At 60.3% G+C, this 47,919-nt stretch carries 46 protein-coding genes, 1 tRNA gene, 1 pseudogene and 1 riboswitch; of the genes and pseudogenes, 25 read left to right on the top strand and 23 right to left on the bottom strand.

The window, feature by feature from the left end; all coding sequences use genetic code 11:
* Positions 1-237 precede the first annotated feature (237 nt).
* The 4 genes from selA (at position 238) to HNQ81_RS15310 (ending at position 5,661) form a co-directional block, all read left to right on the top strand.
* Positions 238-1,647: an L-seryl-tRNA(Sec) selenium transferase gene (gene selA, locus HNQ81_RS15325; RefSeq protein ID WP_183352190.1), complete on the top strand. Its 1,410-nt coding sequence runs from the start codon at positions 238-240 to the stop codon at positions 1,645-1,647.
* On the top strand, positions 1,647-3,797 hold the full coding sequence (locus HNQ81_RS15320) for a tetratricopeptide repeat protein (protein ID WP_183352189.1): 2,151 nt from the start codon (positions 1,647-1,649) through the stop codon (positions 3,795-3,797). Before selA ends, HNQ81_RS15320 begins: the two co-directional genes overlap by 1 nt.
* Positions 3,798-3,811: 14 nt before the next feature.
* On the top strand, positions 3,812-4,495 hold the full coding sequence (locus HNQ81_RS15315; RefSeq protein WP_183352188.1) for an LOG family protein: 684 nt from the start codon (positions 3,812-3,814) through the stop codon (positions 4,493-4,495).
* 83 nt (positions 4,496-4,578) lie between these two features.
* Positions 4,579-5,661 (top strand): type IV pilus twitching motility protein PilT, encoded by a 1,083-nt coding sequence (locus HNQ81_RS15310; protein ID WP_183352187.1) that lies wholly within the window; start codon positions 4,579-4,581, stop codon positions 5,659-5,661.
* Here the strand turns inward: HNQ81_RS15310 and HNQ81_RS15305 are convergent.
* Together HNQ81_RS15305 and HNQ81_RS15300 are read right to left on the bottom strand one after the other, a co-directional pair.
* A complete protein-coding gene (locus HNQ81_RS15305; RefSeq protein ID WP_183352186.1) occupies positions 5,648-8,236 on the bottom strand; it encodes a DNA internalization-related competence protein ComEC/Rec2 in 2,589 nt (862 codons plus the stop codon). The two genes, HNQ81_RS15310 and HNQ81_RS15305, sit on opposite strands and share 14 nt — an antisense overlap.
* A complete protein-coding gene (locus HNQ81_RS15300) occupies positions 8,233-9,504 on the bottom strand; it encodes a 3-deoxy-D-manno-octulosonic acid transferase (protein ID WP_183352185.1) in 1,272 nt (423 codons plus the stop codon). Before HNQ81_RS15300 ends, HNQ81_RS15305 begins: the two co-directional genes overlap by 4 nt.
* Positions 9,505-9,612: 108 nt before the next feature.
* Between HNQ81_RS15300 and HNQ81_RS15295 the strand changes: the two genes are divergently transcribed.
* Complete coding sequence (locus HNQ81_RS15295) at positions 9,613-10,371, top strand: 16S rRNA (uracil(1498)-N(3))-methyltransferase (RefSeq protein WP_183352184.1); 759 nt, start codon at positions 9,613-9,615, stop codon at positions 10,369-10,371.
* Between the two features lie 63 nt (positions 10,372-10,434).
* Complete coding sequence (locus HNQ81_RS15290; protein ID WP_183352183.1) at positions 10,435-10,947, top strand: hypothetical protein; 513 nt, start codon at positions 10,435-10,437, stop codon at positions 10,945-10,947.
* Positions 10,948-10,987: 40 nt separating this feature from the next.
* Here HNQ81_RS15290 and HNQ81_RS15285 read toward each other — a convergent pair whose 3' ends face one another.
* From HNQ81_RS15285 to HNQ81_RS15260, 6 genes are all read right to left on the bottom strand, one after another.
* Positions 10,988-11,527, bottom strand: coding sequence for a hypothetical protein (locus HNQ81_RS15285; RefSeq protein WP_183352182.1), 540 nt, complete (start codon positions 11,525-11,527; stop codon positions 10,988-10,990).
* 227 nt (positions 11,528-11,754) lie between these two features.
* Positions 11,755-12,366 (bottom strand): hypothetical protein, encoded by a 612-nt coding sequence (locus HNQ81_RS15280; protein ID WP_183352181.1) that lies wholly within the window; start codon positions 12,364-12,366, stop codon positions 11,755-11,757.
* Positions 12,367-12,377: 11 nt separating this feature from the next.
* On the bottom strand, positions 12,378-13,016 hold the full coding sequence (locus HNQ81_RS15275; RefSeq protein ID WP_183352180.1) for an acyltransferase: 639 nt from the start codon (positions 13,014-13,016) through the stop codon (positions 12,378-12,380).
* Positions 13,017-13,021: 5 nt separating this feature from the next.
* Positions 13,022-13,771 (bottom strand): acyltransferase, encoded by a 750-nt coding sequence (locus tag HNQ81_RS15270; RefSeq protein WP_183352179.1) that lies wholly within the window; start codon positions 13,769-13,771, stop codon positions 13,022-13,024.
* Positions 13,768-15,624 carry an excinuclease ABC subunit UvrC gene (uvrC, locus tag HNQ81_RS15265; RefSeq protein WP_183352178.1) on the bottom strand — a complete coding sequence of 619 codons (1,857 nt, stop codon included), beginning with the start codon at positions 15,622-15,624 and terminating at the stop codon, positions 13,768-13,770. The genes HNQ81_RS15270 and uvrC overlap by 4 nt, the downstream gene beginning before the upstream one ends.
* Positions 15,624-16,310 carry a transposase gene (locus HNQ81_RS15260; protein WP_183352177.1) on the bottom strand — a complete coding sequence of 229 codons (687 nt, stop codon included), beginning with the start codon at positions 16,308-16,310 and terminating at the stop codon, positions 15,624-15,626. Before HNQ81_RS15260 ends, uvrC begins: the two co-directional genes overlap by 1 nt.
* 249 nt (positions 16,311-16,559) lie before the next feature.
* Positions 16,560-16,779: riboswitch (cobalamin riboswitch) on the top strand.
* 92 nt (positions 16,780-16,871) lie between these two features.
* Here HNQ81_RS15260 and thiC point away from each other — a divergent pair.
* Positions 16,872-18,221: a phosphomethylpyrimidine synthase ThiC gene (gene thiC, locus HNQ81_RS15255; RefSeq protein ID WP_183352176.1), complete on the top strand. Its 1,350-nt coding sequence runs from the start codon at positions 16,872-16,874 to the stop codon at positions 18,219-18,221.
* On the opposite strand, the gene HNQ81_RS15250 is transcribed toward thiC, so the two are convergent.
* The 10 genes from HNQ81_RS15250 to HNQ81_RS15205 form a co-directional block, all read right to left on the bottom strand.
* Positions 18,199-19,806: an ABC transporter ATP-binding protein gene (locus HNQ81_RS15250; protein WP_183352175.1), complete on the bottom strand. Its 1,608-nt coding sequence runs from the start codon at positions 19,804-19,806 to the stop codon at positions 18,199-18,201. The genes thiC and HNQ81_RS15250 overlap by 23 nt on opposite strands.
* Before the next feature lie 6 nt (positions 19,807-19,812).
* On the bottom strand, positions 19,813-20,085 hold the full coding sequence (locus tag HNQ81_RS15245) for an acylphosphatase (protein ID WP_183352174.1): 273 nt from the start codon (positions 20,083-20,085) through the stop codon (positions 19,813-19,815).
* 141 nt (positions 20,086-20,226) lie between these two features.
* Positions 20,227-20,439, bottom strand: a complete 213-nt coding sequence (locus HNQ81_RS15240) for a dodecin family protein (protein WP_183352173.1) — start codon at positions 20,437-20,439, stop codon at positions 20,227-20,229.
* Between the two features lie 170 nt (positions 20,440-20,609).
* Positions 20,610-21,761, bottom strand: a complete 1,152-nt coding sequence (locus HNQ81_RS15235; RefSeq protein ID WP_183352172.1) for a diguanylate cyclase — start codon at positions 21,759-21,761, stop codon at positions 20,610-20,612.
* 107 nt (positions 21,762-21,868) lie between these two features.
* The gene (locus HNQ81_RS15230) at positions 21,869-22,669 is read right to left on the bottom strand and encodes a HesA/MoeB/ThiF family protein (RefSeq protein WP_183352171.1); all 801 of its coding nucleotides are present in this window, start codon (positions 22,667-22,669) and stop codon (positions 21,869-21,871) included.
* Positions 22,670-22,671: 2 nt separating this feature from the next.
* Positions 22,672-22,896 carry a MoaD/ThiS family protein gene (locus HNQ81_RS15225; protein ID WP_183352170.1) on the bottom strand — a complete coding sequence of 75 codons (225 nt, stop codon included), beginning with the start codon at positions 22,894-22,896 and terminating at the stop codon, positions 22,672-22,674.
* Positions 22,896-24,623 carry an aldehyde ferredoxin oxidoreductase C-terminal domain-containing protein gene (locus HNQ81_RS15220; RefSeq protein WP_183352169.1) on the bottom strand — a complete coding sequence of 576 codons (1,728 nt, stop codon included), beginning with the start codon at positions 24,621-24,623 and terminating at the stop codon, positions 22,896-22,898. The genes HNQ81_RS15225 and HNQ81_RS15220 overlap by 1 nt, the downstream gene beginning before the upstream one ends.
* An 87-nt stretch (positions 24,624-24,710) precedes the next feature.
* Positions 24,711-26,636 carry a molybdopterin biosynthesis protein gene (locus tag HNQ81_RS15215; protein ID WP_183352168.1) on the bottom strand — a complete coding sequence of 642 codons (1,926 nt, stop codon included), beginning with the start codon at positions 26,634-26,636 and terminating at the stop codon, positions 24,711-24,713.
* Complete coding sequence (locus HNQ81_RS15210; RefSeq protein ID WP_183352167.1) at positions 26,633-27,895, bottom strand: molybdopterin molybdotransferase MoeA; 1,263 nt, start codon at positions 27,893-27,895, stop codon at positions 26,633-26,635. The genes HNQ81_RS15215 and HNQ81_RS15210 overlap by 4 nt, the downstream gene beginning before the upstream one ends.
* Positions 27,888-28,493 (bottom strand): hypothetical protein, encoded by a 606-nt coding sequence (locus tag HNQ81_RS15205; RefSeq protein WP_183352166.1) that lies wholly within the window; start codon positions 28,491-28,493, stop codon positions 27,888-27,890. The genes HNQ81_RS15210 and HNQ81_RS15205 overlap by 8 nt, the downstream gene beginning before the upstream one ends.
* A gap of 176 nt (positions 28,494-28,669) precedes the next feature.
* Between HNQ81_RS15205 and gpmI the strand changes: the two genes are divergently transcribed.
* Genes gpmI through HNQ81_RS15190 form a run of 3 tightly spaced genes read left to right on the top strand, consistent with a single transcriptional unit; the run spans position 28,670 to position 31,331 of the window.
* Positions 28,670-30,298: a 2,3-bisphosphoglycerate-independent phosphoglycerate mutase gene (gpmI, locus tag HNQ81_RS15200; protein ID WP_183352165.1), complete on the top strand. Its 1,629-nt coding sequence runs from the start codon at positions 28,670-28,672 to the stop codon at positions 30,296-30,298.
* Positions 30,299-30,333: 35 nt separating this feature from the next.
* Positions 30,334-30,882 (top strand): DarP family protein, encoded by a 549-nt coding sequence (locus HNQ81_RS15195; RefSeq protein WP_183352164.1) that lies wholly within the window; start codon positions 30,334-30,336, stop codon positions 30,880-30,882.
* Positions 30,879-31,331, top strand: coding sequence for a DUF3465 domain-containing protein (locus HNQ81_RS15190; RefSeq protein ID WP_183352163.1), 453 nt, complete (start codon positions 30,879-30,881; stop codon positions 31,329-31,331). The genes HNQ81_RS15195 and HNQ81_RS15190 overlap by 4 nt, the downstream gene beginning before the upstream one ends.
* Positions 31,332-31,397: 66 nt before the next feature.
* Here HNQ81_RS15190 and HNQ81_RS15185 read toward each other — a convergent pair whose 3' ends face one another.
* A complete protein-coding gene (locus tag HNQ81_RS15185) occupies positions 31,398-31,931 on the bottom strand; it encodes a C40 family peptidase (RefSeq protein ID WP_183352162.1) in 534 nt (177 codons plus the stop codon).
* 264 nt (positions 31,932-32,195) lie between these two features.
* On the opposite strand from HNQ81_RS15185, the gene HNQ81_RS15180 reads away from it, so the two are divergent.
* From HNQ81_RS15180 to HNQ81_RS15170, 3 genes are read left to right on the top strand one after another with little or no spacing between them, the layout of a single operon-like run.
* On the top strand, positions 32,196-32,417 hold the full coding sequence (locus HNQ81_RS15180) for a hypothetical protein (protein ID WP_183352161.1): 222 nt from the start codon (positions 32,196-32,198) through the stop codon (positions 32,415-32,417).
* 12 nt (positions 32,418-32,429) lie between these two features.
* The gene (locus tag HNQ81_RS15175) at positions 32,430-33,011 is read left to right on the top strand and encodes a thioredoxin family protein (protein WP_183352160.1); all 582 of its coding nucleotides are present in this window, start codon (positions 32,430-32,432) and stop codon (positions 33,009-33,011) included.
* 55 nt (positions 33,012-33,066) lie between these two features.
* Positions 33,067-33,267, top strand: coding sequence for a DUF2905 domain-containing protein (locus HNQ81_RS15170; RefSeq protein ID WP_183352159.1), 201 nt, complete (start codon positions 33,067-33,069; stop codon positions 33,265-33,267).
* Positions 33,268-33,319: 52 nt separating this feature from the next.
* Here the strand turns inward: HNQ81_RS15170 and folE2 are convergent, their stop codons facing one another.
* Entirely contained in the window at positions 33,320-34,060 is a 741-nt protein-coding gene (gene folE2, locus HNQ81_RS15165; RefSeq protein WP_183352158.1) for a GTP cyclohydrolase FolE2, read from the bottom strand.
* A 249-nt stretch (positions 34,061-34,309) separates the two neighbouring features.
* Between folE2 and HNQ81_RS15160 the strand changes: the two genes are divergently transcribed.
* From HNQ81_RS15160 to HNQ81_RS15110, 11 genes and pseudogenes are all read left to right on the top strand, one after another.
* A complete protein-coding gene (locus HNQ81_RS15160; protein WP_183352157.1) occupies positions 34,310-34,702 on the top strand; it encodes an RNA-binding S4 domain-containing protein in 393 nt (130 codons plus the stop codon).
* A gap of 6 nt (positions 34,703-34,708) precedes the next feature.
* A pseudogene (locus tag HNQ81_RS15155) lies at positions 34,709-35,284 on the top strand (IMP cyclohydrolase); the annotation flags it as partial.
* A 48-nt stretch (positions 35,285-35,332) separates the two neighbouring features.
* Positions 35,333-35,914, top strand: coding sequence for a phosphoribosylglycinamide formyltransferase (purN, locus tag HNQ81_RS15150; protein WP_183352155.1), 582 nt, complete (start codon positions 35,333-35,335; stop codon positions 35,912-35,914).
* Positions 35,911-36,447: a bifunctional pyr operon transcriptional regulator/uracil phosphoribosyltransferase PyrR gene (gene pyrR, locus HNQ81_RS15145; protein ID WP_337833465.1), complete on the top strand. Its 537-nt coding sequence runs from the start codon at positions 35,911-35,913 to the stop codon at positions 36,445-36,447. Before purN ends, pyrR begins: the two co-directional genes overlap by 4 nt.
* Positions 36,448-36,455: 8 nt before the next feature.
* Positions 36,456-38,687, top strand: coding sequence for a peptidase U32 family protein (locus tag HNQ81_RS15140; RefSeq protein ID WP_183352153.1), 2,232 nt, complete (start codon positions 36,456-36,458; stop codon positions 38,685-38,687).
* Positions 38,688-38,930: 243 nt separating this feature from the next.
* The gene (gene rpsT / locus HNQ81_RS15135; protein WP_183352152.1) at positions 38,931-39,203 is read left to right on the top strand and encodes a 30S ribosomal protein S20; all 273 of its coding nucleotides are present in this window, start codon (positions 38,931-38,933) and stop codon (positions 39,201-39,203) included.
* 214 nt (positions 39,204-39,417) lie between these two features.
* Positions 39,418-40,923 carry an anthranilate synthase component I gene (gene trpE, locus HNQ81_RS15130; RefSeq protein WP_183352151.1) on the top strand — a complete coding sequence of 502 codons (1,506 nt, stop codon included), beginning with the start codon at positions 39,418-39,420 and terminating at the stop codon, positions 40,921-40,923.
* A 3-nt stretch (positions 40,924-40,926) separates the two neighbouring features.
* Positions 40,927-41,532, top strand: coding sequence for an anthranilate synthase component II (locus HNQ81_RS15125; RefSeq protein ID WP_183352150.1), 606 nt, complete (start codon positions 40,927-40,929; stop codon positions 41,530-41,532).
* A gap of 32 nt (positions 41,533-41,564) precedes the next feature.
* Positions 41,565-42,614, top strand: coding sequence for an anthranilate phosphoribosyltransferase (gene trpD / locus HNQ81_RS15120; RefSeq protein ID WP_183352149.1), 1,050 nt, complete (start codon positions 41,565-41,567; stop codon positions 42,612-42,614).
* Between the two features lie 65 nt (positions 42,615-42,679).
* Positions 42,680-43,450, top strand: a complete 771-nt coding sequence (gene trpC / locus HNQ81_RS15115) for an indole-3-glycerol phosphate synthase TrpC (protein WP_183352148.1) — start codon at positions 42,680-42,682, stop codon at positions 43,448-43,450.
* 27 nt (positions 43,451-43,477) lie between these two features.
* Positions 43,478-44,137, top strand: coding sequence for a phosphoribosylanthranilate isomerase (locus HNQ81_RS15110; protein WP_183352147.1), 660 nt, complete (start codon positions 43,478-43,480; stop codon positions 44,135-44,137).
* A gap of 6 nt (positions 44,138-44,143) precedes the next feature.
* Here HNQ81_RS15110 and HNQ81_RS15105 read toward each other — a convergent pair whose 3' ends face one another.
* Together HNQ81_RS15105 and HNQ81_RS15100 are read right to left on the bottom strand one after the other, a co-directional pair.
* Positions 44,144-44,959: a septal ring lytic transglycosylase RlpA family protein gene (locus HNQ81_RS15105; protein ID WP_183352146.1), complete on the bottom strand. Its 816-nt coding sequence runs from the start codon at positions 44,957-44,959 to the stop codon at positions 44,144-44,146.
* A gap of 47 nt (positions 44,960-45,006) precedes the next feature.
* The gene (locus HNQ81_RS15100; protein WP_183352145.1) at positions 45,007-46,449 is read right to left on the bottom strand and encodes a cytochrome c3 family protein; all 1,443 of its coding nucleotides are present in this window, start codon (positions 46,447-46,449) and stop codon (positions 45,007-45,009) included.
* 169 nt (positions 46,450-46,618) lie between these two features.
* Between HNQ81_RS15100 and HNQ81_RS15095 the strand changes: the two genes are divergently transcribed.
* Positions 46,619-46,694: transfer RNA gene (locus tag HNQ81_RS15095), tRNA-Thr, on the top strand.
* Positions 46,695-46,832: 138 nt separating this feature from the next.
* On the opposite strand, the gene HNQ81_RS15090 is transcribed toward HNQ81_RS15095, so the two are convergent.
* Positions 46,833-47,819, bottom strand: coding sequence for a helix-turn-helix transcriptional regulator (locus tag HNQ81_RS15090; protein WP_183352144.1), 987 nt, complete (start codon positions 47,817-47,819; stop codon positions 46,833-46,835).
* Between the last annotated feature and the right edge of the window lie 100 nt (positions 47,820-47,919).

Raw genomic sequence — 47,919 nt, 5'->3', positions numbered from 1 at the left:
CCGCCACGCCTCTTCGCAACCACACGCGCTTCATTCAACACGTCCCGTCACCCAAAGACCGCGGCAAACTACTGTATCTCCTGGACCATGTCAAGGAGATATTTGTGTTCATGTAAAAAATAACTTGCCCGGCCATAGCTATATGAGTAAGAAGACCATGATATTCAAAACATATTGAATTTTATGAAACTCCATCGTAATTTCCTCTTATTTCAACCTGTTTGCAGAACTGATTCTATGGCCACTCAACACGATCTCCTGCGCAATCTCCCAAAAGTCGATGAATGCATCAAGCGACTTGATCAGTTCGTTGAGCCAGAAACTCCTCCCGCCATCGTCAAGCTCGCGGTCCAGAGATGCATTGAAGAACAGCGCCGGCGGATACTCGCGGGAGAGGTTGTCGATGAACTGTCTGATATTGCCTGGATACAGCTTTTTAGAACTGAAATAGAGAAACAGAAACGGCCGAATTTTCGTCGGGTCATCAACGGCACCGGTGTGGTCATTCATACCAATCTCGGACGGTCGCTGCTGTCCCGTAAGGCTGCTGAGGCGCTCATGCAGGCAGGGGCACATTATTCAAACCTGGAATTCAGTCTCGATACCGGAAAGCGGGGGAGCCGTTACAGCCTGGTGGAGAAGATCATCTGCGATCTGACTGGAGCCGAGGCAGCCCTTGTCGTAAACAATAATGCAGCCGCGGTACTGCTTGTTCTCGAGACGCTTGCCCGGGGGACCGAGGTCATAGTGTCGAGGGGGCAGCTGGTGGAAATCGGCGGATCGTTCCGTATTCCGGATGTCATGGCCAAGAGCGGTGCCCGGTTGATTGAAGTCGGAGCCACCAACCGGACCCATCTGTTCGACTACGAGAGGGCGATCACTCCGGAGACGTCGATGCTGCTCAAAGTACATACATCCAACTTCAGGATCATCGGTTTTACTGCCGAACTTTCAGCCGAAGAGATGGTTCAGCTGGCACACAAACATGGCGTGCTCGTGATGGAGGACCTGGGGAGCGGCTGCCTTGTCGATCTCTCCAGATTCGGTCTGCCGCGGGAGCCCACGGTGCAGGAGATCGTCAAGGCGGGGGTGGATGTCGTCACCTTTAGCGGCGATAAACTGCTTGGTGGACCACAGGCGGGGATTATTGTCGGAAAGCGGGACGTCATAGAGCGGGTGAAAAAAAATCCTTTGAACCGTGCCCTCAGAATTGACAAGTTCACACTGTCTTCGTTGGAGATAATCCTGCGTGAATACTTTGACCCCATCGCTGCTCTGCAGAATATTCCGACATTGGCGATGCTGACGATTTCTGCGGATAAGATTAAAAAGCGGGCCCAGGCGTTGCTTCGACGCACCAGCAAAGATATTGCCGACCGTTGTGTTCTGTCGCTGATGTCGACCGTTTCCCGAGTCGGAGGCGGGGCCATGCCGGAATATAATCTTCCCTCCTGGGCGGTTGCCCTTCAACCGCAAGACATGAGTCTGAATGCGGTGGAGACGGACTTCCGTCAGTTGCCGGTGCCTCTGATCGGCAGAATAGAGAATGATAAATTTATAATGGATATGAGGACGATACAGGAAAATGAGATCGCCATGGTTGCCGATATTTTAGTAGGCTATTTTGGCAAGGGTCCAGTATTGTGATGGAAAGATTTCCCATCCCGGCCATCGACTGGACTGTCGAGAATCAAGACTTCATCCGCTTTTCGCAGGAATATTCCAGGATACTGCGGGAAAGGATACCGACGGCGGCTGCCGTCGCCTTTTACGCCGAATTGAAAGTTTTGGAAACGGTCCTGCCGGAGGAGGTCAGGGCGATGGCGGCAGATCTCTTCGACCCGGGTGTGGCTGACCACGAGACTGTCATATTCGCTCCGGACGGACTGTTGCTGCCGTTTGTCACCGGCAGGAGGCAGGTAGTGGTTGCCCGTTTGTCCGGCCTCGATCCTCTCGTTGTCGACAGAATGGCGAAGGATTGGCTTGCCGAGGTGCAGGCGGCGGCGTTCCGTGATTTTCTTGCCGTCAAACGGACCAGGATCGAGGCGGTAAGTGGCCTGTGCAATATTACCCACCTGTATGCCCTCCTTGAAACCCCGCCGGAAACCGGTCCCTTTCATCTGGTGCTGATTGAACTCCCGCCACGCACCAGGTCATCACGGGACGCCTTTCAAAATGCCCGAAGAGCGGCTTTCGCCCTGCAGGCTTGTGTCGGCGACAGCGGAATTGTCCATCATCTGGGGCAGTGCGTTTTTGCTATTTTTCTCCGGGATATGCAGGATGAGGATTTCTCCGAACGCTATGGCTCGAAGCTCGTCGCTCTGCTGAAGAGGGATGGCTTTTATCGGGTCCATGTCGGATCCAGCAGCAGGATGGGTGAATCATTGCCGAAAGCGGCGATAGAGGAAGAGCGGGACAGGCTCCTGTCTGAGGCCTGGGCTGCCCTCCAGACCGCTGAGCGGCGTGGCCCGTTCACCTTCTGCGATTACCGGGTCCTTGCCCATCCGGAGCGGCATCCTCTCTTTCCCCCGAGCGAAGGCCTTATATGTAAAGTTCGGAGGAAATACTCGAGATCGAAGCAATTTTGTCTAGTTGAACTGGCAAAGGAGGGTTGGGCGGGAGATCGACTAGCCAATCTGGTCGGCAGGCATCTCGCCCCTGGTCTCTGCTTCGCAGATGCGGCATCCGTCATACTGTTTCTTGAGGGGGTTACAGGCCGGGAGGCCCATCAGCAGGTAGTCGAACTCCTGCGGACACTCGATCGTGAAACCGGTGCAGATCTCCAGGTTTCCGCTGGAATCGGCGCCTATCCGTTCGCCGATTTTCACAAGGGCGAAATCCCCGCGAATTGTCGCAAGGCTCTGCTGCATGGAGCGTTCTTTGGTCCCGGGGCAGTCGTCGAGTTTGACGCCGTCAGTCTCAATATCAGCGGCGACATCTACTATGGCGATGGCGATCTGTCGAAGGCGATGGCGGAATACAGACGTGGTCTCGTCTGCGACCCAGACAACGTCAATCTTCTCAATAGCCTGGGTGTAACCTACGCGATGCTGGACCGACATTCCGTTGCCCGGGAAAGCTTCAGAAAAGCGCTTGCCATCGAACCGGATAATTTTATGGCGTTGTACAATCTCGGACTGGGTGAGGTTCGGCGCGGTGAACTGCATGGAAGTTTGAAATATTTCGAACGGGCGTTGGAGGTATACTGTGAGGATGACGGCCTGGAGATCAGAAAAGATCTGCAACTGCAGTTGGCAAAGTTGTACTGCCATCTCGGTTTGTTTGACAGGGCGTACCCGCTGTTGATGGAATGGCACGACGCAGCGACAGGCGGGCAGCAGTCCGGACCGGCCTTGAGGTACCTCGGCGAGACCTGTTATGGCCTGGGGCGGAAGGAGGAGGCGAAGATCTGGCTTCAGAAGGCGTTGCGGTTCAATGAGCTTGATCCCGAGGCGTTGAGCCTGCTCGGATTGGTGTATATGGAGGAAGGGGAGGGACATCAGATCGCCCTGGCCTTATGCGACAAAGGGGTTGAACTCAATCCCGACAATGCGGCATCCAGATTGAGGTTGGCCAAGGTGCAGATCGCCTGCGATATGCTGGCCGAAGCCCGGCAGAACCTGATGAAGTGCCGTGGCGACAAGAGAATTCTCCCGGAGATCCAGGTCTGTCTCGGGCAGCTGTGGTTGAAGCTCGGCAGGAAAAGGCAGGCGGATCGATGGTTCGCCAAAGTCTTGCAGAGCCATGATCTTTCTCCCGAGCTCGCAGGTACGGCTCGGGGTTTCATGCGAAATTAAGGGTAAGGGGCGTTATGGAGTTTCAGGAGCGGAGAAGAATCAGAAGAGAACCGAAATATTGCCTGGACAACACCGTGGTCGGGGATTCCTGGCGGATGTTCAGGATCATGTCTGAATTTGTCGATGGTTTCGATGCGATGTCGGCCGTGGGGCTGCCGGGAGTGACGATTTACGGATCAGCCAGGACGCCGAAAGAGCACAAGTATTACCAGCTGGCCGAGGAGATCGCTGCCGGTCTTGCCGACGCAGGGTATGCGATCATTACCGGCGGTGGCCCCGGTATCATGGAGGCGGCCAACAAGGGGGCCATGGAGGCCGGCGGGGTATCGATCGGACTGAATATCAGCCTGCCGCACGAGCAGGCGCCGAATCCGTATACGAATTTCCCCTTGCATTTCAAGTATTTTTTTGTACGAAAAGTCATGTTCATGAAGTATTCGATGGCATTTGTCTGTATGCCCGGCGGCTTTGGTTCGCTTGATGAACTTTTCGAGGCGATGACCCTGATTCAGACGCAGCGCATCAAGCCTTTTCCGATCGTGCTGGTCGGCAGTGGTTTCTGGACTGGACTTGTTGGCTGGATCAGGGAAACGCTCCTGGCGGCAGGCAATATCGACAAGGAAGACATGTTGTTGCTGAAGGTGCTCGATGAGGCGGAGGATGTCGTCAGTTTTATCAAAAAAACGGTGATAGTGTAATCGCATAACAGGGCTGCCGTCGGCTGAAGGCCGCCGGCAGGCTGGTTGAATTCTGCTGACAAGAAATCGAGGAGAGAAACGGTATGGCGCAGATTGACGCATTTTTCAAGCTGATGAATGATGAAGGGGCCTCCGACCTTCACATGGTCGCGGAACAGCAGCCATTGCTCCGTATCCGGGGTGATATGGAGCGGGTGAAGTTCAAGAAGATGGGACATGAAGAACTGCGCAACATGCTGTACGAGATCTGTCCTGAAGAGAAGATCAAACTGTTCGAAGAGACCGGCGATATCGATTTCGGCTATGAAATTCCCGGTCTGGCTCGCTACCGCTGCAATTTCTTCCAGCAGAAATATGGGATCGGGGCGGTCTTCCGCGAGATCCCCAGCGAGATCCTGACCTGCGAGCAGCTCGGTTTGCCGAAGGTCATCGCCCGCCTGGCCCATCTGCCGAAAGGCCTGGTTCTGGTGACCGGGCCGACCGGCTCCGGCAAGTCGACGACGCTGGCGGCGATCGTTGATGAGGCGAACAAGACGCGGAAGGATCATATCCTGACGATCGAAGACCCGATCGAGTTTGTCCACAAGAGTCAGAAATGCATCATCAACCACCGCGAGGTGGGAAGCCACACCCGGTCGTTTTCCGCGGCCCTGCGCGGAGCGTTGCGTGAGGATCCGGACATCATCATGGTTGGCGAGATGCGTGATCTGGAAACGATATCCCTGGCGATGGAGGCGGCCATGACTGGGCATCTGGTCTTCGGCACGCTGCACACGATCAACGCGATGAAGACCGTGGATCGCGTCATCGAGATCTTCCCGGCAACCCAGCAGGGACAGGTCCGTTCAACCCTGGCCGATGCCTTGAAGGCCGTCGTCTCCCAGACCCTGTTCAAGCGAGTTGATGTCAAGGGACGATGTGCCGCGCTCGAGATTCTGATCGCGACGCCGGCAGTCCGCAATCTGATCCGTGAGGCCAAGACCTACCAGATTCTGTCGTCGATGCAGACGGGGAAAAAATTCGGCATGCAGACCCTGGACGACGCTATCATGGAATATCTCGAGAAAAAGATGATCAGTCCTGACGACGCCTACTCGAATGCGGTCGAGAAATCGAAATTTCTTAAATTCCTCCGCAACCCGCCATCCGATTTTACCGAGGTCTGATCTCTTCAAAGGGATGAGTCGGGGTGGCGACCCTGCCACCTTGCTCATCACCGCCAGCTCCACCCAGGACGACGCGCCTGTCGCTGCCGGGTTCCCTCGATGTTGCGATGGTGAACCGGTTGCCATCGGTGACCGTGATGATGGTACCGTCGCGTCCGGTCGTCATCATTGTAATTCCCAGGTCTTCACACTGCCGTTCCAGCCTTGGGTGAGGAAAATGGGCGGATCGCCGGCTGCTGGCGGAAACGATGAGATATTCGGGGGCGACGGCGGCGAGAAAGGTCTGCGAATTGGACGTCTTTGATCCATGATGGGGCGATAGAAGAATCGTCGCCGCCAGGTCTTCGTCGGTGTCGGTGAGTCTGCGTTCGATCGATTGGCTGATATCGCCGGGAAACAGCAGCGCGATGCGGCCCAGACGGGCCTGGATCACCAGTCCGCTGTCATTCCTATTGACCCCTGTATGCGGTCTTGCTCCGGAGCCGGCAGACAGGTTGCGGATACACTTGAGTCGGCCGCGGCCGATTTCGAGGCGTTCTCCCCTTGTTGGCATGCTTACCTGCATCCGCTGCCGCCGGGCCTGCTCAAGGAGTTGCGCGTAGGGGCGATCGTTTGCCGCCAGGCTGTTGGTCCACAGAACGGCTGGAGAAAAACGCTCGAGGACAAAGGGAAGACCGTTGTAGTGATCCGAGTCGGGATGGGTAACGACGATATGATCGAGACGGGCGATCCCCTTATGCCACAGGAAGGGGGCGATCACGGTTTCACCGACGGTTCGTGAAGACGCCGATGAACCGCCGCCATCGATCAGAACCCGGTAGCCTCCGGGAAATTCAAGCAGGGTTGCGCTTCCCTGGCCGACATCGAGAAAGCTGACAGTCAGGTCCTTTTTGAACCTTTTCGTCAACTCATACGGGGGGAAAATAAAAAGAAAGCTGATGGAGGTGAAAAACGCCACCGCGGCGATGAACAGTGTTCTATTTTTCCGCCAGTGGCAGATCAGCAGCAGAAAAGCGGTATAGTAGACGAAGATCAGCCAGATACGGGGGGTCGGCAGCCAGGCGCTGGAGTGAGGCAGTTGTGTGAACAACTCCATGCTCTTCAGCGATATCGTCAGCCCGGGGGCGCCGAGGTGGAGCAGGGTCGACGCCAGGTCCGGTGAGACCGGAAGCGCCAGGCAGGCGAGCAGGGCACAGGGGAGGCTCCACAGGCAGATCAGGGGTTCGACGAGGAGATTGGTCAGGGGGGCGATCAACGACAGGTGGTTGAAATGGTAGAGCAGCAGCGGGGCGGTTCCCAGGGTGGCGGCGACGGAGACGAGGAGGGCGGCTGCGACCCAGTGCAGGAAACGTTGGAAATAGAGTGAAGAAGCAGATTCCTGGTCTTGCTTGCCGCCGGTCAATCGTCGCAATGCCGGTGCCGTCAGCGCAATAAAGGCGACGGCGGCAAACGAGAGCTGGAACGAGGCGGTGAACAGGGCCTGCGGGCGGACCAGCAGGATCAGCAGGGCGGCGACGGCGAGGAGGGTGGAGATGGACTTTCGCCGGTCGGTGCACAGGGCGACAATGGCGATACAGCTCATGACCAGGGAGCGAAGGACCGGGATGTTCATGCCGGCAAGGAAGGCGTAGAAGAGAAGAATCGGCAGACAGGCGAGCATCGCGGTTTTCCGGACATTGGCGCGGAGGATGAGCCATGTCGAGCGGCGCAGCAGCCAGAAAATCAGCATATAGAGGATGGTCGCGATGATGGCGAAATGCAGACCGGATATGGAGAGTATGTGCATGACGCCGCTGTCGCGGAAAAGATTCCTGGTGGCATCGTCGACCTGTGTCTGATCACCGATGACCAGGGCGCGATAAATGCCGTTCAGCGGCGCCGGGACGAAATCGTCAAAAGCGGCGCCGATGGTGTGGCGCAGCCGTTCCGGAAAAAACCGGAGTTGGTGGAGGAGCTTAGTCGATGCCGGTATTCTGGTGATATACGCGGATGAGGAGAGATGGCCTGTGACCCGGATTCCCTGGCGGGCGAGGTGGGCCGGGTAATTGAAGGTTCCCGGAGTGTTGAAGCGTGACGGCCGTTGCAGGTTCAGCCGCAGGGCCAGCATCGTTCCCGGTACAGTGAAATCGGGCCATGGCTCCATGATTCTGACCAGAACCTTGCCCTCAGCCCGCTGAAAATCCGGCCTGTCGGCAAAGCGGATCGATTCCAGTTCGACTGTCGCTCGACCAGTCCCGTCAGTGTAGGTCGGCATCGAGACCAGAGTGGCGATGACTACGGCCTCGCGTCTTTCCTCAATGAGGTTGAAGATATGATCGGGCGAAGAGGGGGACCGGTTTGCGATGATGCCGTGAAGGACACCGAGAAGAAGAAACAGGTTGAGAAGAGACAGGTGGGCGGCGAAGGTCCGGCGCCGAAGGTAGAACGTCAGGGTGACGACCATCGTTGCGCCGGTGAGCACGGCCAGCGGCGACGGTGGTATCGGCAGCAGAGGGGATAATCCGATCCCGCCGATAAAGCCGAGGATGACGGCGGTCAGAAGATTTGCAGAGAGAAGGCGGACGATGAAGGTCACAGGTAGGGGCGAATGATTGTCAGGTGGCGGGCGACCACGCCTTGCTGCCGCTCGACATATCGGCGGGCGTGACGGCCCATGATTTTTCGTCGGTCTTCGCTGGACAACAGGGCATTCAGGGCTTCGGCGAGCGATTCCCTGTCGGAGACCGTCAACGCCCCGCCGGCGGCGACGAGGTCACGGCTGATTTCGGCGAAGTCCTCCATGTGCCGGCCGAAGAGGACCGGAACCCCATGAGTGGCCGGTTCGATCGGATTGTGGCCTCTTGCCGCCACCAGGCTGCCGCCGACAAAGGCGATGTCAGCCAGGGCATACAGCCATGGCAGTTCCCCAATGCTGTCGACCAGGAGGACATCGGCTGTTTTTTGCGGTTCCCGGGAACGCAGTGTCAGGGAAAGATCATGGCGGGTGGCGAGCCGGGCAATCTCCGGGCAGCGTTCGGGATTGCGAGGGGCGACAATGAGGCGGAGGCCGGGATGGTGATTTTTCAGTTCAGCATAGATCGTAAAGATGATATCCTCTTCGCCTTCGTGGGTCGAACCGGCGAGGATTGTCAGGCGGTTGTCGGGGCTGTGGAGTGAGAGGCCGTCACGGCATCCGGCGGGCGAAGTGACCGGCGTGTCGAACTTGAGGTTGCCGAGGCAATGGAGCCTGTGGGGTTCGACGCCGAGTCCTTCCAGATTGATCCTGTCGCTATCGGTCTGCATGCAGAGATGGGCGAAAGAGCGGAAGAGCGGCCGGAAGAAAAAACCGGCTCGCCGGTAGCGGGACAATGACCGGGCCGAGACCCTGCCGTTGACCAGGATTGCCGGAATGTCGTTTTTGTTGAGTGTGGTCAATACGTTGGGCCAGAAATCGGTCTCGACGAGGATGAACAGATCCGGCCGGATCAGGCGAAGAAACCTGGCGACGACCGGCCTGAGATCCAGCGGTGACGGGAAGATCGCGTCAACGTGATCGTGCAGCAGGGTTCTGGCGATCGCCAAACCGGTCGCGGTCGTTGTCGAACAGACGATGCGGACATCGGGAAACTGATCGCGGAGACCAACGATGAGGGAGCGGGCTGAAGAAACCTCCCCCACCGAAAGGGCGTGGACCCAGACTGTCTTACCTGTTGCCGGTGCCGACGGGAGGTGACGTTGCAGGCCGATCCCCAATCGGAAGAAGAAGGTTTTCCGGTATTTGGGGCGGAGCAGGACCAGGAGGGCAAGAATCGGCCAGGCAACGACCAGGACAAGGATCTGGCAAAGATTGTAGATTGGTATCATTGAGAGTTTTTCTCCGTAGAATTTCAAGAATCTACCATAGACAGTTCGAGATGGAAAGCCCGGGAACGAAGGCCGGGAAAACGGGGCAATGCCGCCTGGAGTCAGAGAATGAACATCATCCTCTTCGAAGAACAGGAATTGGATGGAGGACGGGTTGTCCTTCATGATCGTCGAGCGGTCCATATCCACAAGGTGCTGCGGGCCACGATCGGTGATCGGGTCCGTGTCGGGCTGGTCAATGGTCCGATGGGCAGCGGGAGAGTCGCCTCGGTCGTCAAGGGACGGCCGACCCGGGTCGAACTGGATGTGGAACTGGGTGAGATCCCAACCCATCAGCCGGAAATCGATATTATCCTGGCCCTGCCGCGGCCGATCATGCTGCGGCGCATCCTGGGCCAGGTTGCCGCGCTCGGCATCGGAACGCTGTTTATCATCCAGGCCAACCGGGTGGAAAAGAGTTTCTGGGATTCAGGTCTTCTCGAAGAGGGCGAATATCTCGAGCATCTCCGCCATGGACTGGAGCAGGCCGTCGACACGAGGTTGCCCCAGGTGAGGATTTTCAGGAAATTCAAGCCATTTGTCGAGGATTTTCTTCCCCTGGTGAAAGATCATTACCGTTTCAGAATTCTCGCCCATCCGTACGGGACTGCCACCCTGGCGGGGTATCTCGGTCCCGGGGAGGGGCGGATTGTTGTTGCCGTCGGCCCCGAGGGCGGCTGGGTCGATTTCGAAGTTGAGCGGTTCGAGGCCCAGGGGTTTCGTTCCTGTTCGCTCGGGGATAGGATTCTCAAGGTCGATACAGCCGTTGTCGCCCTGCACGCGCGGATTTCAGCGATACGGGAACTGTTGGGCCGGTCGGCGGCATGAGGATGGAGAGACAAAAAAACGAGGGCAACAACCAATGCGTGTTGTTGCCCTCGGGGTGATGACGTGAACAACCTCTATCAGGGAAACTGCTCGAAAAAAACCGGTTGTCCCGTGCCGGTGGTTCTATCTGTGGAAATGGAAGGTAGCCTGCCTGCTTCTGTTGCCATACGGTGCATGCAGATAAACGCCGCCGTGGGCCGTGCCGGTGTCGTGCACACCCTCACCGTTGGGACCGATACCGGGTTTGAAGACAAAGCCGTCGCTTTCCCGGTAATTCCTGGAGGTATTGTTGACATAGACCGTATGGCCGTTGGAAAAAACCACCTTGATCTTCTTGCCGAAGGCAGGGCCTTTCTTTGGTATTCTCCATGCCTGTCGACCGCCATTGCGGGTTCCATAGCTGCTGTAGGTTTCCTGCTGGTCGTATTCGGGTTGCGCATTCTCAGCCACTGGCTCATTGCCGCTGCCGCTTATCGTGTCGCTGTCGTCGTCGTCACTGCAGCCATTGATGGTCAGGACGAGGAAGAGAATAAGAAAAAGACGACAGATTTTGTTCATTACATGCTCCTTGTGTAGTTCTTTTGTTCTGGATTCACTTGGCCGGTCCTTTCCGGCCTCAATGGTGCAACGTCACCTGCTTGCTTGCGTTGCCGTACGGAGCATGCAGATATATTCCGCCATGGGCGGTCCAGGTGTTGTTTTCACCTTCGCCGTAAGGCCCGATCCCGGGCTTGAACACGAAACCGTTGCTTTGTCGGTAATTCCTGGAGGTGTTGGTTACAATCACTGTATAGCCGTTGGAAAACACAAATTTGATCTTTTTGCCGTAATCGGGTCCTTTCTTTGGGATCCTCCACGCCTGGCGGCCGCCGTTACGGACGCCGTAACTGGTATAGGTCGATTTGCGGGTGTATTCACTGGTGGTGGTTTTTTCGGTGTCGCTGCTGGTTTTTGTCTCGGTTTTTGTCTCGGTTTTTGTATCTGTCGTCGTCGTGGGGGTGGATACGTCCTTACGGGGCAGGTTGGTCTGAGTGGTCGCGATATCGTCGTCATCATCCGAACCGGAAATCGAATCCACAAGGTCGTCCCACTCGCCACAACCGCTAAGGGACAGAGAAAAACAGAGAATCAGGAAGATTTTCAGGAATGGTTTCATGTCGGTCCTCGCACGGAAAAGATCTTGGAAATCGGATGACTGCAATGACGATGAATTTAACTGACTGAGATACCAGAACTAACCGGATTTTGCAATTTTTTTTTCATATTTTTAAGGCGTTGAGATGGTTATTTGTTAATTTGCTTAAACATTATAGTTTATGATATTGTAAATTCGTTATTAATTCCACTTGATAAATATCCTTGAATCAATTTCAGGATACTTCATCAGCTATCCTGAATGGTGAATTCCCTCCTGCCGACCGATTCGCCGTTCAGGCGAAGATGAACTTCCCAGCGACCATAGATGTTGCCCTTGTATTCCCTGCCGGTGATCATCTCGGAAAATGGACCGTTCTTCATCAGTTCCAGCCAGAAATAGGAACGGTGACTCGACTCCGGTGCATGCAGCACGATAGTATGCTCAGACGTATTGATGGTCTTGCCTTCCGGGTTGATCCACGAGGCTGACAGCTGGTGCTTCCCCTTTTCAAGGTCGTGGAGTTCCACGACGATATAGATCCGGTCCGAAGGAAGGAACCTGTTCTGTTCCGTGACAAAGGGTTTTTTGTTGTACATCGCAGATTCGTGACTGGGGATTTTTCCGGCGGTGTCGTCTGTTTCGGTTGTTCCAACGTTCGCGGACCAGCGGTCGAGCTGTCCGGCCAGGAGCATCTCCATCGATCTTGGCTCAGTTTCTTCAACAATCTCCAGTGGCGATATTCTGACAGGTGTCTTCTGTACCGATTGCGGCGGGGCATGCTGCAATGCCAACCAGTAGAGATAGAGGACGAAAACCAGGGCGAGCAGCGGCATGCTGACGAGGTGAACGGTTTTCATACACTCTCCGGTTATGGCCGCATCCGCTTGATGGTGGCGGGACGGCCGACGGCAATGGCGAATTCCGGGAGCGGTTCGGTGACCAGGGCATGGGCGCCGACAATGACGCCTTGGCCGATCCGCACACCGGCCGTAACCTGGGAGCGCAGACCGAGCCAGCACCCAGGCCCGATGATGATCGTGGGCTTGTCGGTCGGCCCTGTCGGTATCTGTGGATCGTGACCAGCCGTCGCTGCCGGTGCTTCCGGGATGTCTCCGATCATGCAGTACCCGGCCAGCAGCGAGTGGTGGCCGAGAACGACATCCCCGGCGGCGACGATCGTGCATCGGCTGCCGATATTACTCCCCTCGCCGACGATCAGTCGTCCCGGACCGGCGGCGAGGAGGGTGTCGGCGCCGATGAACGCCCCGTCTGCAACGTCGATTGCCGTGTCGGGGCCGGAGTGGCTGCCCGCATCAAGACGGGCGCCGTCATTGACGATCACCTTGTCGCCGAGGCTGATGCCGCCGGGGTTGATCAGGTCGACATGGCGACCGATCAGTACGCCGCGGCCGCAATGGCCCAGCAGGCAGGGGTACAGCCTCTGGCGCAGGAGAAGACCCAGGATCCCGGGACACCAGCGGAGAAAACGATAAACCCAGGTCGGCATGGCAGTCATTCCGCGCGGCCTCGAATCCGACCCGGCACTCCGGTAACAGTTGAGTTTTCAGGAATATCGCTGATGACCAGGGAATCAGCGGCGATATGGGTATTGGCGCCGATTTTCACGCCGTCGAGGACAGTGGCCCGATCGCCGATGACGACATTGTCGCCGATGATCGTCGGCCCTTTGCAGGTCACGGGCTGGAGGGCGACGGGGATACTGCGGTCGTCGTAGGCATGGGCGGCGCCGGAACAGCAGGCCTCGATGCCGATACGGCAGTTGCGGCCGATGCGCAGTCCCAGTTTCGAGCCGAGGCGGCAGGAGGCGGCGATCCGGCTGCCGTCGCCGATCTCGAGGATGGCCCCGGCGCAGTTGCAGATGGTGCCGCGGCCCAAGAAAACGTTGCTGCCGATGATCAGCCGCTCGGCATCGGGTTTGACATCGAGGCAGACCCGATCCTCGATGACGGTGTCATCGCCGATCTTTATCGCGGCCGGATTCCTGACGGTACAGTCCCTGCCGATATGCACCTTGTTGCCGATGCTGACGCCGGCCAGAGGCAGGAAGAGGTTGCGTGCCCAGCGGCCGAGCCCGCCCGGCAGGGGCAGGACGCAGGTGGTGATCAGCTCGAACAGGAACAGGCCGGCGGTGGTCCCCTTCCGCCCCACCGCTATGGTGCGATACCTGGCCAGGGCGCTGTCGCGGTTCGATGCCTGCAGTCTCTCCAGATTTGGCCGGTTATGCGGTGGAGTTTTATTCATCGGTTGTCATGTTGTTCAATTGCAGCGCCGACCGCGGGCTCAGAAGGACTGCCTGGGTGAAAGAAAGTGTGGATCGCCGTGGCCAGCTCCGGGCCGATACCCTTGACCGCCGCGAGCTGTTCCACCGATGCCGCTTCAATCCGACGCAGGCTGCCCAGGCCTTTGAGCAGCCGTTTCTTACGGTCGTCGCCGATGCCGGGGATCAGGTCGAGTCGGGAGGCGAGGGTTGAGGAGTTGCGCAGTCGCCGGTGCAGGGTGATGCCGTAGCGGTGGGCCTCGTCGCGTATCCGCATGAGATACAGCAGCACGGGACTGTGGGCCGGCAGGACGATCGGATTTTTCCGGCCCGGTTTGAACAGTTTCTCCCCCTCGTCTTCATGTTCCTTGGCGATGCCGATCCAGTCGAGGTCGGCGGTGATGCCGAGGCTGTCGGCCACCTGCATGGCCATCGACAACTGGCCCCGGCCGCCGTCGACGACAAAGAGATCGGGCAGCGTCTGTTCGGCTGCCGCCCGACCGAGCCGGCGTTGAAGCACCTCCGTCATCATCGCATAATCATCCGGCCCGTCGACGGTGCGGATCCGGTAGTGCCGATACCTCTTGGGATCCGGGACGCCGTCGGTGAAGCAGACCAGTGAGCCGACCGCCTGCTTGCCGCTGATATTGGAGATATCGAGGCATTCGATCGTGTTCGGCGGGCGCAGCAGATGCAGTTTCTGCTCCATCGCCTCCGCCAGCGTCTGCCACGATTCCCGTTTCCTCTCCCGCTCGGCAAAGACCTGACGGGCGTTGGTGGCGGCCATGGTCATCAGGCGCAGCCTGTCACCCCGGCTCGGCACCGACATCGCCACCGCGCGGTCGCCGAGGTCGCTGAAGCGTTCGACCAGCAGGTCATAGTCGTCGGGCAGGAAGGGCAGCAGGATCTCATGGGGGACAGGGGTCTGCCGGTCGTAGAACTGGTGCAGCACCTGGGCGAGGATGGCCGGGTCGTCGCCGTAGGGGTCGGCGAGGAAGAAACTGCGGCTGCCGCCGATGACTCCGCCGCGGACGAAGAGCACGGTAACGGCGATCGCCGCACCCTGCCGGGCGAAACCGAAGACATCCCGATCCCGGCCGTGTTCGGCTGAAATCACCTGTTTTTCCAGGGTCTGCGCCAGGGCCTGGATCTGGTCGCGGAGCAGCGCCGCCCGCTCGAATTCCATCGCCGCTGCGGCCTTCTCCATCTGTGAAGTAAGCGAGGTGATCAACTCCCGGTTGCGGCCTTCCAGCACCATAATGATCCGTTGCAGGTGTTCATCGTAGGCCTGGCGGTCGGCGAGCCCGGCGCAGGGGGCGAGGCAGCGCCCCATCTGGTGGTTGAGGCAGGGCCGCTTGCGCGGCCGGACCGTACTGCCGGAGCAGCGGCGCAACGGAAAGAGGCCGGTGATCAGTTTCAGCGTCGCCCACATCGCCGTCGCCGAAGAGTAGGGGCCGAAATAGCGGGCCCGGTCCTTCTTGCGGCGCCTGGTCATCATGACCCGCGGCCACTCCTCGTTGGTGGTGACCTTGATCAGGGGATAATTCTTGTCGTCGCGCAGGATGATGTTGTAGCGGGGACGATGCTTCTTGATCAGCGAGGCCTCGAGGATCAGGGCCTCCTTCTCGGTGGCGGTGATGATGGTGTCGACCGTGGACACTCTGGCCAGCATGACCGTCGTTTTATTGTGTTCGGCACCGCTGTGATGGGCATAGGACGACAGACGCTTGAACAGGTCCTTGGCCTTGCCGACATAGAGGACGGCCGCTTTGCCGTCCAGCATCAGGTAGACACCGGGGGCATGGGGCACGGATTTGAGAATATCGACGGGAAACATCAGGAAGAGGCGGCCTCCTGCGTCCTTTTGGGTGGTCGTCCCGGTCTTTTCGGGCGAAGCGGCAGTTGCAGCTGTCGTTCCAGGTCGTCGATGAAGTTGTCCGCTGCAAACGGGCGTCCGGTTCTGGTGGCCCGGCGGAGCGCCTCTTCGGCGACGTTGTCGGCCTGACGCAGGAAGGTGGCGTACAACGGTCGCTTTTTCGGGACAAGCCATGATGAGCTCGACAGCGCCATGTTCCTGGCGCCGACGGTATGGGCTCGGGCGCTTGACCAGGGATATTCTTCCGCCGTTGCCGCCAGGCCGCTCCGGATCGGGTTGCGTTCGATATAGCGGGCGGTCTGCCACAGATGCTGCCGGCCACCGACGATGCAGGAAAAGAAGCGGTTCTGCCACAGGTGGCCGGAGTGATGCATCCGCCGGTTGATGTACTGGGTGTAGACCTGGTTGGTGATGCCGATGCCGCGGGCGAGGGAGTCCGCCCGTTCCGGCACGGCGAGGATATGGAGGTGGTTTTCCATCAGGCAGTAGGCCCAGATCTGCATTGAATGCCGGGTGGCGTAGAAGGTCAGCATGTCAAGGTAGGTTTCCCGATCGTCATCGGCAAAAAAAACCGGCGAGCGGTTGTTGCCCCGCTGGGCGATATGGTGCGGCAGACCTGGGGCGATGATCCGTGAAATCCTTGACATGGCCGCAACCTACCGGATGGCAATACGGTGGTCAATAAAATAAATCGGGACACCCTCCTATTTTTCGATGACTATGCCTTCTGGATGAGGGAGGCGAAAACCGATGCGCAGAGATTGTTGAACTGGGAAAACACGATTTCATCTCCGATGGGATACATGGCTTCCAGGGGAGGGAACAAAAGCATTGAGGAAACGTCCTCCCGGGTGTCTGAGCCTCCTTTACAGAAACAGTTCTTTTGAGTAGAGTCGTCGCCTACTGATCTTCTCTGGTGTCGTCTGCCCTCCTCCGGGATGGCAGCGGTGAAAAGGGAATACGGTGCAAATCCGTAACGTTGGGCCAGCGCTGTGAGCGGGGACGAGGGCTGCATGATGCCACTGGGGATGACTCTCGAATTCGGGAAGCCCTTGGGAAGGCGCGGTCCGAGGATGAGCCGCGAGTCAGAAGACCTGCCAGGAAGATAACGACTTTTCCGTCCGTAAAAAGTCCGTGCCGCATCGAGGTGATGCGGCACGGACTTTTTTTTGCCCGCCGGACCGCAGAATTTCATAGAAGGAGCAAGTATGGAGACCCAGATCGAACTGGCACGACAGATGGTGGTCACGGCGGAGATGGAGCAGGTGGCGATAGCCGAGAATTTTCCAGCCGATGTCATCCGCCAGGCGGTGGCCGACGGTCACATCGTCATTCCCGCCAACCCCAACCGCCGCCAGAAGGCGGTCGGAATCGGCCGCGGCCTGCGCACCAAGGTCAACGCCTCGATCGGCACCTCGTCCGACATCAGCGATATCGGCCTTGAGCTGGCGAAGGCGAGGGCGGCGGAAGAGGAGGGGGCGGACACGCTGATGGAGTTGTCGACCGGCGGCGATCTCGACCGGGTCCGGCGCGAGGTCCTGGCCGGCTGCAGTCTGCCGGTCGGTACCGTGCCCCTCTACCAGGCCTTTGCCGAGACGGCACGGCGCCAGCGCAACCCCAACCTGCTCGATGATGAATACCTGTTCGAGGTCATCGAGCGCCAGTTGAGCGACGGCATTTCGTTCATGGCCATCCACTGCGGCATCAACCGCTTCTCGATCGAGCGGCTGCGCAAGCAGGGCTTCCGCTACGGCGGCCTGGTCTCCAAGGGCGGGACCTTCATGGTGTCGTGGATGGAATACAACAACCGGGAGAACCCCCTCTACGAGCAGTTCGACCGGGTCTGCGCCTTGATGAAGAAGTATGACGCGGTGCTGTCGCTCGGCAACGGCATCCGTGCCGGGGCGATCCACGACAGCCACGACCGGGCCCAGATGGCCGAGATGATTATCAACTGCGAGCTGGCCGAGATCGGCCGCGACATGGGCTGCCAGACCATGGTCGAGGGGCCGGGCCATGTGCCGCTCGACGAGATCGAGGGCAACATCATGCTCGAAAAACGGATGAGCGGCGGCGCCCCCTACTATGTCCTCGGGCCGCTGCCGGCCGATTCCGGCGCCGGCTACGACCATATCACCGCGGCGATCGGGGCGGCCAACTCGGCCCGGCACGGCGCCGACCTGATCTGCTACATCACCCCGGCCGAGCACCTGGCCCTGCCCAATGTCGACGATGTCCGGGAGGGGGTGCGGGCGACCCGGCTCGCCGCCCGGATCGGCGATATCGCCAAGTACCCGGACCGGCGCGACCACGAGAAGCGGGTGGCCCTGGCCCGTCGCGACAGTGACTGGCAGGAGCATTTCAGCCTGCTGATGTTCCCCGAGAAGGCCCTGCAGATCCGGCGCAGCCGGATGCCGGAAAACGAGGTCACCTGTACGATGTGCGGCGATTTCTGCGCGATGGAGCGGGGCCAGGCCCTGTTCAAGGACGATATCGCCGGCGACAAGGTGCGGCGCAAGGCTGCCGCCTGTCCGGCTACGGCAGCAGTGCAGCCCTGAACAGGCTCCGGGTGTAGGGCTGGCCCGGCGCGGTGAAGATCTGCCGGGCCGGGCCGGCCTCGACGATCCGGCCGTGCTGCATCACCACCACGTGGTCGGCCAGGGCCCGCACCACCCGCAGATCATGGGAGATGAAGAGATAGGTCATCCGGTACTTGCGCTGGAGCTCGCGGAGCAGGGTGATGATCTGGGCCTGGATCGTCATGTCGAGGGCCGAGGTCGGTTCGTCGAGGATCAGCAGCTGCGGCCGGAGGACGATAGCCCGGGCGATGGCGATGCGCTGGCGCTGACCGCCGGAAAACTCGTGGGGGTAGCGGTGCGCCATCTCCGGCTCCAGCTCGACATCGGCCAGGACCGAGGCGACCAGTTGGAACCGTTCTTCCCGGTTGCCGCCGAGGCGATGGACCTTCAGCCCCTCCTCGATGATCTCCTGCACGGTCAGGCGGGGCGAGAGCGATGAATACGGGTCCTGGAAAACAACCTGGATACGGCTGCGCAGCGGCCGCATACGGCCGGTGGACAGTTGCTGCAGGTCGACGCCGTCGAAGCGGATGACACCGCGGCTGGACACGAGCTTGAGAACCGCCATCGCCAGCGTCGTCTTGCCGGAGCCGGATTCGCCGACGATGCCGCAGGTCGTCCCCTGCCGCACCTCGAGACTGACGTCGTCGACCGCTCGGATGACCTTGGTCCGCCGTCGCAGCAGTCCCTGCCAGCCGGCCGGGAGCCGGAAATGGCAGTTCAACCCTTCGACCTGGAGCAGGACCGGTCCTTCCTCTTTTGTTTCCGGGGTCGGATGGGGGATGGAAGACATCAGGTGGCGGGTGTAGCTGTCGCCCGGCTGGGTGAAGACCTTCTCGGTTGGTCCGTCCTCGATGATCCGGCCGTTCTTCATGATGGCGATGGTGTCGGCGATCCGCCGCACCATTGCCAGATCATGGGTGATCAGCAGCAGCCCCATGCCGAATTCCTGCTGGATGTCGCCGATCAGGTCGAGGATCTGGGCCTGGATGGTGACGTCGAGGGCGGTGGTCGGCTCGTCGGCGATCAGCAGGGCCGGCCGGCAGGCCAGGGCCATGGCGATCATCACCCGCTGCCGCTGGCCGCCGGAGAGCTGATGCGGATAGACCCGCAGCCGGGCCTCGGGATCGTCGATGCCGGTGCGCTGCAGCAGCCGCACCGCCTCCCCTTCCGCCTCCTTTTTGTTCATCCGCCGGTGCAGCAGCAGTGGTTCGAGGAGCTGGCTGCCGACGGTGTAGACCGGATTGAGCGAGGTCATCGGTTCCTGGAAGATCATCGCGATGCGATTGCCGCGCACGGCCCTGATCTCGTCGCGGTCGAGGGTCAGCAGGTCGCGACCTTCGAACAGGACGCTGCCCCTGGTTGCGGTCCGGCAGCTTTCCTCCAGCAGGCGGAGGATCGACAGGGCGGTGACCGACTTGCCGGAACCCGATTCGCCGACCAGGGCGCAGGTCGTTCCGCGGTCAAGGGAAAGCGAGACGTCGGTGAGGATCCGGCGGTGGCTGATTCCCTCCTCCGTCTCGATGTCGATCCAGGTTGAGAGATTGTCTATCTGCAGCAACATGAAAGTTCAGAATCGGATATCGAAGCCGGGAAATTCCTGGGGCGGGACAATGTCGGTGACCTTTACTGCCCGGACCACGGCATGGGGCGAGCCGATCTGGAACCAGTCGAGCATCGCCTCGACCGCCTTTTCGGAGCCGGTGATGACCGCTTCGACACTGCCGTCAGGGAGATTGCGGACCCAGCCGTCGACTCCCTGTTGCAGGGCCTCGCGTCTGGTGTAATCGCGGAAATACACCCCCTGGACCCGGCCTTCAATTCGAACCTGTACGGTTTTCATACCTTTCTATCCTCTCTCAGGAACAACCCCGCATACGCCACTTCCGGAAAATTGCCGCAGAGTACCATCTGAACGAGAGAAGGCCAGCCCAAAAGCGGACTGGCCTTCGTTTTTCCCGGCCGATGGAGGTCGGCGCAGCGCTTAGTCCTTCTTGTATTTGAAGGAGACTTTGACCCTGGCCCGATAGGAAACGACCTTGCCGTTGTCGATCTGCATGTCGAGTTTGCCGACCTCGGCGATGCGCAGATCCTCCAGCGACTTGGCGGCGGTCTCAACCGCGTTGCGGGCCGCATCATCCCATGATTTATCACTGGTTCCAACGAGTTCGATGATCTTGTAGACGCTTGTTGCCATGGTAATCCCTCCTTGTAAAAGTTGGAAAAACGACGCACTGCGAGCCTGTCCTGCAATAATATGCTATCAGCTGCAAAAGGGAAAAAACAGGAAAAATCAGCTGCAAAAGGGAAAAACAGAAAAATCCGGCTGTCGACCATCCCGGTCGATACCGGCGGGGTGAGTCGCACTCAGGCACCCTCTTTGAGGAACTGGGCGATCTCGGCGGTGGCGATTTTTTCCATTTCCTTGAAGGAGAAGGCCATCCCGATATCGTAACTGTTCGGCCCGAACGATTCGATCCTGACGATCGTGCCGATGAGGAGGAGCGGCGCATTATTCCTGCCGGTGATGCTCACCTGGACATGGGCGCCGACCGGCAGCGGGGTGTCGTTTTCGAACAGGATTCCGCCGATACCGATATTCTTGCTTTTTCCCTCGTAGGCCTGCGAATCATTGAATCCCATCTCCTTGATGAGGACGGGCTGCATCAATTTGACCCGGAGGTAACGCCGCTTGTCCTTCTTGAACAGGCAGATGGTGTTCTTTCCCGATCCTTTAGCCATGTAGGTGGCGCTGTCGGCCATGTGCAGCAGGTCGGCCGGTTCGGTGGCATTGAGGGGGCAGGAGGCCAGGCCGCCGCTGACGGTCAGTCTGTAGGTGAGGTCGTGGGCCGTAAACTCTTCCTTCTCCACCTCCTGACGAATCCGGTCGGCGAGGATGAAGGCGTTGATGCTTTCGGTATGGGGCATCAGCAGAACGAACTCCTCGCCGCCGTAACGGGCGGCGAGATCGCTGTCGCGTTTCGTTTTTTTGATGATGGCGCCGATTTTTTTCAGGGCGACGTCACCGACGATATGGCCGTGGGTGTCGTTGATCGTCTTGAAGTCGTCGACATCGAGAAAGAGGACCGAGAGATCGGTGTTGTACCTCTTGGCCAGCGAGATCTGATGCGCGAAGGCCTCGTCGAAGTATAACCGGTTGAAGAGTCCGGTGAGGCCGTCATACATCGATTCGTAGACGATCCTCTCAAAGGAGTCGACTTCGACGAGACGGGGATGTGGCAGATACCTGGTCTCAGAACGCAGGAAATCGCACATCGCCGTCATCAGATCAACATTTCTGCCGAGAATCCGGCTGAGCTGCTGTCGGCGGTAGAGTACTTGCCGCCAGTAGTCTTCGGCGGTGTCGCGGGGGAGGTCGATGCCGGCCAGGGTTTGGAAGATGGACCGGCAGACCATTGGCCCGTGCTCGTGCTGGAGTTGAGCCAGTCTCTCGATAAACTGATCGTCGTCGGCGGCGGTGTTTCTGCCGTCGACGATGGCGGCCCGCAAGCTGTCCATACGCCTCTCTGACTGAATGTGAGTGTAAAATCGAAAGAGTATCAGTATCCGTCGACTCTACCAGAAACGGCAAAATCGGGGCAACAGGAAAGTCCCCGGCGAAATTGTCAGGCGGGGATGTGTTCGAAGACGTCTTCGAGCAGATCGCACAGCATCCAGTTCCTTCCCAGCGGTGAGTCGACGCCGAGGATCAGCTTGCAGGTCTCTGCCGCCTGGATGGCGGCGATCACGGTCACGGTCGGGGCGAGAACATTGACGGGCGGTTTGCTGGCCGAGTCTTCGCGCACATTGGGATACAGGGTGGCGATGAGCCGGTTGCGGGCGGTGGCGACCCCGGTCTGGCCGTGCCAGTCGCGGACGGCGCCATGGACCAGCGGCCGGTCCAGATTGGTGCAGTGGGCCGCCAGTTCCAGCCGCTTGCCGGCGTCGTCGAGCCCGTCAACGACAATGTCGACGGCCTCGATGTCGGCTTCGGTAAAGGGACGAACAACCGCCTCGACGACGACCGCGGGATTGATCGAGCTGATCGCTCTCCGGGCGGACTCGGTCTTCGGACGGCCGAGGCTGTCGATGGTGGCGAACCTCTGGCGGTTGAGGTTGTGTTCCTCGAAGCAGTCAGGGTCAACCAGCCGCAGCCGGCCGATACCGAGTCGGGCCAGCAGCGCCGCGACCGTCCCGCCGAGCCCGCCGCAGCCGATGATTCCGACCCGGGCCTGCACCAGACTGAGTTGTTCCTGACAGCGAAGGCCGTTACGCAGATAGCGCAGCGGCATGATGTTGAGGTGCAGGGCCTGTTCCTCGATCTCCGGCAAAGGGCGGCGAAATGTCGCCGCCGCCTCACGGGCATCGGCCAGGGCGATAGTGCCGGAGGCGGCTCGTTGGCGGAGGAAATCGCCCAGCCGGTTCAATCTCAGCCTCCGCCGATGACCGGAAAGATGGCGACGACATCGCCATCGCCGATCGGGGACTCAAGGCTGCGCTGCAGGGAGTTGATCATCACCACCCCGACCTCGTCACGGCCGATGCCGAGTTCGTCGACGACATCACCGACCACCGTTCCCGCCGGGTACTCTCTGCCCTCTTCCTTGAACCGGCCATCGCGGAAGAAGGCAAAGAGTTTGACCGTAACTTGCATCAGAAGTTCCAGAATGTGTCGATTTCTTCACCGCTGAAGTCGAAGACCACGTTGTGCGGCGGCAGCGGCTCGGTATAGAAGAATTCCGGCAGTCTGTCGTCGACGCTGGTGAAACCGGCGGCGATGTTGAAGGCCCGTTCGGTCTTGAGGATCGACTTGCCGAGGTTGACGACGTCGTCACCGACCAGCGAGGTGCCGAAGCGGGCGTTGATCAGGTCGATCAGGGCCGGCAGGCAGGTCTGGTCGTCAAGGGCGGCAAAGGCGATGAACAGGCACATCCCGGTCGAGTCGATGGCCGCCGTGGCGATCTGGAGGTTGCGCGACAGCTCGACCTGGCCCTCCTTGGTCAGCGGATCGATCTTGCCGCCGACTCCGAGGATGTTGGTGGCGATGGTGTAGCCCATGGTGTGGTCGGCGCCCTGGGTCGAGGTGGCGTAGGTGATGCCTATGCCTTTGATCGCCCGCGGGTCGTAGGCCGGAATGGCCTGGTTCTTGACGGTCGGCACCCGGGTGACCCCGAAGGCCCGGCCGACGGCGCCGGCGCCGCCCCCGATGATCCGGCCGAGGGCGGTCCCCTTGGCCACATCCTCTCTCAGGATCCGGCAGACCCCGGGGCCGTCGCCGAAGGGCAGCACCCCGGCCTCCATCGCCACGGCAAATGCCACCGGGGTCTCGATCGAGTCGATGCCGATGTCGTCCATGATGCGATCGGCCTCGGCGATATGGTCGAGGTTGTCGATGCAGCAGTCGGCGCCCATGGCCCAGATCGACTCGTACTCGAAGCCGGAGGTGAGCTTTTTGCCGTCGGCGTCGTTGTAGATCTGCGAGCACTGGATGACGCAGCCGGGATGGCAGTTGTGCTTCGGCTTGCCGCCGCGGGCGACGATGGTGTCGTGCATCGTCTCGCCGGAGATCCTGTCATGGCCGTCGAACTGGCCTGAGGTGAAATTTCTGGTCGGCAGGGCGCCGGCCTCGTTGATGATGTTGACGAGGACGTTGGTGCCGTACTGGCCGAGGGCCTTGGAGACCGGGTGGTCGACCAGGGCCTTGGCAAAGGCGCGATTGGCGTCTCTGAATTTTGCCTGATCGGCGATATCGACTTTGCCGTCACCGGGGTCGATGGCGATGAATTTGATCTTTTTCGAGCCCATGACCGCGCCGAGCCCGCCGCGACCGCAGGAGCGCAGGCCGCCGTCAGGGTCCTTGACCGAGATATTGGCCGCGGCCATCCGCATCTCGCCGGCCGGGCCGATGGTGATGATGCCCGGTTTGCCCGGCAGTCGGGCGGTTACGGTTTCGACCACTTCGTAATTGCCCTTGCCGATCATCTCGTTCTCCTCGTTGATGACGACCCCTTCCGGGGTCACCGTCAGGCTGTACCAGCGATCGTTTCTGGGTTGACCCTCGATGATCAGGGCCTTGCATCCGCAGCGGGCGAGAAACTGGGCGCCGGAGCCGCCGGCGTTGGCCTCCTTGATGGTGCCGGTCAGCGGGCTCTTGGCCCCGACCGAGATGCGGCCGGAGTTGGCGGCGAGGGTGCCGGAAAGCAGGCCGGGGGCGAAGACCAGCTTGTTCTTTGGACCGAGCGGGTGGCAGGTCGGTTCGACCTCGGCGGCGACGACCGTCGAGGTCAGGCCGCGGCCGCCGTGTCCGGCCCAGGCGGCGGGTACGTCTTCGATGCCGGTGGTGAGATCGGTCATATTGATACGGAAAATTTTGTCGGTCATGGTGTTCCCCCTTGTCTTCATGGTTCAAGAGTCCACCCCGTGAGGGGATGGGTTGGAAAAATTTGATTTGATTGTGAGACGACAGTGTCAGCCCTGCTCGTACATGACCTTGCCGGAGTCACGCAGTTCGTAGCCGCCGAGGGCGAGGATCCGCTGCTGGAACGCCTGGTTGGTGCGGATCAGATGAAGGACCCGGGTGATCTTGTCATCATGAAGGAACTTTTTCGGGATGATCAGGTCGTACCGTTCTTCGGCCACCGGCACGAAATCGAGATCGAGGGCGACGGCGGCGGCGCGGATGCCCATGCCGGTGTCGGCGCTGCCGGAGGCGATGGCGGCGGCGACGCTCATGTGGGTGTACTCCTCCCGCTGATAGCCCTGGATCCGCTCCCGGCCGATCTTCAGATCGGCGAGGCACTTGTCGGTCAACAGCCGGGTACCGGCGCCGCCCTGACGATTGATGAAGAGATGGCCGTGTTCGGCGATATCGCCAAAGCCCTGGATGTTTTTCGGATTGCCCCTGGCCACCAGCAGGCCCTGTTCACGGTAGCAGAGATTGATCAGCTGCAGCGGAATATTGGCCAGAAATCGCTTGATATAGGCGACGTTGTATTCGCCGGTCGCCTCGTCGAGCAGGTGGGTGCCGGCGAGATGGGCCTCGCCGCGCTTGATCGCCATGATGCCGCCCATAGAGCCGACATGGGCGCTGGAAATGCGGATCAGTGGCCGTTCGGTGTGCAGTTGATTGGCCAGCAGGTCGAGGATGTTGTCATGGCTGCCGATGCAGACGAGGGTGGCGTCGACCTCGGCCTGGGGGCGCAGCAGTTCGATGGCGACCTTTTCGCCGGCGCCGATGCCTTCCTTGCCGGCGCCGATGGTCAGCAGGCCGTCGGCCCGCACCAGCGACATCACCGCCCCGGCGCCTTTGCCGACCGGAGTCGCCATCAGGATGTCGCCGACCCGGCCGAGGGTCACCCGGACGAACTCGTCGACCCCCATGTGCGAGTGGAACGGCCGCGAGATCGTGGCCTCGACCTCCGGTGGCGTGATTTTTTCCCGGCCGAGAAAGGCGGTGATCATGTCGCGGAGGAAGAGACGCATGGTCAGTACCGCCGAAACGGGATAGCCGGGCAGACCGATGACCGGGACGGCCCCGACGATCGCCAGGATCACCGGCTTTCCGGGTTTGATCGCCACCCCGTGGACGATGACCTTTCCGACCTCGGCGAGGACCTGGGAGGTATAGTCGCGGGTGCCGGCCGAGGCCCCGGCGTTGAGGATGACGATGTCGTTGTCGGCCACGGCCGCCAGGATGGCCTCCTTCAGCTTGAGCGGATCGTCGGGGATCGGGGCGCTGCGGCGGGCCACCGCCCCCCATTCGTTGAGGTAGCCGGCCAGGATCCGCGAGTTGAATTCGATGATCTGGCCCGGCTGGCCGACCTGCCCCGGCTGGATCAGCTCGCTGCCGGTGGGGATGGCGATCGCCTTCGGCGGGCACTGGACCCAGAGCTCCGTGACGCCGGTGGCCAGCATCGCCCCTTGGTCGATCGGCCGGACCTGGTGCCCTTCCGGCAAAATCAGCTCGGTGGCGACGATGTCCTCGCCGATGGTGCGGACATGCTGCCATGGGGTGGCCGGCAGAATCAGTTCCACCTCGTCGTCGCTGAGATAGTGGACATCCTCGATCATCACCACGGCGTTGCAGCCCTCAGGGATGGCGTTGCCGGTGTTGACCGGTGTGAAACGGGCGCGGCCGAGACGGACCGGGTTGCTCTCGCTGGCATTGGCGAGGTCGAGGAAATGGACGGCGATCCCGTCCATCGCCGCCGCATTGTAGGAGGGCGACGATCGCAGGGCGAAGACCGGGCGGGCCAGGATCCGGCCGAGACAGTCGTCGACGGCGATTTTCTGTTCCGGGCGGCGGTCAAAAAAACCGGCATCGGCAAGGGCCTGGTGCCAGATGGCCTTGGCCTCGTCCAGGGGTTTGTTGTCGAGATAGATGTTGCGTTTCATGAATAGAGGTGGACCGTGATAAGAGTATCCTGTGAAATCCCCTGACTGCTTTCGGGGATGATGAAGTAGCCGTGGGCCCGGGCCAGCGACGAAATGGCCCCGGATTTGCCCAGTACCGGCTCGGCGGCCCAGCTGTGATCCTCGCGGATCAGCCTGACCCGGACAATATCGCGGCGGCCGGCGGCCGAATTGATATTGCGGTCGAGCCGGGCGATAATCGTCGCCTCGGGCAACTGGTCCGTCACCCTCCCGGCCAGCCGGTCGATCGCCGGCCGGACGAAGAGGTCGAAGCAGACCATCGCCGATACCGGATGGCCGGGCAGGCCGAACACCGGTTTCATTCCGCTCAGGCCGATGATCACCGGTTTTCCCGGTTTCAGGGCGACGCCGTGAACCAGGATGCCGGGCGGATGAAGCTCGGCGATGGCCTGTTCGCCGAGATCGCGCATGCCGACGGAACTGCCGCCGGAGAAGAGGACGAGGTCATTGTCCGCCACCGCCTGCCGGAGGACCGGCATGAAGACCTCCCAGCGGTCGGAGACGATGCCGTAGTCGACGACGGCGGCCCCGACCCGCCGGACCTGACCGCCGAGGGCGATCTTGTTGATGTCCCGGATCTTCCCGGGAGCCGGGGTCTCGGTGAAGGGCACGATCTCGTCGCCGGTGGAGATGATGCCGACCGACACTGTCCGGGTCACGGTCACCGCGTCGATGCCAAGTCCGGCCAGCAGGCCGAGGTCCTGGGGCCGCAGCAGCTGACCTGCCGGCAGGGCCAGCTGGCCGTGGGCGATATCCTCGCCGCGGCCGAGGATGTTGACCCCCGGCCCGACCCCCTTGACGATTTCAACCATGGTGTCGTCGACCGGCACCGTATGTTCGAGCATGACCACCGCATCGGCGCCGTCGGGCAGCAGGCCGCCGGTCGGGATGCGATGGCAGGTCCCCTCCGTCACCCGGCCGTCAGGGGCCTCGCCCATGCTGATCTCGCCGGCGATCTGCAGGTAGCCGGGCATCGATTCGCTCGCCCCGAAGGTATCGGCGGCCCGGACGGCGAAGCCGTCCATCGTCGACCGGGCATGGGCGGGAAGGTCCTCGGGGGCGAAGATCGGCGCAGCCAGGACCCGGTCGAGGGCCTGATCCAGCGGGACGGTTTCCTGGTCGGGGATATGGGAGCCGAGGCAATCAAGAAGCACCTGCCGGGCCTCGTCGACCGGAATCAGGCCGGACCTCCCCAGCATGTCGCGGGTGGTATCAGTCATTGGCCGCCTCTCTGACGATCAGGGTGATGGTCTGCTCCTGTTCGAGCCAGACCGACATCGAGTCTGCGGTGATGGGTCGGCCGTCGAGGACGATGTGCCTGAGGCCGGCGGCCAGGGTCGGGTGAGTGGAGCAGAAGCCCCGCAGCACTGCGGCGTTGAGACGGATGCCCGCGGCCAGCAGGGCCGGGCCGCAATCCCTGGCGATGCTGTTGAAGAGCTTGAGGGTGATGGTGATGCTGCCCTGCTGGTGGTGATCCCGCCGTTCCGTCACTGTGGTGCGGAGGGCGGCATGGTAACTGTTTTTGCGCAGGATGGCCCCGGCCAGACCCGGCATCGCCGCCGACAGGGCGAGGACCGGATGATCGCCTTCGATCGGGGTTTCGAGATCGTCGATCGCCGTGCCGTCGAGGAAAATCGTCTGGATCACGTTGACGATGTAATCATGGTTGAAACCGGGCAGGGCATCAAGAAAGGAGCCGAGCGGGATGCCGGCCCGGGCCTTCACCAGAATGCCCCCTTGAAGGACGGTGGTGTAGAGCGGGATATCCTCGGGGTTGACCTGCAACTCGAGGCGGGAGAGGTCGGAAGAGCTGTTCATAATCACCTTGGCCAGGAATTAGCCGGTTGCAGGTTTTTCCGGGATGGCGTACGCTGCAATACGGTCGCGGAGTTCCTGCGATTATTGACATTTTCGGCAGTATATCATAAAAAGCTCCTGAAATACATGTGAAAAAATGGCGATCATCGCCAGGGACTACCGTTAAAGGAGGAAGAATGACAGAACTGACCTTGCAGCCGCTTTCCGGCTATTCCGCCTTCCCGGGACCGGTGGTAGCCGTCATCATGGATGGAATCGGTCTCGGTCCCGCAGATGACAGCAATGGCGTCCATGTTGCCTATACCCCCACCCTCGATCGCCTGTTCCAGGACAAGCTGATGTTCCGCCTCAAGGCCCACGGCAAGGCGGTCGGTCTCCCTGGCGATGGCGATATGGGCAACTCCGAGGTCGGCCACAATTCCCTCGGGGCCGGCCGGGTCTTCGCCCAGGGAGCGAAGCTGGTCAACGAGGCCATCGCCGGCGGGACGATCTTTACCGGTCGGACCTGGAAAGAGGTCATGGCGCGGGGAGGGCAGGGCGGTACGGTCCATTTCATCGGCATGGTTTCGGACGGCAATGTTCACAGTCATATCGAACAGTTGTATGCCCTCCTCGATCGCTGTGCCGCCGAGAAGGTCAAGCGGGTGCGGGTTCATGCCCTGATCGATGGCCGGGATGTCGGTGAGAAGAGCGCCCTCGACTACATCGTGCCGCTGGAGCAGCGGTTGGCGGCAATTTCCGGCAGTGGGCTCGATTATCGGATTGCCTCCGGCGGCGGCCGTATGGTCACGACGATGGACCGTTACAACGCCAACTGGCAGGTTGTGGAAAACGGTTGGAAGGCCCATGTCCTGGGGGAGGGGCGCCAGTTCACCGCCGCTTCCGAGGCGGTTGCCGCCTACTACGCGGAAGACCCGGCGATGACCGATCAGTACATGGCCAGTTTCGTCATTGCCGACGGCGGGACCCCGGTCGGGACGATAAACGATGGTGATGCGGTGATCCTGTTCAATTTCCGCGGCGATCGGGCGATCGAGATCTCCCGGGCCTTCGAAGAGGACGTTTTCACCGAGTTCGAGCGCGTCCGTCGACCCGACGTGCTCTACGCCGGAATGATGCAATATGACGGCGATGCCCTGATCCCGAAGCAGTACCTCGTCGAGCCGCCGGCCATCGACCGGACCCTCGGCGAATATCTCTGCGCCGCCGGCGTTACCTCCTACGCCATCTCCGAGACCCAGAAGTTCGGTCATGTCACCTACTTCTGGAACGGCAACAAGTCGGGCTACATCGACAAGAAGCTGGAGACCTACGACGAGGTGCCCTCAGACCGGATTACCTTCGACCTCCGGCCGTGGATGAAGGCGGCGGAGATCACCGACCGGGTGATCGAGGCCGTTGCCGGCGGCGGCTATAAATTCATTCGTCTCAATCTCGCCAACGGCGACATGGTCGGCCATACCGGGATCGAACCGGCGGTGCGGATCGCCGTCGAGACCGTCGATCTCTGCCTTGGCCGGATTCTCGCTGCAGTCGGGAAGGCCGGCGGCATCGCCCTGGTGACGGCCGATCACGGCAACGCCGACTGCATGTGGACGGAAAAGAAAGGCAAGCGGACGCCGATGGTCGCCCACACCCTCAATCCCGTGCCCTGCATCATCGTCGATTACAGCGGCAGCAACGCGTTTGTCGCCAGCGGCTGCGCCGATCCCGGGCTGTCGAACGTGGCGGCCACGGTCTGTAACCTGCTCGGCTATCAGGCGCCGGAGATCTATGATCCGTCGCTGGTCCGGCTGCAGCCGTAACGCATGGCGATCACCATCAACCCAACAGAGCCCCTATGACGGAAATCATCAGCAGGTCGGAGCAGAAACGCCGCCTCAAGCGGATCGAGGATACCGCCGCCGAGCTGGCCGACCTCACCAACAACGACCTCAAGGTCTTCCCCGGCAGTGACGAGATCAAACGGGAGATTCTCTCCATCCGCGAGCTCAAGGGCGGGGCCCGCAAACGGCAGATCAAACATCTGGCCAAGATCATGCGCCAGGATTCGCTCGATGCCGTGTATGACTTTCTTCAGCAGCGTAAGGGCTCGCAGCAGAAGATCATCCAGCTGCAGCATGAGGCCGAACACCTGCGTGATGCGATCATCAACGAGGCGATCGCCGACCAGGATCAGTGCCGGCAGCAGCAACGCGACTGGGAGCCGGGTTGGCCGAGCCCGGTCATCGAGGCGACACTGCGGCAGTATCCCGGTTTCGACGAGGAGGGGGCGCGCAACGCCGCCCACCAGTATGTGCGCAGCCGCAACCGGACGTACTACAAGGAACTGTTCCGGATCGCCAAGGCGGCCCTGGAACAGGATGAGATCCGCCGGAGGATGGCATGATCAGAAGGTTGGCGCTTTTCATCAGCCTGGTGGTGATTCTTGGCGGCTACACGGTCTTCACCCAGTACGGCAAGCAAGATCGGTTGCCGTCGGCAACGGCGGATCGGCAGGAGCAGACCGATGCCCTGCTTGCCCGTGCCCTTGCCGAGAGACTCAGCAATCTGCAGGTCGAAGGGCGGGGTGTGGTTGAAAAAATTTTGCCCGATGACAGAGACGGCAGCCGGCACCAGCGCTTCATCATGCGACTGGCCTCGGGGCAGACCCTGCTGGTCGCCCACAATATCGACCTCGCGCCGCGGCTGGAAGGACTCAAACGCGGGGACGAGGTCGACTTCGCCGGCGAATATGAATGGAATTCCCAGGGCGGCGTCCTCCACTGGACCCACCACGACCCTGAAGGCCAACATCCGGCCGGCTGGCTCCGTCACAAAGGCCGGACCTATCGCTAAGCCGCTGTCCGGGGCTTCTCTCTTCTGTTCGCAATCCTTGTCGAGATCCGGTCGGGGCTCCGGAAATCAGAATCTTCGTGCCGTTGAGAAGGTCCGGTCCCAGTAGGCCAGTTTCAGGTTCGAGACGGTCACCCCTTTGGTTGCCGAGGCATGGACGAACAAGCCGTCATCGAAATAGATGCCGACGTGTCGATCGAACAGGCCGGTACGGAAGAAGAGCAGATCGCCCGGTCGGAGGTCACCGCGCCGGACGGACCGGCCATGGTTCAGCTGGTCCTTCGTCGAGCGGCCGGGATTGAGACCGAAGAGCTGACTGTAGGTGAGCTGGATAAATCCGGAACAATCGACGCCGGCCGGTGACATTCCCCCGGGGCGATAGGGTGTTCCCCGCCATTTTTGGTAATGGGCCCGCAGGGCCTGTTTGACCCGGGCGCTGTCGGCCAGGGAGGCTTCGCGATAGACCACTTCTTTGTGGCCGCACGAGACGAGCAGCAGGGCCAGGAGCAAAGGGAGAAGGATACGGCTCATGGTTGTGAACGGTGAAGATGCGGCGACTCCAGGCAACGGGGCCGTCGGCGACAGGGTTTTGTTCCGGATCATGTCGATCTCCGTTGGTGGCCGGATCAGCCTGTTCAAACTGCTTATGTCGTCGATCATAGGGGAAAAATGAGATAGATTCAAGAAGTTCTCGGCGTTTGACCGTGGAAAACGGGGTGTACCCGCCGCCAAACGACTGCCTGGCGGCGGGTGCCGGGAGGATCGGGGGCTTGTCATCCCTGAGTTTGATTCTATAGTTTCGATAATTGCGCGGCGGGCGGTTCGCCGCCTGGTCCGTCAAACGCAACGCGAAGGAGTACGCACCATATGTCCATACGCCACCTGGCCCTCGATCTGTACCGGGCGCAGCAGAAGGTTGACAAGCTGGAGAAGGCCCTGGCGGCGGCGTCGCCGCGAGAGCTGGCCGCCGTGGAGGACGAGTTGCGGGTGGCGAGGGCTGATCTGCAGCTGCTGCGCAAGATGCTCGACGGCGAAAAGGAGACGGGCCTGACCCGCACCCGTTCGCTGTTTTCGGTCAAAAAGAGATGATGGAGGAAGCCTATGCCATTCACCCTGCCTCTCGGGAGCAGTCCCCCTGATTTCAGTCTTCCCGCCACCGACGGCACCACCTGTTCGCTCGCCAGCTTCGCCGAGGCGAAGGTGCTGGTGGTCTTCTTCACCTGCAACCACTGTCCCTATGTCCTCGGTTCCGACGAAACCACCCGCGAGACCGCGGAAAAATTCGCCGCCCGCGGGGTCAGATTTGTCGCGATCAACTCGAACAGCAAAAACACCTATGTCGAGGACGATTTCGCTCACATGGCGGCAAGGATGGCGGAGAACAGGTTTCCCTGGAAGTACCTGTACGACGAGACCCAGGAGGTCGCCCTGGCGTACGGCGCCCTGCGCACTCCGCACTTTTTCGTCTTCGATGGCGGCAGAAGATTGGTCTACTCCGGTCGGGGCGTCGACAATCCCCGCGATGTCAGCCGGATGACCGTCAACGATCTCGACCGGGTCCTCGACGAGGTCACCTCCGGCCGGCCGGTGTCGGTGCCCCTGACCAACCCGATCGGCTGCAACGTCAAGTGGGAAGGCAAGGACAGGCATTGGATGCCGGCCGATGCCTGCGATCTGGTCTGACTGCAGGTTTCCGTAGCTGCGCCTGTCCTTCGGCGGTGTGCAGCAGGAGGAGGATATGGGACGGACACTCGTACTGCTGGGGATGGTTCTGGTGGCGGTCGGCCTGGCCTGGCCGTGGCTGCAGAAACTGCCCTTCGGCCGCCTGCCGGGGGATATCTTCATCAAACGGGAGGGGTTTCAGTTCTTCTTCCCGGTGACGACTTCCATCCTGATCAGCATCATCCTCACCCTGATCTTCTGGCTGTTCAGAAAATAACCGTGGAGAGTGCGGGACGACCGCCGGGCGACGGCTGCCGACCGATCCGGCCTCAGCGGATTTCGTCGCTGTCGACGTAGGCGTAGGCGCTGTGCTTGTGGATCGATTCGAAGCTTTCGACGCCGGCGGCGAACCAGGTGATATCGGGATGGGCGAGGGCCGCCAGGGCCACCTTGCGCACCACGTCCTCGACGAACATCGGGTTGTGGAAGGCCTTCTCGGTGACGTACTTCTCATCCGGCCGCTTGAGCAGGGCGTAGAGCTCGCAGGATGCCGATTGCTCGACCATGACGATAAGATCTTCGATCCAGAGGAAGTTGTCGAACTTGACCTGTATATCGACCTCCGCCCGCTGGTTGTGGGCGCCGTCGGCGCTGATCTCCTTCGAGCAGGGGCAGAGCGTCGTCACCGGCACCCGGACGCTGAGGATGAAGTCCTCGTCATCGCCGATCCCGCCGGAGAAGGTGCATTCGTATTCCATCAGACTGCGGGTCCGGGTGACCGGCGCCTTCTTTTCGATGAAGAAGGGAAAGCTCATCTCCAGGCGGGCGCCCCTGGCCTGCAGCCGCTCCTGAACATCGGCGAGGATCTTCGAGAAGGAGGTGACGCTGATCTCCCCGAGGGAGCCATTCAGGGCCGAGGTGAAGGCGTCGACGCAGCTGCTGGGGGGGTTGGCCGTCGGCATGCTCGCCTGGATGCTGATCGTGGCGATGGTGGCCTGCAGCCCGCCGCCTTTTTCGAGGACCTTGACCGGGGTCTGGATGTCTTTGATACCGACCGAGTGGATAAGCATGAGAGCACGTTTTGATAATGGCGCCTGCGCACCAGGCGATTTCCGGCTGTTTACGATGTCGAGCGCCCCGGACTCGGAAAGGAGCCGGAGCGCCTGTCACGACACCCCTGTAGATACACTTTTTGCCGATTGCCGACAAGGGGCTTTTCCGGTTGGCAGGGCGACTGTCTTTTTTCATGCGCTTCCAGTCGAATCAGTGTAGTCTATGACACTTCACCCAAAGACAACGATTGGTGCAAAGAGACCTTCATGGAAGCCGCCGCTCCTGCTGTACGCCTGGATAAATGGCTGTGGGCCGCCCGTTTTTTCAAGACCCGGTCGATGGCCACCCATGCCGTCAACGGCGGCAAGGTCCGCTGTAACGATGCCCGGACCAAGGCCGGGAAAACCGTCACCGTCGGCGACCAGCTGATCATCAACAACGGTCACGAGGAATTCCGGGTCACTGTCCTGGCGGTGTCCGGGACCCGCCGGCCGGCGAGAGAGGCGATGCTGCTGTACGAGGAGAGCGAGGAGAGTGTCGGCAGAAGAGAGGAGCAACGGGAGATGCGCCGCCTCCTCCATGCCGGCGGCATGACTCCGCCACGGCGGCCGGACAAGCGCGACCGTCGCAAGATCAAATCATTCTTACGAAAGGACTGAGAGGAGATGAGCAGGATAGAGAGAGCCCTGATCAGCCTGACCGACAAGTCGGGGATCGAACACTTCGCGGCAGAACTGGCCCGTCTGGGCATCGAGATACTCTCCACCGGCGGGACGGCCCGGACAATACGGTCGGCCGGCATCAAGGTGACCGATGTGTCGGAGTTCACCGGTTTTCCGGAGATGCTCGACGGCCGGGTCAAGACCCTCCATCCCAAGGTCCATGGCGCCATTCTCAACCAGCGGGCCAACGCCGACCACCAGCGGCAGTGCGCCGAGCACGGGCTGCAGAACATCGACCTCGTCGCCGTCAATCTCTACGCCTTCGAGAAGACCGTCGCCGATCCCGCCTGCAGCCTCGCCGACGCCATCGAGAATATCGATATCGGCGGACCGACCCTGCTGCGGGCCTCGGCCAAGAATTTTCAGGATGTCACCGTCATCGTCGACCCGGCCGATTATCCCCAGGTCCTGGCCGAGATCACCGCTACCGGCAACACCACCCTGAAGACCCGGTTTCGCCTCGCGGTCAAGGTCTTCGATCTCACCTCGAGCTACGATACCGCCATTTCCCGGTGGCTGAACCGGATCGACGTCGACCACAACGTCTATTTCGCAGGAGAATGAACGATGCTGAAGATGGCAGTTCTGCTCTCCGGCAGCGGCCGGACCCTCGATAATTTTCACGACCGGAGCCGAAACGGCAGCATGGCCGGCGTTATCGAGGTGGTGATTGCCAACGTCCCCACCGCCCTCGGCCTCGACAAGGCCGAACGCTACGGCTATCCCGCCTTCCATGCCGATGACAGCGAGACGACGAATCGGATCCTGGCCCGTTACGATATCGATGTCGTCTGCCTGGCCGGCTACCTCAAGCTCTACACCCCGCCGCCACAGCTCGCCCGCTCGGTGGTCAACATCCACCCCTCACTGATCCCGTCCTTCTGCGGCCCCGGCTACTACGGCCACCATGTCCATCAGGCGGTCAAGGACCGGGGCTGCACGGTCAGCGGCTGCACCGTCCATTTCGCCGACGAACGCTACGACGAGGGACCGATCATCCTGCAGAGATGTGTCGCCCTCGACGATCAGGACAGCATCGATGATATCGCCGCCAGGGTCTTCGCCGTCGAATGCGAGGCCTTTCCCGAGGCGATCAACCTGGTCGATGCCAGGGGAGTGGAGTATTTCTGGAGACGGGTGGGAAAGTGAAAGGCGAAACGCGTATCATTATGAACCGCCAGGAGATCGATCTGGCCCTGAAACGGATCGCCCTCCAGATCCTGGAAAAAAACGCCGATCTGACCGAGATGGCCATCGTCGGCATCCACACCTGCGGGGTCTTCCTGGCCGAGCGGATCGGCGCCATCCTCCATCGGCAGACCGGCCGGGAGATCCCGGCCGGAAGTCTCGATATCAACCTTTACCGCGATGACTGGAGCCTGATCAATCAGAATCCAGTCGTCCGGACGACCGATATCCGTTTCGATGTCGACAATGCCAATCTGGTACTGGTCGACGACGTCATCTTTTCCGGGCGGACGATCCGGGCGGCGATGGACGCGATCATGGATTTCGGTCGCCCCCATACCGTCCAGCTGGCGGTGCTGGTCGACCGTGGTGGCCGGGAGCTGCCGATCCAGCCCGATTACACCGGGTTGCGCACCACCGTCCTGCCGAACCAGCGGATCCAGGTCCGGCTCGATGAGCATGGCGGCCGGGATGAAGTCGTGATCGAGAGCTGATTCGGTTTATGGAACTCCTGGCCCCGGCGGGCACCATCGAAAATTTTCACGCGGCGTTCGAGGCCGGCGCCGATGCCGTTTATGTCGGAGCCCCCGGCTTCAATGCCAGAAACCTCGCCCGCGATCTCCGCCTGGAAGAGATCGGGGCGATGATCCGTTTCTGCCATGAGCGTGGCAAAAAACTGTATGTCGCCGCCAACAGTCTCATTCTCGAACGTGAACTGCCCCTGGTTGCCGAGACCCTTGCCCAGTTGGAGTTCCTGGGGCCGGATGCGCTGATTGTCCAGGACCTGGGGCTGATCCGGCTGATCCGCCGCTATTTTCCGAAACTGCGCCTCCACGCCTCGACCCTGATGACCGCCCATAATTCGCCGGCGGTCAGCGCCCTGGCCGGTCTCGGCTGTCAGCGGGTGGTGCTGGCCCGCGAACTGACGGTCAGGGAGATCGCCGCCATCCGGGCCCGGAGCGAGGTCGAGCTCGAGGTTTTCATCCACGGTGCGATGTGCTTCTCCTATTCCGGGCTCTGTCTGTTTTCCTCCTTTCTCGGCGGCAAGAGCGGCCTGCGCGGCCGCTGCGTCCAACCCTGCCGGCGCGCTTATACCGTGGCCGGCAAAGGCAAGGGGGGCACCGGGGGCAAAGGCGGTTCCTACCTTTTTTCGATGAACGATCTCTCCGGCCTGGAGGCTGTTCCGGCCCTGCGGGAGATGGGTGTCGCCTCGTTGAAGATCGAAGGGCGGCTGCGCTCGGCCCACTACGTCCGTACTGTGGTCGGCGCTTATCGCATGGTCATCGACGCCGCGCCCCACGAACTCGAAACCGTCATGATCGAGGCGGGGGCGAGGGTGCGGCAGGCGATGAGCCGGAAAGTCACCCCCGGCTACTTTTTTTCGCCCCAGCCCCAGGATGCCGTCACGCCCCATCATTCCGGCAACATCGGCCTGCACCTGGGCAGGGCGGAAAAGTTCACGGCGACCGGAGAGGGGCGGTACTGTTCGGTGGCCCTGAAAGAGGATCTGGCGGTGGGCGACCGGCTCCGTCTCCATCTTGAACCGTCAGGGGAGAGGCTGGCCTTCACCGTGAAGGAGATGTATCTCGGCCGCCAGGCGATCGAAGCGGCCGAGGCCGCCACTCTGGTCCGGATTGCCCTGCCGCCGGCCTGTCCCGCGCAGCCAGGGCAGAACCTCGATCTCTACAAGGTCGATACGGCGGGAGGCGGGGCGGCGGAGATGCCGAAACTGGCCGTCGCCGAGGTGAAGACCGCCCTTGCCGGTTACCGCTCACGGCTTGTCCGCAGGTTGCGAGGTATCGCCCGGGAGGTGTGGGAACAAGATCAGTCCAGGACTGGTGACCGGCACGGCAGGGGAGATCGACGGACGCCGGGCGCCCCGGTTGCGGCGCGCCGAAACAGGGGTGTCGCTGCCGGCAGGACAACACTGGAGTGGTGGCTGCGCACCGATTCGTTCAAAGTGTTGCAGACCAGGCTGCCTTTTGCCCCGGATCGATTCCTGCTTTCGTTCGACAAGGGGCTTGTCAGCCAGGCGGGCCAGATCCGGCGTCTCCTCGGCAACCGGGCACGGGATGTGATCTGGGGGCTGCCCCCGGTCATCCAGGAACAGGACCTGACGAGGACGCACAAACAGATCGGCAACCTGCTGCGTTCCGGCTACAAATCGTTCCAGATCAGTCACATCGGCCAACTTGATTTTTTTGCCGGCGAGCGGGTGCATCTCCATGGCGACTACACCTTCAACCTGCTCAACAGCCAGGCTGTTGCCGCGGTGGCGACGGCAGGACTGGAGTCGGTACAACTGTGCATCGAGGCGGATCGACAGAGTCTCGGCGAACTGATCCAGGGCTGCAGAATGCTCTCGGAGGGGTCGGGGCGGGGAGGGGAACGCCGCAGCCCGCGGCTGGGGTTGACGGTCTACGGCTCACCGCCGTTGTTCACTGCCCGCCTCGCCGCCCCGCATTTCACCTATGACCGGCCTTTGCTCAGCCCGAAGGGCGAGGCCCTCGTTATCCGCAAGAAGGAAGGGTTCACCGAGACCCATTCAACCCGCCCTTTTTCACTTCTCCCGTATCTGGCGGAACTCAAGGGGTTGGGGCTCGACCATGCCGTCGTCGATATCCGCGGCGGGCAGGTGGACAACCGGCTGCTGAAGGAACTGCAGGAGCGGCTGACCGGAACCGGTCGTCACGCGAAACTTCCCACCTTCAACTACCTCGGCCGGCTCGAGTAGGATGCTGCGTCGTGATGGAAGCGTTGTCCCATCATGGTCGATTGGTGCAACATTGGAAAACTTTTCTTCTTGCAGGTAAAAACAACCTGTGCTAAGGGTATCTGTTGACTTTATCGTCCGGGTCCAGTATAAATTTCTTTCTTTTTGCAATGGAAATACAGGTCTGGATTTGAATGTAAGGTAACCTATCCAACCGTCAATCCGGTGCCATATACGAGTGTCATCAACAGGAGGAATTAATTCGTGGCAAATCATAAATCGGCTGAAAAAAGGAATCGGCAGTCCCAGACCCGTCGTCTGCGCAACAGGACGAACAGGTCGCAGATGAAGAACGCAATCCGTAAGGTCAACGAAGCAGTGGCAACCGGGTCCGAGGATGCGGCCAAAGAGGCGTTGCAGCTCGCAATACCGGTCATTGCCAAGACGGCATCGAAGGGCACCATTCATAAAAATGCGGCTTCACGCAAGATTTCCCGTTTGACCATCAGCGTCAACAAGGTCGGCTCAGCAGCCTGATCCACCATCGTTGTCGTTCGTCGAGCCAAAGCCCCTTTCGGCGGCGGCTGCTTGAAAAGCAAAAGGACCATGGAATCTCTCGATTCTATGGTCCTTTTTTTCATTGTCCGACGGTGAAGATGCTGGACAATAGGGATCGAGAACTGGTATTCTTCGCAAATTACCATCGATATCTTCATGTAATGCATTGAAGTTCCTAGGATATTTTTAAATCATGCCCCAGCGAGCCTACCACCCTCCGCCGCAGAGTTTTGCCGGATATCTTTCCACATCGAAGCTTGTTCCGGTCTACACCGAGATCATCGCCGATCTCGACACTCCTCTCACCCTGTTTGCCAAGATTGCCGACGCCCACAGCCATATCTTTCTGTTCGAGAGCATGGAAGGCGGGGAAAAATGGGGGCGATATTCCTTCATCGGTTTCGAACCGCTCGTCACCTTTGAATCCAGGCGGGACGAGGTCCGTATCACCGAAGTACACAACGGGCAGAGGGAAGAGGAGCGGTTTCATGCCAATCCCCTGCATGCCATCAGGGTTCTGGTCGAACGGCTCGACGCTGCCGACATTGACGGTCTGCCCAAATTCTGTGGCGGCGCCGTCGGTTTTCTCGGCTACGATATGGTACGGTTCATGGAGGAACTTCCCGACTCGAGGCCCAGTCTAGATCTTCCGGAGTCCGCCTTCATGGTGCCGCGCATCGTTCTGGTCCATGACAGCGTGCGGCAGACCGTCACGGTGGTCTGCTGGGTCAGGGAGGAGGACGGGGTTGGCGGCGCCGATCTGTTGTATGACGACGCGGTACGGCGAATAGAGGAAATCATCGCCGTCCTGAAGGCGCCGGTCCCGGTGCAGGTGCATGACAGCATGTGCGGCATTCCGATCCCCCATGTCTTCACCTCGAATATGGAGCCGGAAAGGTTCCAGGCGATGGTCGAGAGGGCGAAAGAGTATATTGTCGCCGGCGATATTATCCAGGTCGTGTTGTCCCAGAGGTTTCACACCGAAACCGATATCGACCCGACCGTGCTCTATCGGGCCCTGCGTCATATCAACCCCAGTCCCTACCTCTTTTTCCTGAAATTCGGCGATCTCGTCCAGATCGGCTCCTCGCCCGAGATCCTGGTCCGCAAGGAAGAGCGGATGATCGAACTGCGGCCTATCGCCGGTACCCGACCGCGCGGTGCGACCGTTGAGGAGGATCTGCGACTGGAGCAGGAACTGCTCGCCGACCCGAAGGAACGCGCCGAGCACCTGATGCTGGTCGATCTCGGCCGCAATGACGTCGGCCGGGTCGCCAGGGACGGCTCGGTCGAGGTCCGGGACCTGCTGGTGATCGAACGCTACAGCCATGTCATGCATATCGTCTCCGGAGTGCACGGTGAGATCCGTGAGGGGCTGGACCAGTTCGACGTCCTTGCCGCCTGTTTCCCGGCCGGCACCGTCAGCGGCGCCCCGAAGATCCGGGCGATGGAGATCATCGACGAGCTCGAACCCGACCGGCGGGGACCATATGCCGGTTCGGTCGGTTATTTCGGTTTTTCCGGGAACATGGATTTCTGCATCACGATCCGCACCTTTATCATGCAGGGCGGAAATCTCTGGATCCAGGCCGGCGCCGGGATCGTCGCCGATTCCGACCCGGTGCGGGAATTCGAGGAGACCATCAATAAATCCATGGGGCTGCGTCGGGCAGTGGAACTGGTCGAAAGAGGATTTTAGACGATGCTGGTCATTATCGATAACTACGATTCCTTCACCTACAATATCGTCCAGACCATCGCCGGCAGTGCCCGGAAAGAGGGGAGAGAGGAAGATATCAGGGTGTATCGCAACGACAAGATCAGCATCGCCGAGATCGAGGCGATGCGGCCGGATCGGCTGCTGGTTTCGCCCGGGCCCTGTTCGCCGCAGGAGGCCGGGATATCGATTGCCGCCATCCGTTATTTCAGCGACAAGGTGCCGGTCCTGGGCGTCTGTCTGGGCCACCAGTCGATGGGTGAAGCCTTTGGCGGCAGAACGATCCGGGCGCGGCGAATCATGCATGGCAAGACCAGCCCGATCCACCATGACGGCAAGGGGATCTTTACCGGCCTGGCCAACCCCTTTGACGGCATGCGGTATCATTCGCTGATCCTCGAGGAGGAAACGCTGCCTGGCTGTCTGACCATCACGGCGAGGACAGACGAAGGCGAACTGATGGCCATCCGCCACAAGACCCTGCCGGTGGAGGGAGTGCAGTTCCATCCGGAATCGATTATGACCCCGGCCGGAATACGGCTCCTGCAGAATTTCATGAGCCCCGATTACCAGCGGATGGTCAATGGCTGATTCGCGGCAATCCAGCACAAGAGGTTGAACAGATGAAGATAAAGGAAGCGATAGGTCGGTTGGTGATCGGTCATGGTCTCTCGGAACAGGAGATGTACGAGGTCATGCTGGTGATCATGAACGGCGATGCCACTGGGGCCCAGATCGGCTCCTTCATCACCGCATTGCGGATGAAAGGGGAGACGGTCGACGAGATCACCGGCGCCGTCCGGGTCATGCGGGAGAAGGCGACGCCGATCGATACGGGCGTGGCGACGGCAAAAGGCGAGGTCCTGGTGGACATCGTCGGCACCGGCGGCGACGGTTCCGGCACCTTCAACGTCTCGACGACTTCGTCCTTTGTCGTTGCCGCGGCCGGTATTCCGGTGGCCAAGCACGGCAATCGTGCGGTTTCTTCGCGTTGCGGCAGCGCCGATGTCCTCGAGGCCGCCGGGGTCAGTCTGAATCTGCCTCCGGATCAGGTCGGGCAATGCGTGCGCTCCGTCGGCATCGGCTTCCTCTTCGCCCCGGCCCTGCACAAGGCGATGAAGTATGCCATCGGCCCGCGCCGGGAGATCGGCATCCGGTCGATCTTCAATATCCTCGGCCCGATGACCAACCCCGCCGGGGCCAACGTCCAGGTGCTCGGCGTTTTCGATCCCGCCTTGACCGAACTCGTCGCCAACGTTCTGCTGCGGCTGGGGACGAAGCGGTCGCTGGTCGTCTACGGCGAAGGCAATCTCGATGAACTGACGGTGACCGGATACACGAGAATATCGGAAGTGGCGGACGGCAGGGTGCATACCTATACCGTTACCCCGGAGGAGTTCGGGCTTACGCGGGCCCGGCTCGAGGAACTGGCCGGGGCGGCGACGCCGCAACTGGCGGCGGTCGACATGCGGGAGATCCTCGCCGGCCGGCCGGGACCGAAGCGGGACATGGTCCTGCTCAACAGCGGGGCGGCCTTGATGGCGGCCGGGGTGGTGCCGACGGTTAACGAGGGTATCGCCAGGGCGGCCGAGATCATCGATTCGGGCAAGGCGGTGGCCAAACTCGACGAACTGATCCAATACTGCGCCTCGTTCGCCGCGCAGAAGGCGTAGGCAACGGCTATCCGACCAGGGGGCGGGGATTTTTCGACTGCAGTATTTGCTCGGTGATCAGGAAGATGATATTAGATAGAATAGTAGCCCAGAAACGCCTCGAGATCGCGCAGCTGAAAAGCGCCGGGATCGCATTGCCGCCTTCCATGCAGGGGAAGAAGATCGACCCGCCGCGCGGGTTCCGCCAGGCACTGGTGGCGTATCCGGGGGTCTCGATCATCGCCGAGGTAAAAAAGGCCTCCCCCTCCAAAGGGGTCATCTGCGAAGACTTCGACCCGGTTGAAATAGCCGGCAATTATCAGAGATCGGGGGCGCAGGCGATTTCGGTACTGACCGATCGTCAGTTTTTCCAGGGCAGTCTTCTCTACCTCATGCAGGTCAGGGAAGCTGTCATCCTGCCGGTCCTGCGCAAGGATTTTATCATCGACGAGGTGCAGATCCGGGAAGCCGGTATGCATGGAGCCGATGCCATCCTGTTGATCGCCGCGATTCTCGACGCATTGCAGCTGAAGGAATATCAGGTCTATGCCGGGGAACTGGGGATGGACGTTCTGGTCGAGGTGCATGACGAGCGCGAAGTCGAGCTGGCCCTTGCTGCCGACAGTCGGCTCATCGGTATCAACAACCGGAACCTGAAGGATTTCTCGATGGATATCAATACGACCTTCCGCCTGAAAAAGATCATCCCGGCCGATATCCCGGTTGTCAGCGAGTCAGGCCTGCGGGATCACGAGGATATTGAACGATTGGCGGAGGCAGGAGTGGCCGCTGCCCTCATCGGTGAGACCCTGATGCGGGCCGGATCGCCCGGAGATGTGCTCCGGGGCTTGCGGTAATACGATAACTATGAAAATGGAGGAGTGATGCACCGGCGAACGCGCATAAAAATGTGCGGAATTACCAACATGGAAGATGCGGAGGAGGGCATACGGGCGGGAGTCGACGCCCTTGGATTTATCTTTGTGGAAGAAAGCCCACGATACATCGAGCCGGAAAAGGCCAAGGAGATCGCGGCAAACATCTCACCCTTTGTTGATCTGGTCGGTGTGTTTATCGATCGGGATAACATCGAAGTCCAGGAAATTGTCGATTACTGCGGTCTTTCCTACGTGCAGCTGCATGGCAGCGAAACTCCCGAATATTGCGGCCAGTTGGCGTATGCTGCGTCACCCTGCAAGGTCATCAAGGCCTTCAGGATCAGCGGCAGCGCAATTCCTGAAGATTTTCAACCCTATCAGGATGTTGTTCAGGGGTTCCTGCTCGATACCTACGTTGCCGACCAGGCGGGGGGGACCGGAAGCAGTTTCAACTGGGATATGATTGAATCTCTGGCGCTGCAGCGGCCAATAATCCTGGCGGGCGGACTGTCCCCCGATAACGTGACCGAGGCCATCGACAAGGTCCGGCCCTTTGCCATCGATGTCAATTCGGGCGTGGAAATCCGGCCCGGGCTGAAGGACTACGATAAGCTGAGAATGCTGCTGGATGCGGTCTGGAAAGCGGATCTTGCCAGGATCAGCTGACAGGAACTAACGTACGACTACCAACGCTTCTTTGTAACCATTGTTGCGCATCTTCCGCTCCGTGCTGAGCGCCTTGTCACGGTCGTTGCCGGCGGCGATCAGCACCCGGTAGATGGTCGATTTTTTGCCGCTGACCTGCCGGATGATGACGGTCTGGCCGGCTTTGGCGAATCGCTCCTGCATGCGCTTGGCATTGGATTCGCGAGAGAAGGCGCCGACCTGGACATAGAACGAATTTGCGGTGTTGGTGGAATTTTGCTCAATCTGCATTTCGTCTATCCGGCCTTGGCTGGCGCCGTTGAGGACGGTGATCTCAACCTTGGCGATCCCCTTTCTTGCCAGTTTCAGGGTCTTGGCAGCGGAATGACTCAGGTCGATAATCCGTTTCCCGGAATAGGGGCCTCTGTCATTGACGCGGACAATCGTTTCTCTGCCGTTTTCCAGGTTCTTGACCTTTAACAGGGTGTTCATCGGCAGCTGCTTGTGTGCGGCTGTCATTGAATGCATGTCGAATCGTTCGCCGCTCGAGGTGCGCTTCCCCTGAAAAGATTTGCCATACCAGGAAGCGAGGCCGGTCTCTGAGTAGCCATCGGAGGGCGAATGGACACTCATGTCTTTCTGGTCCAAGGTGCTGGACGGCTTGGCATCCGGATTCCTGTCGTACGAAGCGAAAGCTGACCCGGTGGGGATGGCGACCAGGAAGAACAGGAAAAATGCTAAAAACCTGAGACGGTGGAGTGTGGCGGCCCCATTCAGAATGGTGTCGTCGTGTACTCCGGGAATGGAGCGGCTGCTGGTGGTCGTTGTTGTGCAACTGATCATAGGCGGCAGTCGTTTGTGATGATTGATGATTACAGGACCGTTGCTATTCAGTCCCCCTTCTTGATCTCCTCTGCTGCTGCAGTGAAATGGAGGTTTTCGAGACGCTGCCGGTAGAACAACCCGGCTTTTCCTGTCGTATGCGGGGTGTAGCGATGGAGGCCGTTGCTGCCGGCCTCGGACGGATGGGAATCGAAATGTACCTGGCCGTTCCCATCCTGCCAGGAAAGAGTGAAATCAAGCAGCGGCCTGACTACGGAGACATTGTTTTCCCGGTCTTTTTCCAGGAAGATTGTCTCCCAACGCCGCATGCCGTAACCTTTATACCACACTCCTGGCTGATTCCCGAAGTGAATTTTGTCTTTCATGGTCGGAAAAATTTCAGTCTTCGAAAAATCAGTATTGTTTTCAAGAAGATTTGTTACCTCGGAACTTTCCTGGGTAGTCAACCGATCCCAATGGTCATACTCCTCGTACTCTGAACGCAGGAGATGCTTGCCGAAGTCGGCGAAGCCCCACTGGGCATGGCAGACCTGGCAGGAAATCTTGTCGTCGTTGGTTGAATGGGCCGGATCGCTCATGACCGGCAGAGGATGCTCCTTCATCCCGGTTCCGGAAAGGAAGATATACCCGGAAGCGGATTTGCGGACCCGGTCGGGCAGGTTTTTCCCGAGCTGCGCGGCGTCGTGACATCCGGCGCAGGAAGGGCCGGGATCGCCTGCCGCCATCAGTTCCCTGCCGCTGTGGCAGTCGATGCAGACGAGGCCGCGCTGCTGGTGGATGTCCGCCGCCAGTTCATGATACTCAACGCCAAAGGGACGGAAATGGTCCTCTTTCGTCGTGTAAGGGGTGCGATATTCGACGTTCAGGTCATGCTCGAATCGTCCATAGTAGTCGAACCCGACCCTGTTCCCGTAATGGCAGGAAAGGCATTGTCGGTCGCCGGGTGCGGACAGAAATGCGTGTGAGGCCAGCCGGCCGTTCTGAAAATCAAGATGACAGGCGGCGCAGCCGGTGCCGTGGGTGACGGCGGGGTAATCGTCGCCCTGGTAGTAGAGATGACAGCGCAGGCAACGGCGGCGCAGGAGGTCGTCGGCAAGGGCGAGGGCATCCCTGGGGGAGTCGGATTCCGGGATCTCGACCATCGACGGCAGATCAGCCGTGGCGCCGAAGGCGCGACGAACCAGGTTGACGAGGTTTTTCAGGGTCAAATGGGATGCAGTGCGGAGACCGTCGACCTGCCGGGAATGGCATGGCCCACAGGATCTGGCCATCGCCTCCGGGTGGGCCGGCTGGGCGATCAGGCCGCTGTGGGCCGCGCTTTTTTCTTTGGAGCTGGCGTTGCCCTGATGACAGGCGGTGCAGGCCATGGCATGGTTGCCGTCCAGCATGACGGCGTGACAGCCGGTGCAGCCGTTGGCGTCAACCGGGCCTGAGATCGTTTCGCCGCTGCTGATCAGCAGGAGAACAAAGCTGAACAGGAGCTGAGGCAAGGTGATGCGGTTTGAGTTCGACAAATGCCAGAGTGAAATGAATTGTTTTGATAACGTATCGATTTGTTGAAAAATTTAACGCAATGGTCGAGTACGGCCGATCATTGGTTATATTTCATAAAGGTTGAATTTTCAATCGTTACCTGCTATAAAGGCGTCACTATCAGAGGCCAATATAGCTCAGCTGGTAGAGCAACTGATTCGTAATCAGTAGGTCTGCGGTTCGATTCCGCATATTGGCTCCAGTAAAATCAAAGGGTTAAGTCGATTCGGCTTAACCCTTTTCTGCGTCGGTTCTACCCCGGTTCTACGGAAACGACAAGGCAGGGAGTTCTTCAAGTTGTTGAGGGGGAAGGATGCCACGCGAGCGGGGGAAGCCATTTTCAAGCGCTTTCCGGCGTGCTCCGGTATTTCCCTCTCATCCCATCAATGGTTGTTTTGACCTCATCTGCGAAACTTCGTGGCGCAATCACCTCTGCCATCTCCCCCCAGGACAGCACCCAGCGCTTCAGTTCCAGCAGGTGATTGACGGTCAGTGACAGGACCACGGATCCGTCGGGATGCTCGTCGATCTGCTGGGTCGGGTGCCAGCGCCGCTCCCGGATGTATCCCGCCACCTCCCTGTTGAAGTGGATCTTGACCTGATATTCGTTGTCGCTCCAGTGGACCCCGAAATGGCTGCCGGAAAGACGGGTGAAGTCGAAGGTTGTAGGGATGCGAAAGTCCGTGGGCAGCAACTCGACGCTTTCCATCCTTGCCAGGCTGAAGGTGCGGATATCGTTCCGTCGATGGCAATGGGCGACGACATACCAGTCCCCCTCGAAACGGACGCCATGGTAGGGATCGAGGTCACGCGCCGCCGGCTCGGTGCCGGGGGTGCGGTAGACGACCCGGATTCGGCGGGAGAGGCGGATCGCCTCTGCCACCTTCTCCCAGATGCCGGGCCGGATCAGGGTGTTGGAAGGGGGGAAGACGGTAAACCGGGCATGGTCCTGGCCGAGATCGACGGTGGTCTTTGCCGGCAGCGATTCCTCGATCTTGCGGAACACCGAGCGCAGACTGTCATACAACGGCGTTCCCTCGTACTGCGTCAGCAGCTTCTCGGCCAGGTAGATCGCAAACAGGTCGCTCTCCTTGACCGAGATCGCCGGCAACTGGTAGTTCGGCTCGGTGTAGTAATACCCCCGGTGTTTGGCCGAATACTCGATCGGGGCGTCGAGCTGATAGCGCATGTAGTCGAGATCGCGCTGAATGGTCTTGGCGCTGACCTCGTAGTCGCCGGCCAATTGCGAGCAGTTGGGATAGCGGCCCTTGGCGATCTCTCGGTCGATGAAGAGCAGCCGGGAATGCTGCGGTTTGTATTTCGGCATAAAAATTTCTGATTACCACTGAAACTCAGCCTCGACAGATTTATCCGTGATGGGACTCTATCTGTCCTACCAACCATGGTAAGGTACTCTCTCAGAACAA

The organism is Desulfoprunum benzoelyticum (assembly GCF_014201505.1).
Classification (GTDB): Bacteria; Desulfobacterota; Desulfobulbia; order Desulfobulbales; family Desulfocapsaceae; genus Desulfoprunum; species Desulfoprunum benzoelyticum.
The sequence above is the reverse complement of the archived record's forward strand: the minus strand, read 5'-3'. Positions and strand labels throughout refer to the sequence as shown.

Excerpts from the sequence above, each read along its gene's own strand:
- selA (WP_183352190.1), top strand. The coding sequence starts at position 238 with ATGGCCACTCAACACGATCTCCTGCGCAATCTCCCAAAAGTCGATGAA.
- HNQ81_RS15320 (WP_183352189.1), top strand. The coding sequence starts at position 1,647 with ATGGAAAGATTTCCCATCCCGGCCATCGACTGGACTGTCGAGAATCAA.
- HNQ81_RS15315 (WP_183352188.1), top strand. The coding sequence starts at position 3,812 with ATGGAGTTTCAGGAGCGGAGAAGAATCAGAAGAGAACCGAAATATTGC.
- HNQ81_RS15310 (WP_183352187.1), top strand. The coding sequence starts at position 4,579 with ATGGCGCAGATTGACGCATTTTTCAAGCTGATGAATGATGAAGGGGCC.
- HNQ81_RS15300 (WP_183352185.1), bottom strand. The coding sequence starts at position 9,504 with ATGATACCAATCTACAATCTTTGCCAGATCCTTGTCCTGGTCGTTGCC.
- HNQ81_RS15295 (WP_183352184.1), top strand. The coding sequence starts at position 9,613 with ATGAACATCATCCTCTTCGAAGAACAGGAATTGGATGGAGGACGGGTT.
- HNQ81_RS15285 (WP_183352182.1), bottom strand. The coding sequence starts at position 11,527 with ATGAAACCATTCCTGAAAATCTTCCTGATTCTCTGTTTTTCTCTGTCC.
- HNQ81_RS15280 (WP_183352181.1), bottom strand. The coding sequence starts at position 12,366 with ATGAAAACCGTTCACCTCGTCAGCATGCCGCTGCTCGCCCTGGTTTTC.
- HNQ81_RS15275 (WP_183352180.1), bottom strand. The coding sequence starts at position 13,016 with ATGCCGACCTGGGTTTATCGTTTTCTCCGCTGGTGTCCCGGGATCCTG.
- HNQ81_RS15270 (WP_183352179.1), bottom strand. The coding sequence starts at position 13,771 with ATGAATAAAACTCCACCGCATAACCGGCCAAATCTGGAGAGACTGCAG.
- uvrC (WP_183352178.1), bottom strand. The coding sequence starts at position 15,624 with ATGTTTCCCGTCGATATTCTCAAATCCGTGCCCCATGCCCCCGGTGTC.
- HNQ81_RS15260 (WP_183352177.1), bottom strand. The coding sequence starts at position 16,310 with ATGTCAAGGATTTCACGGATCATCGCCCCAGGTCTGCCGCACCATATC.
- thiC (WP_183352176.1), top strand. The coding sequence starts at position 16,872 with ATGGAGACCCAGATCGAACTGGCACGACAGATGGTGGTCACGGCGGAG.
- HNQ81_RS15250 (WP_183352175.1), bottom strand. The coding sequence starts at position 19,806 with ATGTTGCTGCAGATAGACAATCTCTCAACCTGGATCGACATCGAGACG.
- HNQ81_RS15245 (WP_183352174.1), bottom strand. The coding sequence starts at position 20,085 with ATGAAAACCGTACAGGTTCGAATTGAAGGCCGGGTCCAGGGGGTGTAT.
- HNQ81_RS15240 (WP_183352173.1), bottom strand. The coding sequence starts at position 20,439 with ATGGCAACAAGCGTCTACAAGATCATCGAACTCGTTGGAACCAGTGAT.
- HNQ81_RS15235 (WP_183352172.1), bottom strand. The coding sequence starts at position 21,761 with ATGGACAGCTTGCGGGCCGCCATCGTCGACGGCAGAAACACCGCCGCC.
- HNQ81_RS15225 (WP_183352170.1), bottom strand. The coding sequence starts at position 22,896 with ATGCAAGTTACGGTCAAACTCTTTGCCTTCTTCCGCGATGGCCGGTTC.
- HNQ81_RS15220 (WP_183352169.1), bottom strand. The coding sequence starts at position 24,623 with ATGACCGACAAAATTTTCCGTATCAATATGACCGATCTCACCACCGGC.
- HNQ81_RS15215 (WP_183352168.1), bottom strand. The coding sequence starts at position 26,636 with ATGAAACGCAACATCTATCTCGACAACAAACCCCTGGACGAGGCCAAG.
- HNQ81_RS15210 (WP_183352167.1), bottom strand. The coding sequence starts at position 27,895 with ATGACTGATACCACCCGCGACATGCTGGGGAGGTCCGGCCTGATTCCG.
- HNQ81_RS15205 (WP_183352166.1), bottom strand. The coding sequence starts at position 28,493 with ATGAACAGCTCTTCCGACCTCTCCCGCCTCGAGTTGCAGGTCAACCCC.
- gpmI (WP_183352165.1), top strand. The coding sequence starts at position 28,670 with ATGACAGAACTGACCTTGCAGCCGCTTTCCGGCTATTCCGCCTTCCCG.
- HNQ81_RS15195 (WP_183352164.1), top strand. The coding sequence starts at position 30,334 with ATGACGGAAATCATCAGCAGGTCGGAGCAGAAACGCCGCCTCAAGCGG.
- HNQ81_RS15190 (WP_183352163.1), top strand. The coding sequence starts at position 30,879 with ATGATCAGAAGGTTGGCGCTTTTCATCAGCCTGGTGGTGATTCTTGGC.
- HNQ81_RS15185 (WP_183352162.1), bottom strand. The coding sequence starts at position 31,931 with ATGATCCGGAACAAAACCCTGTCGCCGACGGCCCCGTTGCCTGGAGTC.
- HNQ81_RS15180 (WP_183352161.1), top strand. The coding sequence starts at position 32,196 with ATGTCCATACGCCACCTGGCCCTCGATCTGTACCGGGCGCAGCAGAAG.
- HNQ81_RS15175 (WP_183352160.1), top strand. The coding sequence starts at position 32,430 with ATGCCATTCACCCTGCCTCTCGGGAGCAGTCCCCCTGATTTCAGTCTT.
- HNQ81_RS15170 (WP_183352159.1), top strand. The coding sequence starts at position 33,067 with ATGGGACGGACACTCGTACTGCTGGGGATGGTTCTGGTGGCGGTCGGC.
- folE2 (WP_183352158.1), bottom strand. The coding sequence starts at position 34,060 with ATGCTTATCCACTCGGTCGGTATCAAAGACATCCAGACCCCGGTCAAG.
- HNQ81_RS15160 (WP_183352157.1), top strand. The coding sequence starts at position 34,310 with ATGGAAGCCGCCGCTCCTGCTGTACGCCTGGATAAATGGCTGTGGGCC.
- purN (WP_183352155.1), top strand. The coding sequence starts at position 35,333 with ATGCTGAAGATGGCAGTTCTGCTCTCCGGCAGCGGCCGGACCCTCGAT.
- HNQ81_RS15140 (WP_183352153.1), top strand. The coding sequence starts at position 36,456 with ATGGAACTCCTGGCCCCGGCGGGCACCATCGAAAATTTTCACGCGGCG.
- trpE (WP_183352151.1), top strand. The coding sequence starts at position 39,418 with ATGCCCCAGCGAGCCTACCACCCTCCGCCGCAGAGTTTTGCCGGATAT.
- HNQ81_RS15125 (WP_183352150.1), top strand. The coding sequence starts at position 40,927 with ATGCTGGTCATTATCGATAACTACGATTCCTTCACCTACAATATCGTC.
- trpD (WP_183352149.1), top strand. The coding sequence starts at position 41,565 with ATGAAGATAAAGGAAGCGATAGGTCGGTTGGTGATCGGTCATGGTCTC.
- trpC (WP_183352148.1), top strand. The coding sequence starts at position 42,680 with ATGATATTAGATAGAATAGTAGCCCAGAAACGCCTCGAGATCGCGCAG.
- HNQ81_RS15110 (WP_183352147.1), top strand. The coding sequence starts at position 43,478 with ATGCACCGGCGAACGCGCATAAAAATGTGCGGAATTACCAACATGGAA.
- HNQ81_RS15105 (WP_183352146.1), bottom strand. The coding sequence starts at position 44,959 with ATGATCAGTTGCACAACAACGACCACCAGCAGCCGCTCCATTCCCGGA.
- HNQ81_RS15090 (WP_183352144.1), bottom strand. The coding sequence starts at position 47,819 with ATGCCGAAATACAAACCGCAGCATTCCCGGCTGCTCTTCATCGACCGA.